This is a genomic window from Streptomyces sp. NPDC006207, from assembly GCF_040613835.1.
GTDB lineage: Bacteria > Actinomycetota > Actinomycetes > Streptomycetales > Streptomycetaceae > Actinacidiphila.
Genome location: NZ_JBEXSX010000048.1, coordinates 1 through 57,671 on the forward strand (window position 1 = coordinate 1; position 57,671 = coordinate 57,671).

Below are 57,671 nucleotides of genomic sequence, written 5' to 3' on the forward strand. Positions count from 1 at the left end.
ATTCCGAACCCGGAAGCTAAGCCTTTCAGCGCCGATGGTACTGCAGGGGGGACCCTGTGGGAGAGTAGGACGCCGCCGAACAAATTTTGAGCCCCAGCCCCTGAGTTTCGACTCGGGGGCTGGGGCTTTTCTGCGTTGTCCCGCAATACGCAGAGCCGGCCGTAGGCAGGAGGGGGCAGCTGTTCCCTCCTGCCTACAGAGCCCTTCGTCTTCGTCTCCTACAGTCGGCCGGCGGCCTTGAGGGCGAGGTAGGCGTCCGCCAGCGCCGGTGCGATGTCGGAGGGCGGGGCGTCGACGACGGTGATGTTGTGCCGGGAAAGGCGCTGGGCGACGCGGCGGCGTTCAGCTCGTGCCTGTTCGGCGGCCGCAGCCGCGTACACGGCGTCGACGCTGTGACGGCCCTGCGCCATCTCTTCGATGCGGGGGTCCGCCACGGAGGCGATGAGGACCTCGTGGCGGTGGGTGAGCTGGGGAAGGACGGGCAGCAGGCCCTCTTCCATCGGGGCGGCGTCGAGTCCGGTGAGGAACACGACGAGCGAGCGCTGTGTGGCTCGTTGGAGGACCGTGGCGACCAGACCGCGGGCGTCGGATTCGACGAGTTCTGCCTCGAGCGGTGCCATGGCGTTGACCAGGGCGGGGAGCATGTCCCGGGCCGCACGGCCCTGGACGGAGGCACGTACGCGGCGGTCGTAGGCCAGCAGGTCGACGCGGTCGCCGGCACGGCCCGCGAGGACGGCGAGCAGCAGGGCGGCGTCCATGGCGGCGTCGAGCCGAGGGGCGTCGCCGACGCGGCCGGCGGCTGTGCGGCCGGTGTCGAGGACGATGAGGATGTGGCGGTCGCGTTCGGGGCGCCAGGTGCGGACGGCGACGGTGGCCCGGCGTGCGGTGGCCCGCCAGTCGATGGAGCGGGTGTCGTCGCCTGGGATGTACTCGCGGAGCGAGTCGAACTCGGTGCCCTGGCCCCGGATGAGCGCGGAGGTGCGTCCGTCGAGCTCTCGGAGGCGGGCCAGGCGCGACGGCAGGTGTTTGCGGCTGTGGAAGGGCGGGAGGACCCGGACCGTCCAGGGGACACGGTGGGAACCCTGCCGGGCGGCCAGGCCGAGGGGTCCGTAGGAGCGGACGGTGACGCGTTCGGGGTGCCGGTCGCCGCGGCGGGTGGGGTGCAGGGTGGTGGTGACGCGGCGGCGTTCGGCTGACGGGATGATCAGCCGGTGACGCGACGCGGCCACCTCGGTACCCGGGTACCAGCTGCTGGGCGGCCAGGCGTCGCGGAGATCGGCGCGCAGCGGGCGCCGGCTGGGGTTGGTCACGGTGAGCACGACCTCCGCCGTTTCGCCGAGTCGAACTGATGTGTCACCGGATCGGGTGAAATGGAGCTTTCGTACTGGCGCGGCGAGCGCAAGGTCGCACAGAATTCCGAACAGAAGGATGCCTTCGACGAGCAGGATGCCGCTCCAGCCGGGGAGCAGCAGACCGACGGCGAGGGCGCCGAGGGCGGCCAGCAGGGCGGTGCGTCCGGTGAGTGCCATGGTCGGTCGTCGCCCGTCTCAGCGCGGTACGGGGACGCGGGCGAGGACCGAGGTGATGACCGAGTCGGGTGTGGTGCCTTCCATCTCGGCTTCGGGCCGCAGCTGGATGCGGTGCCGGAGCGTGGGGAGGGCGAGGGCCTTGACGTCGTCGGGGATGACGTAGTCGCGGCCGGTGAGCCAGGCCCAGGCGCGGGCGGTGGCGAGCAGGGCGGTGGCTCCCCGGGGGGAGACACCGAGCGTCAGAGAGGGGGATTCACGGGTGGCTCGGCAGATATCGACGATGTAGGCCGTGATGTCGGCGGAGACCGACGTCTTGGCGACGGCGTCCCGGGCGGCGTCGAGGTCGGCGGGGCCGGCGACCGGCCGCAAACCGGCGGAGTCCAGGTCCCGGGGGTTGAAGCCGTCGGCGTGGCGGGTGAGCACGTCGATCTCGGTCTCGCGGGACGGCAGCGGGAGGATCAACTTCAAGAGGAAGCGGTCCAGCTGGGCCTCGGGGAGCGGGTAGGTGCCCTCGTACTCGACGGGGTTCTGCGTCGCGGCGACGAGGAACGGTTCGGGTAGCGGCCTGGGGATGCCGTCGACGGAGACCTGGCGCTCCTCCATGGCCTCCAGGAGGGATGCCTGGGTCTTGGGCGGGGTGCGGTTGATCTCGTCGGCGAGCAGCAGGTTGGTGAAGACAGGGCCTGCCTGGAAGGAGAACTCGGCTGTGCGGGCGTCGTAGACGAGGGAGCCGGTGATGTCGCCGGGCATCAGGTCGGGGGTGAACTGGACCCGCTTGGTCTCCAGTTGGAGGGAAGCAGCCAGGGCGCGCACGAGGAGGGTCTTGGCGACTCCGGGCACGCCTTCCAGGAGGACGTGACCCCGGCAGAGCAGGGCCACGACCAGGCCGGTGACGGCCGGGTCCTGGCCGACGACGGCCTTGGCGATTTCGGTGCGCAGGGCCTCCAGGGAGGCACGGGCGCTGTCGGCGGTCGGGGCGGCGCTCACGGGGTTGCTTTCCTCTCGTTGAGAAGGACGCGGCGTTCCAGTGCGTCGAGGTCGTCGGCGAGACGCAGCAGGGCCGCGTCATCGGGGGGAGGCGGACCGTGGAGCAGGCTGTGCGGGTCGACGGAGGGGTCGTCGAGCCGGGCGGCCACCGCGGTGGCCAGGGCGGCCGGGTCGTGGGCCTGGGACGGAGGGATGCCGACCAGCGGGGCCAGCCGGTCGCGTGCGGCGGTGCGCAGCACCTCCGCGGCCCGGCCACGGGCACGGCCGTGGCGGTAGAGGCGGGCACGTCCCTCGGTGGCCTCCGCCGCGCGGACGGTGGCGGGCAGCCGCTCGGCGACGACGGGCCCGAGGCGGTGGGCGCGCCAGAGGGCCGCGAAGGCGGCGGCGATGAACAACTGCAGGACTGCCCAGTTCCAGCCGTCGGGGATGAGGTCGAGGAAGCTTTGCTGTCCGCCGCCGAAGGCGGAGGCGTCGGTGAGCGAGGGGAGGTACCAGACGAGCTTCGGGTGGGCGCCGAGGATCTGCATGGCGAGCGAGGCGTTGCCCTGCTCGGCGAGGTTCTCGTTCTGCAGGAGGGTGTGGGTACCGAGGACGACGGTGTCGCCGCCGTTGGCCGCGGGCAGCCGCAGCAGGGTGAAGTCGCCCCGGGCATCGGGGTAGCAGTGGTCGGCGCCCCGCGAGGACGTCGCATACCCGCTGCCGCCCATTTCGGCGGAGCCGGCGGTGCGGGCGGCGGCCAGGTCGCACCCGGGCTCGAGGACGTGGACGGGGACGGGCCCCGTGTAGCGGACGCCCGGGGCGAGCCGTCCGATGGAGGGCTCGCTGGGGGAGAGGAGGACGACACGGCCGCCCGCGCGCTCCATCGCGCCATGTACCACGTCCTGCTGACGCTTCGTCAACAGGTCGGGCACGGTGACGAGGACGGTGGTGTCAGGTCCGGCGGCGGCCAGGGCCTCGTCGGTGGTGGTGACGACCGTGGTGGTCACACCTTGGTCGTGGAGGAGTTGAGCGACGGCCCGGCTGCCGGACGGGTCGGGAGAACGGGGGTCGAGTGCGTCATGGTTCTCACCGGAGCGCGCGGCGGCGTACAGGATGCCGAAGACGATCAGGACGAGGAACGCCACGAGCAGGGTGCGCGAGCGCGTCCACAGCTGGCCCGCGGTCGGGGAGGCCGACGTGGTGGCCGGGGTGGCTGCCTGTGGCGGAGACAGGGTGTCGGTCACGGGCGGGAACCTCCGGCGGCCGCGCCGCTGTCGGCCAACCGGGGCTTGGTGCTCTGTATTTCGATATCGAGTACGCGCAGGGCCGCGTAGGCGACAGGGGTGCCCGGGCGGTCCCCGTAGGTGACGTCGTCGAAGGTGCGGGCGGCGTCCGCGAGGCGGGCGGCGTGGCCGGGGAGGGGACGGCCCGCCTCGGCGGCCGCCTCGTCCGCGGTCCGGCCGGGGCGCGGGTCGAGCAGGGCCCGTTCCTCCAGGGAGCGCACGATCGCGCGCATCCGTTCCTGGACGGCCTCGCTCCACCGGCCGTGGTGCGCGTGTTCCTCGGCGGCGGCCCGGTGCTCGGCTGCGGTCCGGGGGGCGTCGGCGAACAGCCCGGTGCCGGTGGTGGGTTGCGCGCGCAGCCTGCCGAGCCGCAGGCGCAGGGCGACGACCAGCAGCACGACCACGACGATGATCGCCACCACGCCGACGGTGCCTCCGGGGGTGACCCCGGAGGCGGCTTCCATCAGGTGGGAGACCTTCTCCCAGAGCCAGTTCAGGGCGCGTTCGAACAGGCTCGGGTCGTCGCGGTGGTAGATGCCCTTGGACAGCTCGTCCTCGGCGGCCTCTCGGGCGGGGCCGCGGGGAATGGTGACCGGTACGTCCTCCCCCGACACCGGCATCAGCCCCCGGTGGCTGAGCTGTTGCCGGGTGCGCCGCTCCCGCCGAGGGCGTCGGCATAGCCGGGGACACCCGCGGCGCGGGCCAGTTCGATGTCGAGGGCCTCGCGACGGATCCGCTGATCCATGTAGAGCAGGGCGGTAACGCCGGCGTTGATGGGGAAGGTGATGGTGGATCCGATGACGGCGCCGATCCCGATGACGATCAGGTACGTCCAGCCGAGGTTCGCCTGGTCGCCCGACGCGAAGGACGACAGGCCGTCGCTTCCGGTGAAGATGCCCGCCAGCACGAAGGGAATCTGGATGATCGACGAGACGATGTAGACGAGGATCATGGTGAGCAACTGGATGCCCAGAATGCGCCACCACGACCCGCGGACCAGCTTGGCCGACCGGGCCATGGACTTCAGGACACCCTGCTTCTCCAGCATGAGAGCGGGTGAGGAGAGGCTGAAGCGGATCATCAGCCAGACGATCACGCCGAGGGCGACCACGCCGCCGAGGAGGGCCAGGCCGACACCAGCGCCCGTGGCGCCGCCGGCCGCGACGAGGATCCCGGGGACGATGCCGACGGCCATGATCCCGGCGCCGATCAGGGTGAGCAGCAGCGTCAGCCCGAACAGGCGCGGCAGCTGGCGGCGGGCATCGGACCACGCCTCGGCCAGGGTCACCTCGCGGCCGAGGACGGCCCGGCTGACGACCATGGTGAGCATCGCCGTGGCGATCACCGTTCCGAGGAGGGTGGTGACCAGGGCGAGCCCCCCGGCGGCCAGCGTGCCGCCGACGGCGTTCATGACGTCGCTGAACGAGGGGTCGGTACGGCCTTCCAGGGAGTTGAGCGTCTCGCTGTCGTCGAGCATGAACCCCTGGAGCAGCAGCATGGCGCCCTGGGTCAGCAGCGAGACCGCGAAGGAGATGGTGAGCACGGTGCGCCAGTGCGCGCGCATCGTGGAAACCGCGCCGTCGAGGATCTCGCCGACGCCCAGCGGACGCAGCGGGATGACACCGGGCTTGGGGGACGGCGGGGCACCCCAGTGCGGCTGCTGCCAGCCGGAGGGCGCGGGGCTGCCCCACACCGGGCCGCTGGGCGGAGGCGGGGCGCCCCAGCCGCCTGCGGTCTTCCACTGGCCCGCGGGCGGCTGCTGCTCGGACCAGTTCTGCGGCGCAGCGTCCTGCGGCGCACCGGGGCCGTCGGTGCGGCCCGGTTCGCCGGAGGGGGAGGATCCGGGCGAGGCCCAGCCCGGAGAGTCGTTCATCGTCGCTCCTTCGCTACTGCGCTACCTACTCGTCCAACGGCGGGACGGTGGCCATCGTGCCATGGGCGAAGCGGGCTTGTACCTGCGGATGCGGAGTGCCGCAACCGTTCAAAACGTGCTGCCGTTCACGGCAGACTGAGCAGATGGGTGATCAGTACGTGGTAACTCTGGCCAATGATTCCAAGGGCAACCCTGACGAGCCCCTCCCGGCGCTGCGCTGGGAGGAGCCGCCGGAGGGCCCCGTCGTCGTCCTCCTCGACCAGACCCGGCTGCCCGCCGAGGAAGTGGAGCTGGTCTGCACCGACGTCCCCGCCCTTGTCGAGGCCATCCGCGGCCTCGCCGTGCGCGGCGCCCCGCTGCTCGGCATAGCCGGCGCGTACGGCATCGCCCTCGCCGCCGTCCGCGGCTACGACGTGGACGAGGCCGCCGAATCCCTCGCCCACGCCCGGCCCACCGCCGTCAACCTGGCCTACGGCGTCCGGCGGGCCCTGGCCGCCTACCGGGCCGCCCTCACCGGCACCGCCGGGGGCGACCCCGAACGCGCCGCCGCGGCGGCCCTGGCCGAGGCCCGCAGCCTGCACGCCGAGGACAAGGAGGCCAGCGCCGCCATGGCCCGCCACGGCCTCCAGCTGCTCGCCGAGCTCCTCCCCGGCGGCGGCTACCAAATCCTCACCCACTGCAACACCGGTGCCCTCGTCTCCGGCGGCGAGGGCACCGCGTTCGCCGTCGCACTCGCCGCCCACCGCCAGGGCCAGCTGCGCCGCCTGTGGGTCGACGAGACCCGCCCCCTGCTCCAGGGCGCCCGCCTCACCGCCTACGAGGCCGCCCGCTCCGGCATGGCGTACACCCTGCTCACCGACAACGCCGCAGGCTCACTCTTCGCCGCCGGCAACGTGCACGCCGTCCTCATCGGCGCCGACCGCATCGCCGCGGACGGCTCCGTCGCCAACAAGGTCGGCAGCTACCCACTCGCCGTGCTCGCCCGGTACCACAACGTGCCCTTCATCGTCGTCGCCCCCACCACCACCGTCGACCAGGGCACCGCCGACGGCCCGTCCATCGAGATCGAGCAGCGCCCCGGGCACGAGGTGACCGAATCGGCCGGAAACCCGGTGGCACCCCTCGGCACCCAGGCGTACAACCCTGCGTTCGACATCACACCCGCAGGTCTGATAACGGCAATAGTCACCGAAAACGGCGTGGTTTCGCCGGTCACACCCGATGCCCTGGCAGCTTTGTGCCCGTCTCGTGCTCCAGGTCACGATCAGGTAATGGGATGATGGTCGCTATGAAGGGACGCGTCCTGGTCGTCGACGACGACACCGCACTGGCAGAGATGCTTGGCATCGTGCTGCGCGGAGAAGGTTTTGAGCCGTCGTTCGTGGCCGACGGTGACAAGGCCCTCGCCGCATTCCGTGAGACCAAGCCTGATCTGGTCCTCCTCGACCTCATGCTCCCCGGACGGGACGGCATCGACGTATGCCGCCAGATCCGGGCCGAGTCCGGGGTCCCCATCGTCATGCTCACCGCGAAGAGCGACACGGTCGACGTCGTCGTGGGCCTGGAGTCCGGGGCCGACGACTACGTCATCAAGCCGTTCAAGCCCAAGGAGCTCGTCGCCCGCGTGCGGGCCCGGCTGCGCAGGGCCGAAGAGCCCACGCCGGAGCAGCTCACCATCGGTGACCTGGTCATCGACGTGGCCGGCCACTCGGTCAAGCGGGACGGCCAGCCCATCGCGCTGACCCCCCTCGAGTTCGACCTGCTGGTCGCGCTCGCCCGCAAGCCCTGGCAGGTCTTCACCCGCGAAGTGCTACTCGAGCAGGTCTGGGGCTACCGGCACGCCGCCGACACCCGCCTGGTCAACGTGCACGTCCAGCGGCTGCGCTCCAAGGTCGAGCGGGACCCCGAGCGCCCCGAGATCGTGGTGACCGTCCGCGGCGTCGGCTACAAGGCCGGACCGGGCTGACGTGGCCACCGCGTACGAGCGTGAGCGGATGGAGAGCCGGCACGCGGACCCCCTGACGGGTCTGCTGCCGGTGCTCCGCTCGTTCGTGCGCTGGGCCCGGCGGCCCCTCCAGCCCGCCGCCCGGCTCTGGCGCCGCAACATCCAGCTGCGCGTGGTCGCCACCACCCTGCTGATGTCCCTCGGCGTCGTCCTGCTCCTCGGCATCGTCGTCATCGGGCAGGTCAAGAACGGACTGCTCGACGCCAAGCGGCAGACCGCCCAGAGCCAGGCCGTCGGCGGCTTCGCCGTCGCCAAGGAGACGGCCCGCAGCGCCCCCGACACCGGCGGCGCCGGAACCGACAGCCAGCACAGCCCCGACACCGCGACCTGGCTCAACGACCTCGTCGACGGACTCGCCAGCAGCGGCCAGGGCGTCTACTCCGTCGTCGCCCTCAGCTCGGACACCTACAGCGCCAAGGCGGACAGCCCCGGCACCCACGCACCCCGCGGCTCCGGCGGCGTCTGGCCCGAGGAGAGCGTGCCCGCGGACCTGCGTCAGGCCCTCGACGAGCGGTCCGACGTCTTCGAGCGCTACATCTCGATGAAGAGCGACAGCGAGCCCGACGGCGAGCCCGCCCTCATCGTCGGCCAGCGCCTCAGCGACCCCAACGGCAACCCCTTCCAGCTGTACTACCTCTTCCCCTTCGACCAGGAGGAGAAGACCCTCGGCCTGGTCAAGGGCACCCTGGCCACCGCCGGGATCTTCGTCGTCGTGCTGCTCGGCGCCATCGCCTGGCTCGTCGTCCGGCAGGTCGTGACGCCCGTCCGCATGGCCGCCCGGATCTCCGAGCGGCTCGCCGCCGGACACCTCCAGGAACGCATGAAGGTCACCGGCGAGGACGACATCGCCCGCCTGGGAGAATCCTTCAACAAGATGGCGCAGACCCTCCAGGTCAAGATCCAGCAGTTGGAAGACCTGTCCCGGATGCAGCGCCGCTTCGTCTCGGACGTCTCCCACGAGCTGCGCACCCCGCTGACCACCGTCCGCATGGCCGCCGACGTCATCCACGAGGCACGCGAGGACTTCGACCCCGCCACCGCGCGCTCCGCCGAGCTGCTGCAGAACCAGCTCGACCGCTTCGAGTCGATGCTCTCCGACCTCCTGGAGATCAGCCGCTTCGACGCCGGCGCCGCCGCCCTGGAGGCCGAACCCGTCGACCTGCGCGACGTCGTGCGGCGCGTCGTGGACGGCGCCGAACCGCTCGCCGAGCGCAAGGGCAGCCGCATCGTCGTCCTCGGGGACGAGCAGCCCGTCACCGTCGAGGCCGACGCCCGCCGCGTCGAACGCGTCCTGCGCAACCTCGTCGTCAACGCCGTCGAACACGGCGAGGGCCAGGACGTCCACGTCCGCATGGCCTCCGCCGGAGGCGCCGTCGCCGTCGCCGTGCGCGACTACGGCGTCGGCCTCAAGCCCGGCGAGGCCACCCGCGTCTTCAACCGCTTCTGGCGCGCCGACCCCGCCCGCGCCCGCACCACCGGCGGCACCGGCCTCGGCCTGTCCATCGCCTTGGAGGACGCCCGCCTGCACGGCGGCTGGCTCCAGGCCTGGGGCGAGCCCGGCGGCGGCTCCCAGTTCCGGCTGACCCTGCCCCGTACCGGCGCCGACAGCCTGCGCGGATCACCGATCGCCCTCGAACCCGAGGACTCCCGCCGCAACCGCGACCTCGCCTCCGCGCTCTCCCACCGCGGCATGCCCGCAGGTGCCACCGCGCTGGACGCCGCCGCGTCCCCGGCCTCCGCGCACCACGGCTTCCCGGCACCGCGCTTCGCCGCGCCCGCCATCCCCTCGATGCCGCTCAGCCCACCACGTCCCCCGGCCGCCGACCCCGCGGCCCTGCCCGGCAACGGCGCACGGGTCGTCGGGCACCGCGCGGGCAGCGGGACGGTCACCCACCCCACGACGACAGCAGACCAGGCGCGGGAGGACGAGGACTGATGCGTGCGAAGGGGGGCGGCCTTCCGAGGCCGGCCGCTGCGGGCGTGCTCCTGTGCGGACTGGTGCTGCTCACGGGCTGCGCCTCCATGCCCAGCAGCGGTGAGGTGCACAAAGTCGGCGGCGGCGAGAAGCACGCCGACACCGACGCCCAGGTCCGGGTCTTCGGCGTCAAACCGCAAGGCGGCGAGAACCCCCGCGACATCGTCAACGGCTTCCTCGAAGCCACCACGAGCGACGAGGCCGACTACGCCACCGCCAAGCTCTACATGACCAAGGACCAGGCCAAGCGCTGGAAACCCGAGTCCGGGATCACCATCCTCGCCGGCGGACCCTCCCAGGTGCAGGAACCCGGCGCGATAGCCGACGGCAAGGACGGCGGCAGCACCCAGATCACCCTCACCGGCGACAGGGTCGCCACCGTCGACGGACGGCACGCCTACCGCGCCGAGGACGGCTCCTTCAGCACCGGCATACGCCTGACCAAGGAGAAGGGCGAATGGCGCATCGCCGGCGTCGGTGACGGCCTGGTGCTCAGCGAGGCCGACTTCCAGCGCTTCTACCGCTCCGTCGACACCTTCTACTTCGCCTCCCCCGGGCCGGGCCCCGAGGAGGCCGCCGCCGGCCGGAACGCCCTCGTCGCCGACCCGATCTACCTGCGCAAGCGCATCAACGCGCTCAGCACCACCGTCAACGCCCTGCTCGCCGGACCCACCGACTGGCTGGAACCGGTCGTCGTCTCGGCGTTCCCCACGGGCATCCGGGCCACCAAGGTCGAGATCGAGGACTCCCAGCGCGTGACGGTGACGCTCAACCGGTCCCCCGGTGGCGACGGTGCCCGGTGCGAACGGATGGCCGCCCAGCTGATCGAGACCGTCCAGGGCATGTCCTCCACACCCGTGCCCTCGGTCGAACTCCAGGGCCCGGACGGCCGCAGCCTGTGCTCGCTCCGGCGCGACGACGCCGGAGCGTACGCCCCGGGCAAGCTCGTGGGGGAAAGCCGGGAGCAGTACTTCATCGACGCGGACCACCACCTCGTCAGCCTCAGCGGCGCGGACACCCAGCCCACCGCAGTGGCGGGCCCCCTCGGCACCGGCCCGTTCAAGATGGGCTCCGCCGCCGTGCGGCGCGACGAGCAGTACGCCGCCGCCCTCAGCGAGGACGGGGCGAGCCTCTACGTGACCGGGCTGAGCGCCGACGCCCAGCTCGGCCCCGTCGTCCTGCGCAGCCAGGCCACCGACCCGAAGAACCGCCTCACCACGCCCAGCTGGGACGGCTACGGCGACCTCTGGATCGCCGACCGCAACCCGAAGCAGCCGCAACTGCTGATGCTGCGCGACGGCGCCGGCACCCCCGTGCCCGTCGCCGTGCCGGAACTCGGCGACGGGCGCATCGAATCGCTACGGGTCGCGGCCGACGGCGTGCGCATCGCCCTGCTGGTCCGTGACGGCGGCCACACCACACTGCGGCTCGGACGGATCGAGCGCACCGGGACCGCCGACGACCCGCGGATCACGGTGGCGGAGCTGCGCAGCGTCGCGCCGCAGCTCGAAGACGTCAAGGCGGCGTCCTGGGCCGGGGTCAGCCGGGTGGTCGTCGTGGGACGCGAGGCCGGGGGAGTGCCGCAGATCCAGTACGTGGACGCGGACGGCTCGGGCGCGTCCACGCCGAGCCTGCCGGGCATCAGCGGCGTGACGTCGGTCGCGGCCTCGGAGCGCCAGGACAAGCCGCTGCTCGCGGAGCTCGACGGCGGGGTCTTCCGGCTACAGCCCGACTCCAACTGGAAGGAAGTCGCGCCCAAGGCCAGCTCGCCCGTCTACCCGGGCTGACCGGCCGGGGCGCCCTCCTCGGGCGTCTGCGTCGAGTGGTGATCGCGCGGTGATCGTGCGGCGGCGGAAGTTATCCACAGGCTGGGGACGGACCTGGTGGACATCGCCCTTTCCCGGGATCGTTGACTCATGCGGGGAGCACGGGCAGCACGGGGGCGGCAGGGGCGCGGGGGACGGCGGAGCCTGTGGGGGGCCCGTGGGATGCGGTCATGGTGGCGGGAGATCTCGGGGCTGCTGCTGCCGGCCGAGTGCGCGGGGTGCGGGGCGCCGCGGACCGTGCTGTGCGACGAGTGCGGCGCAGCGCTGCACGAGCCAGGCGCCCGGCAGGTCTGGCCGGACGCGCCGCCCGATGGGCTGCCCGCCGTGTGGGCGGCGACCGTCTACGCCGACCAGCCGCGCGCGGTGCTGCTGGCACACAAGGAGCGCGGCGCGCTGGGGCTGGCCCGCCCGCTGGGCGAGGCCCTGGCAGGTGCGGTCTACGCCGCGGTGCGGGGAGGGGGTGGGGGAGGGGCCCCTGAGACGCGGCACCCGGAAGGCGCCCTCGCCCTCACCCCCGCACTCCCCCCGCTCCTCCTCGTCCCCGTCCCCTCCTCCCGCCGGGCCGTCGCGGTCCGCGGCCATGACGCGACCCGCCGCCTCGCCCTCGCCGCCGCCGCGGACCTGCGGCGCGACGGGCTGTCCGTCCGGGTGGCCGCGGTGCTGCGGCAGCGGCGTGCGGTGGCCGACCAGTCGGGCCTCGGCGCCCGCGACCGGCCCGCGAACCTCTCCGGCGCCCTGACGGCCGTGCGCGGTGCCGGCCGCCTCCTGGGGACCGTGCCCGTGGTGCTCGTGGACGACCTGATGACCACGGGCGCCTCGCTCGCCTCTGCGGCCCAGGCGGTCGAGGACGCCGGGGGCCGGGTCCTGGCCGCGGCCGTGGTCGGCGGCCCGGCGCCGCTACGCCACCCGGCGGGCGCTGCGGGCGCTGCGGGTGATCCGGGCGCGTCGGGCGCTCCGGGAGGCGGGGAAGGTTAGGTGCCCCGGGCGGCCCCGACGCGGAAGGCCGGGGTGGGCGGGACCCCTGCCACGGGCCGGGCAGACGGCCGGCCGGACGGCCGAACAGGTGGCCGAACGGGAAGCGGGATCCGAAGGTCAGAGCGGATCTCGCAGGTCGCACATGGGGCATTTCACCCGAAGGGAGGTATAGCGCTTCTGGGGGTGCCGACCCCGGGTCCGCGGGTCTATGTTCGGTGGTGAGGGGCGGCGGCGCCCGCTGTGGGCCGCCGTTTCACGGACCGCGGGATGTGGTTCACCCATAGTTCAGTGGGTGAATATCTGTCTCGCGGGGGAGGAGGAGGTGAGAGTCGCGGCTTCGCAGCCCGGGAGCCTCCGAGCGCGCGGAGCGGCAACGAACGTCGACGCCGGGCGGGACCTGGTGCCCGCCGGCCTCAGCGCAAGGGATCGTCCCGTGAGACCGAGGCGATCCGGGAACGGAGTTCTGCGTGGACATCGTCGTCAAGGGCCGCAAGACCGAGGTGCCCGACCGGTTCCGGAAGCACGTGAACGAGAAGCTGGAGAAGATCCAGAAGCTCGACGGCAAGGTGATGAGCCTCGAGGTCGAGGTGTCCAAGGAACCGAACCCCCGGCAGGCAGACCGTTCCGACCGGGTGGAGATCACGCTGCGCACCCGTGGCCCGGTGATCCGGGCCGAGGCCGCCGCGACCGATCCCTACGCGGCGCTCGACGTCGCGGCGAACAAGCTTGAGGCGCGGCTGCGCAAGGCGGCCGACAAGCGCCGGGTGCACCGCGGCGGCAGCCGTACACCCATGAGCGTGGCGGAGGCGACGGCCGGACTGGCCATGACCGAGTTCAACGGCACGCCGACCGGCGGGGAGACGTCCACAGGCGTGCCCACCACCAAGATCGGCGGCTGTCTCGAGGTCCAGGGTGAAGGACCCCTGGTGGTTCGCGAGAAGACGCACGCGGCAGCACCGATGACGCTCGACCAGGCCCTCTACGAGATGGAACTGATCGGGCACGACTTCTACCTGTTCATCGACTCCGACACGGAACAACCGAGTGTCGTCTACCGGCGGCACGGCTACGACTACGGCGTCATCCACCTCAAGGCGGACCCTTCCGTCGAGGATGCGCCGGCCGGCGCGGGCGGAGCGCTCAGCCGGTGAACTAGGGGTCAGGGGCGGCGCTCCCGGGCGGGAAAACGACCATCGCCTGGGGGCGCTGCCGTGCTCGGGCATGGAATCATGGCCGGACAGCCAATGCACGGGCCGCAGCGCCCGGTTGGCCTGGCACGGACAGTGCGACTACCACGGGCGCCGGCCCGAGGGGGAGGAACCGATGGCGGACAGCTTCGAGCCCGCGCCGGCCGTTGGCGCGGAGCCCGGTCCGGGCGCCGCGGGGGAGGCGGGCGTCGCCGGTGCGCCGCGCAAGGAGCCGATCAGGGTGCTCGTGGTGGACGACCACGCCTTGTTCCGCCGGGGGCTGGAGATCGTGCTCGCGCAGGAGGAGGACATCCAGGTCGTCGGCGAGGCGGGGGACGGCGCGGAGGCGATGGAGAAGGCCGCCGACCTGCTGCCGGACATCGTGCTGATGGACGTGCGGATGCCGAGGCGGGGGGGTATCGAGGCGTGCACCTCCATCAAGGAGGTGGCTCCCAGCGCGAAGATCATCATGCTGACGATGAGCGACGAGGAGGCGGACCTCTACGAGGCCATCAAGGCCGGGGCGACCGGTTACCTCCTCAAGGAGATCTCCACCGACGAGGTGGCCACCGCGATCCGCGCGGTGGCGGACGGGCAGTCGCAGATCAGTCCGTCGATGGCGTCGAAGCTGCTCACCGAGTTCAAGTCGATGATCCAGCGCACGGACGAGCGCCGGCTCGTGCCCGCCCCCCGGCTGACGGACCGTGAGCTGGAGGTGCTGAAGCTGGTCGCCACCGGCATGAACAACCGGGACATCGCCAAGGAGCTCTTCATCAGCGAGAACACGGTGAAGAACCACGTGCGGAACATCCTGGAGAAGCTGCAGTTGCACTCGCGGATGGAAGCGGTGGTGTACGCGATGCGGGAGAAGATCCTCGAGATCCGCTGAGTCCGCCCGGTCAGGAGAGGGCTTCGGCCAGGGCCGCGGCGAGCTTGGGGTCGTCGAGCCGTTCGACGCGGACGCTGTCGCAGCCGACCCATGTGGCGGCCTCGCGCAGTGCCTGCGCCATGGGCTCGACGGCGCGTGCGGACTCCAGCGAGACCTGACGGGCGATCAGGGTGCTTCCCTCGCGGGCCGGGTCGGCGCGGCCGACCAGCCGGCCGCCGGCCAGCAGCGGCATCGCGAAGTAGCCGTGTATGCGCTGGGGCTTGGGGACGTACGCCTCCAGGCGGTGGGTGAAGCCGAAGATGCGCTCGGTGCGGGGCCGGTCCCAGATCAGGGAGTCGAAGGGGGAGAGCAGGGTCGTGCGGTGCCGGCCGCCGCGGGAGGCTTCGGCGAGGGCGGTGGGGTCGGCCCAGGCGGGCTTGCCGCCCCAGCCTTCGACCTGGACGGGGACGAGCCCGGTGTCGGTGATGACCGAGTCGACCTGTTCGGCCTTGAGCCGGTGGTAGTCGGCGAGGTCGGCCCGGGTGGCGATGCCCAGCGCGGCGCCGGCCTGGGCGACCAGGCGGCGCAGGCATTCGGCGTCGTCGATGTCGTCGTGGAGGAGGGCGTCGGGAACCGCCCGCTCGGCGAGGTCGTAGACGCGTTTCCAGCCGCGCCGCTGGGTGCAGACGACCTCGCCGGTGTCGAGCAGCCACTCCACCGCGATCTTCGTCTCCGACCAGTCCCACCAGGGGCCGCCGTTCTTGGCGCCGCCGAGTTCGGTCGAGGTCAGCGGGCCGTCGGCCTTGAGCCGGTCCAGGACGGCGGCGGTGGAGCGGTCGGCGTCCTGCAGCACGTGCCAGCGGTGGCCGCGGGCCCGCCGGGCGCGGCGGCGGAAGGCGAAGTGCGGCCATTCCTCGACGGGGAGGATGCAGGCGGCGTGCGACCAGTACTCGAAGGCGTGGTTCTCGGTCCAGTACGCGGCCTCGACCGCGGTGCGGCCGACGGCGCCGAGGCGGGCGTACGGGATGAGCTCGTGGGAGCGGGCGAGCACGGAGATGGTGTCGAGCTGCACCGCGCCCAGCCGCCGCAGGACGCCGCGGACGCCGCCGCGGCGGTCGGGGGCGCCGAGGAAGCCCTGGGCGCGCAGGGCGGTCCGGCGGGCGTCGTCGGCGGAGAGGGCCACGGGCGTCGTCATGGGCCCACCCTAGGAGGCGCCACTGACAATCCGGTCCGGGCCTGGCCGCGGGGCCCGTCCCGGGGGCCCGCGGCCGGGCCCGCCGCCGCGGTCACCCGCCCTGGTGCGGGAGGTAGGCGGCCCCGCCGCTCAGGCCGAGGTCGGAGGGGAGCAGGGAGCCGATCCACGCGTCCCGCCGGGTGCCCTGGTGGACGATCTTGGCGCGCATGGTGCCCTCCATCCGGAAGCCCGTCTTGAGGGCGACCGCGCGGGAGCCGGCGTTGCCCGCCTCGGCGTACCACTCCAGGCGTTCCACGCCGAGCTCCTCGAAGGCCCAGCGGGCTACGGCGCGGGCGGCTTCGGCGGTGAGGCCGCGGCCGCGCTGTTCCTTGGCGGTCCAGTAGCCGAGTTCGGCCTGCCGTTCCGCGCTGTTGAGCTGGGCCAGCCGCACCAGCCCCATGGCTCCCACCAGGCGTCCCTCGTCGCGCGTGGTGACGGCGAAGTTGTAGACGGTGTCGTCGCGCCAGCCGTCGGGGCAGGTCCGGGTGACGAACTCCTGCGCGTGCTCCTGGGTGTACGGGGACGGCACCGGGGTCCAGCGCGGGATCTCCGGGTCCTGGCAGGCGACGCGGACGGCCTCGGCGTCGTCCGGTCCGAAGGGGCGCAGGACGAGGCGGTCGGTGGTGAGGGTTATCGGCTCCATGCGTCGGAGTATCCCCGAGGCAGGGGTGCGGTCTCGACCGGAAAAGACCGGATCGGGACGGCGGTCGGCGGGGAGAACCGCCCGGCTTGGTGACGGACCTCCCGGCCCGCTGGTGTCCTCGCTTACGATGGCCGTTGCAGCGGGGTGTGACCTGCTGTGCCAGCGCGCGAAACCGTGCCAGGCCCGACCGGCAAGGAGCCAGCCTACGTGTCCGTCCTCAACAAGATCCTGCGTGCAGGCGAAGGCAAGATCCTGCGCAAGCTGCACCGCATCGCGGACCAGGTCAATTCCATTGAAGAGGACTTCGTCAATCTGACGGACGCCGAGCTGAGGGCCCTCACGGACGAGTACAGGGAGCGCTACGCCGACGGCGAGAGCCTGGACGACCTGCTCCCCGAGGCGTTCGCCACCGTCCGCGAGGCCGCCAAGCGCGTCCTGGGTCAGCGGCACTACGACGTCCAGCTCATGGGTGGTGCGGCGCTGCACTTCGGCCACGTCGCCGAGATGCGCACCGGCGAGGGCAAGACCCTGGTCGGCACGCTGCCCGCCTACCTGAACGCGCTGTCCGGCAAGGGCGTGCACCTGATCACCACCAACGACTACCTCGCCGAGCGCGACTCGGAGTGGATGGGCCGGGTGCACCGCTTCCTGGGCCTGCAGGTGGGTTGCATCCTCGCGAACATGACCCCGGCGCAGCGCCGCGAGCAGTACGCCTGTGACATCACCTACGGCACCAACAACGAGTTCGGCTTCGACTACCTGCGCGACAACATGGCGTGGTCGCAGGAGGAACTGGTCCAGCGCGGTCACAACTTCGCGATCGTGGACGAGGTGGACTCGATCCTGATCGACGAGGCCCGTACGCCGCTGATCATCTCCGGCCCCGCGGACCAGGCCACGAAGTGGTACTCGGACTTCGCCAGGCTGGTGACCCGCCTGAAGCCGGGCGAGGCCGGCGCCATGGGCAAGGCGGAGACCGGTGACTACGACTTCGACGAGAAGAAGCGCACCGTCGCCATCCACGAGTCCGGTGTGTCCAAGGTCGAGGACTGGCTGGGCATCGACAACCTCTACGAGTCGGTGAACACCCCGCTGGTGGGCTACCTGAACAACGCCATCAAGGCCAAGGAGCTCTACAAGAAGGACAAGGACTACGTCGTCATGGACGGCGAGGTCATGATCGTCGACGAGCACACCGGCCGCATCCTGGCCGGCCGCCGCTACAACGAGGGCATGCACCAGGCGATCGAGGCGAAGGAGGGGGTGGACATCAAGGACGAGAACCAGACGCTCGCCACGATCACCCTCCAGAACTTCTTCCGCCTGTACTCCAAGCTCTCGGGCATGACCGGTACGGCGATGACCGAGGCCGCGGAGTTCCACCAGATCTACAAGCTCGGCGTGGTCCCGATCCCGACCAACCGCAACCTGCAGCGCAAGGACCGGGCGGACCTGATCTACCGCACCGAGGAGGCGAAGTTCGCGGCGGTCGTCGACGACATCGTCGAGAAGCACGAGAAGGGCCAGCCGGTCCTGGTCGGCACCACCTCGGTCGAGAAGTCCGAGTACCTGTCGCAGCAGCTGAACAAGCGCGGTGTGCCGCACGAGGTGCTCAACGCCAAGCAGCACGAGCGTGAGGCGTCGATCGTCGCGCAGGCCGGCCGCAAGGGCGCCGTCACGGTGGCCACCAACATGGCCGGCCGTGGTACCGACATCAAGCTCGGCGGCAACCCGGACGACCTGGCCGAGGCGGAGCTGCGGCAGCGCGGCCTGGACCCGGTGGAGCACGTCGAGGAGTGGGCGGCGGCCCTGCCGGAGGCGCTGGAGCGTGCCGAGGCGGCGGTCAGGACCGAGTTCGAGGAGGTCAAGGAGCTCGGCGGCCTGTACGTGCTGGGCACCGAGCGCCACGAGTCGCGGCGCATCGACAACCAGCTGCGCGGCCGCTCCGGCCGTCAGGGCGACCCGGGCGAGTCCCGCTTCTACCTCTCCCTCGGTGACGACCTGATGCGCCTGTTCAAGGCGCAGATGGTGGAGCGCGTGATGGCGATGGCCAACGTGCCCGACGACGTGCCGATCGAGAACAAGATGGTGACCCGCGCCATCGCCTCCGCCCAGTCGCAGGTCGAGCAGCAGAACTTCGAGATCCGCAAGAACGTCCTGAAGTACGACGAGGTGCTCAACCGGCAGCGCGAGGTCATCTACGGCGAGCGCCGCCGCGTCCTGGAGGGCGAGGACCTGCACGAGCAGGTGCGTCACTTCATGGACGACACGATCGACGACTACATCGCGATCGAGACGGCCGAGGGCTTCGCCGAGGACTGGGACCTGGACCGGCTGTGGGGCGCCTTCAAGCAGCTCTACCCGGTCACGGTGACGGTGGAGGACCTGGAGGACGCGGCGGGCGACCGGGCGGGCATCACCGCGGACTTCATCGCGGAGATGGCCAAGGACGACATCCACGAGCAGTACGACGCGCGTGAGCAGCAGCTCGGCTCGGAGATCATGCGCGAGCTGGAGCGGCGCGTGGTGCTGTCGGTGCTGGACCGCAAGTGGCGCGAGCACCTGTACGAGATGGACTACCTGCAGGAGGGCATCGGCCTGCGGGCGATGGCGCAGCGCGACCCGCTGGTGGAGTACCAGCGCGAGGGCTACGACATGTTCAAGGCCATGATGGACGGCATCAAGGAGGAGTCCGTCGGCTACCTGTTCAACCTGGAGGTCCAGGTCGAGCAGCAGGTCGAGGAGGTGCCGGTGGAGGCCGGTGCCCCGCAGGACGCGGCTCCGACGCTGGTCAAGCAGGACGCCCGTCCGGAGATCCGGGCCAAGGGCCTGGAGGCCCCGAAGCGGGCCGACCGGCTGCACTTCTCCGCTCCCACGGTGGACGGCGAGGGCGGTGTCGTCGAGGGCGACTTCGAGAGCGACGCGGGCCCGGAGTCGGACGGCATGACGCGGGCGGAGCGCCGCCGCGCGGCCAAGGGCGGCCGGCGCCGCAAGAAGTAGCCTCCGCGCGTTCCGGGGCCGGATTCCTGCGGGGGTCCGGCCCCGGGCCTTTGCCCCGGCGCGGGTCACTGCGCCTCGACGGCGGCGCAGCGCCATCCGGTGCCCGTGACGGTGCCGGTGCCGCCTCCGGCGCGTGCCGGGCCCTCGCGGCCGGCGCGCTCCAGGCGGAAGGCGAGGGCCCGCACGACGTGCGGGGTGAGCAGGACGACGGCGCTGGCCTCGACGGCCGTCCCGTCCGGGACGGGGCAGACGCGCGGCGGCCCCAGCAGCCGCGGCAGGTGGCCCCGGGAGACGTAGCGCCAGTCGGCGCGGGCGCCCACGAGGTCCCAGAGCCGGTCGTAGGCCTCGGGCTCCATCCGTCCGGCGAGGCTGGTGATGGGCCGCCGTCCGGTGAGGACCTCCAGCAGCCGTCCGGCGAACCAGACGTGCGGTGGCAGGGCGGTGACGTGCCGTGTGGGTGCGGACGTGGACGCGGGCATGGGTGTGAAGACAGGCATGGTGTGGACCCCCGTGGTCTACCGACTGGTAACCGGGTTCTAAGGGGCCGGGCGCCGCTGCGGGAAGCGGGGCCCGCGATGTCCGGGGGGCGGTGCGGGATTCACCTATCAGGGGTGGTGCGCCCGTATGCTGACGCCATGCGCGTCTACATCCCCACGACCCTCCCAGGCCTGGCCGAGGCGCACAAGGCGGGTGAGCTGGGCCCTGCCCCGCTGGACGCCTTCGCCGTCACCCCGAGCCTGCGCGAGTGGTACGTCTCCGACGACATCGAGGAACTGGAGTACGCCGCGCTCACCCGCGCCGCCCAGGCCTCCCTGCGGCAGCTGGCGGCCACCCCGGACGCGCCCAGGCGGCGCGTCGTGGTCGCGGTGGACGTCGCCGACGGCGCCGTCTCCTTCGACCCCGACCGCGGCCTGGACCCCTCCGCGCTGGGCGCGGTGCGCCTGGCCGCGCCCGTGCCGATGGCCAGGGCTGCCGCCGTCCACGCCGACGCCGACGAGGCCGAGCAGGACGTCACGGCGGCCGCCGACGCCCTCGGCGCGGCCGACGCGGGCGACGACGACGCCCGCTTCACCGTCGACGGCGCCGAGGACCACGAGCTGCTCTGGTACGCCACCCAGGAGATCCCCTCGCTCATTGCGTGAGGTGACCGTACGAATACGCCGCGAGTGGATTTGACCTGGGCACTTGCCTTGAGGACATGGGGTCTGGGTACGGTTTCGGGTGTGAACGCGCATCTCGTGTGGGACTGGAACGGCACGCTGCTCCATGACATCGACGCGGTGATCGAGGCGACCAACGCCTCCTTCGCCGAGATCGGGCTGCCGCGGATCACGCTGGAGCGTTACCGCGAGCTGTACTGCGTGCCGGTCCCCCTGTTCTACGAACGGCTCATGGGCCGGCTGCCCACCGAGGAGGAGTGGGAGGTGATGGACGACATCTTCCATCGCCACTACTGGACCCTCGCCGGTACGTGCGGCCTCGCCGAGGGGGCGGCGGAGATCCTGGCGCGGCGCCGCTACGAGGGGCTGACGCAGTCGCTGTGCTCCCTGGCGCCCCACGATCAGCTGATACCGATCCTGCGCACGCACGGCATCGAGCACCACTTCCTCCGGGTGGACGGCCGTACCGAGGGCAGCCACAGCGGCAAGTCCGAGCAGATGGCGCGGCACGTCGCCGCGATGGAGGGCATAGCGGCGGACCGCATCGTGGTGATCGGCGACGCCGTCGACGACGCGGTCGCCGCCAAGCACGTCGGGGCCATGGCGGTGCTCTACACGGGCGGCTCGCACAGCCGGGCCAGCCTGGAGACCGCGGGGGTGCCCGTCGTGGACAGCCTGGAGCAGGCGGTGGAGACCGCCGAGGCGCTCGTCGCCTGAGCCTGAGCCGGCGCCTTCACTGAGCCCCAGCCCAGCCCAGCCCAGCCCAGCCCAGCCCCGGCCGCGCGCCCGGGTCCCCGCCGGGGACCCGGGCGGCCGTCCGTCAGGTCACCGGCGCCTTGGAGCGCAGCACCGTGAGGAACTCGCGCATCCACGCCGGGTGGTCCGGCCAGGCGCGCGAGGAGACCACGACGCCGTCGACGACGGCCTCGGAGTCCTGGAAGCTCGCCCCGGCCGCCTCCATGTCCATCTCCAGCGCCGGGTAGGCGGTGACGCGGCGCCCGCTGAGGGCGCCGACGGCGGCCGTCAGCAGGGGGCCGTGGCAGATCTGCGCGACGGGCTTGTCGGCGTCGAAGAAGGCCTTGAGGACCTTGCGCAGCTCCGGGTCGTTGCGCAGGTACTCCGGGGCGCGTCCGCCGGGGACGACCACGGCCGCGTACGCGCCGGGGTCGACGTCCGCGAAGGACAGGTCGGCCGGCCAGGTGTACCCGGGCTTCTCGGTGTAGGTGTCGAAGCCCTCCTCGAAGTCGTGGACGACGAACCTGAGCTTCTTGCGGCTGGGGGCCGCGATGTGCACCTCGTACCCCTCCTCGAGGAGCCGTTGGTACGGGTACATGACTTCCAGCGATTCCGCCGCGTCGCCGGTCACGATCAGGATCTTGGTGGCCATGGCTGGGTGTCCCGCCTCTCGCCGTCTGCTGTCCGTCTGCTCTGCTGTCCGTCCGCTGCGTGCTGCCGTCCCGCCCCGTGGTCTCGTGCTGCCGTCCGGCGCGCCGTCGTGTGAACGTCTCGATACATCTCCGCGACGTTCCCCTCCTCAACCTGCACCCGCCCGGCCGGACTGTCCAGTTCGTCAAAGATTGGTTCGTGGTTTTGTACACAAAGAGCCCCTGACAGCCCCCCCGGACGTAGCGATAGCCTTACAGCGTGATCAGCGCTGATCCACCGATCACCATCACCTACGTCACGCAATGGCGCGCGACAGGAGCATGAGGAAATGCAGACCAAGCTGGACGAAGCAAAGGCCGAGCTGCTCGCACGGGCGGCCCGGGTAGCTGAGAACAGCCCGGCGGGGGGACAACCTGGCCAGGGCCTCGAGAAGGAGGCGCTGGAAGCCTTCCTCCAGCGCTACTACCTGCACAGCGCCCCGGAGGACCTGCTCGACCGCGACCCGGTGGACATCTTCGGCGCCGCCGTGTCCCACCACCGTCTCGCGGAGCTGCGCCCGCAGGGGACGGCCAACGTCCGCGTGCACACCCCCTCGGTGGAGGAGAACGGCTGGACGTGCAGCCACACGGTCGTCGAGGTGGTCACCGACGACATGCCGTTCCTGGTCGACTCCGTCACCAACGAGCTGTCCCGGCAGGACCGCGCGATCCACGTCGTCGTCCACCCGCAGATGCTGGTGCGCCGTGACGTGACCGGGAAGCTGCTGGAGGTGCTGGACGCCGCGCCCGGCGACGGCGCCGGTGTGCCGCACGACGTGCTGACCGAGTCCTGGATCCACGTGGAGATCGACCGCGAGACCGACCGCGAGGACCTGAAGCAGATCACCACGGACCTGCGCCGCGTCCTGTCCGACGTCCGCGAGACCGTCGAGGACTGGCAGAAGATGCGCGACGCCGCGCTGCGCATCGCCGACGAGCTGGCCGCGACCCCGCCAGCGCTGCCCGAGCAGGAGGTCGGCGAGGCCTGGGAGCTGCTGCGCTGGCTGTCCGAGGACCACTTCACCTTCCTCGGCTACCGCGAGTACGCGCTGACCACGGAGACCACCCCGGAGGGCGAGGAGGACGTGCTCACCGCCGTACCCGGCACCGGCCTGGGCATCCTGCGCTCCGACCCGCAGCACCGCGTGGAGGAGTCCGAGAGCGGCCAGGCGGTCTCGCCGTCCTTCAACCGGCTGCCCGCGGACGCCCGTAAGAAGGCCCGCGAGCACAAGCTGCTGATCCTCACCAAGGCCAACAGCCGCTCCACCGTGCACCGCCCGTCCTACCTCGACTACATCGGGGTGAAGAAGTTCGACGCCGACGGCAACGTCGTCGGCGAGCGCCGCTTCCTCGGCCTGTTCTCCTCGGCGGCCTACACCGAGTCGGTGCGCCGGGTGCCGGTCATCCGCCGCAAGGTCCAGGAGGTGCTGGACGGCGCCGGTTTCTCCCCTGACAGCCACGACGGCCGCGACCTGCTGCAGATCCTGGAGACCTACCCGCGCGACGAGCTCTTCCAGACCGGCCCGGACGAGCTGCGCGAGATCGTCACCAGCGTGCTGTACCTGCAGGAACGCCGCCGGCTGCGGCTGTTCCTGCGCCAGGACGAGTACGGCCGCTACTTCTCGGCGCTGGTCTACCTGCCCCGGGACCGCTACACCACGGGCGTGCGGCTGCGGCTGACCGACATCCTCAAGGAGGAGCTGAACGGGGTCACCGCGGACTTCACCGCCTGGAACACCGAGTCGGTGCTCTCCCGGCTGCACTTCGTGGTCCGCGTCGCGGCCGGCACCACGCTGCCGCAGCTGACCGACCGCGACGTCGAGCGGATCGAGAACCGGCTCGCCGACGCTGCCCGCTCCTGGGCCGACGGCTTCGCCGAGGCGCTGACCTCCGAGTGCGGCGAGGAGCGAGCGGCCGAGCTGACCCGCCGCTACGCGCACGCCTTCCCCGACGGCTACCGTGCCGACTTCACGCCCCGCGCGGCCGTCGCGGACCTGCAGCACCTGGAGCGGCTCAACGGCGAGGACTTCTGCCTCAGCCTGTACGAGCCGGTCGGCGCCGCCCCCGACGAGCGCCGCTTCAAGATCTACCGCACCGGCGCCCCCGTCTCGCTGTCCGCGGTGCTGCCCGTGCTGCAGCGCCTGGGCGTCGAGGTCATCGACGAGCGCCCGTACGAGATGCGCCGCGCCGACGGCACCCGCGCCTGGATCTACGACTTCGGGCTGCGCATCGACCCGTCGCTGGGCGACCTCGGCGACGACGCCCGTGAGCGCTTCCAGGACGCCTTCACCGCGACGTGGACCGGGCAGGCCGAGAACGACGGCTTCAACTCCCTGGTGCTGCGCGCCGGGCTGACCTGGCGCCAGGCGATGGTGCTGCGGGCGTACGCCAAGTATCTGCGGCAGGCCGGCACGGCCTTCTCGCAGGACTACATGGAGGACACCCTCCGCAACAACGTCCACACCACCCGGCTGCTGGTCAACCTCTTCCAGGCCCGGCTCTCCCCGGACCACCAGCGGGCCGGCAGCGAGCTGACCGACGCGCTGCTGGAGGAGGTGGACGCCGCCCTGGAGCAGGTCGCCAGCCTGGACGAGGACCGCATCCTGCGCTCCTTCCTCACGCTCATCAAGGCCACGCTGCGCACCAACTACTTCCAGCGCGCCGACGGCGGCAAGCCGCACGCCTACGTGTCGATGAAGTTCGACCCGCAGGCGATCCCGGACCTGCCCGCGCCGCGCCCGGCGTACGAGATCTGGGTGTACTCCCCGCGCGTGGAGGGCGTGCACCTGCGCTTCGGCAAGGTCGCCCGCGGTGGCCTGCGCTGGTCCGACCGGCGCGAGGACTTCCGCACCGAGGTCCTCGGCCTGGTCAAGGCGCAGATGGTGAAGAACACCGTCATCGTGCCGGTCGGCGCCAAGGGCGGCTTCGTCGCCAAGCAGCTGCCGGACCCGGCCGCCGACCGCGAGGCGTGGCTGGCGGAGGGCATCACCTCCTACAAGACCTTCATCTCCGGTCTGCTCGACGTCACCGACAACCTGGTCGGCGGGCAGGTCGTGCCGCCGGCCGACGTGGTCCGCCACGACGGCGACGACACCTACCTGGTGGTCGCGGCCGACAAGGGCACCGCGTCGTTCTCGGACATCGCCAACGAGGTCGCCACCTCGTACGGCTTCTGGCTCGGCGACGCCTTCGCCTCCGGCGGCTCGGTCGGCTACGACCACAAGAAGATGGGCATCACCGCCCGCGGCGCCTGGGAGTCGGTCAAGCGGCACTTCCGTGAGACGGGCCACGACACCCAGAGCGAGGACTTCACCGTCGTCGGCGTCGGCGACATGTCCGGTGACGTCTTCGGCAACGGCATGCTGCTCAGCGAGCACATCCGGCTGGTGGCCGCCTTCGACCACCGGCACATCTTCATCGACCCCGTGCCGGACGCGGCGACCTCGTACGCCGAGCGCCGCCGGATGTTCGAGCTGCCGCGTTCCTCGTGGGCGGACTACGACACCAAGCTGATCTCGCACGGCGGCGGTGTCTTCCCGCGCAGCGCCAAGGCGATCGCGCTCACCCCGCAGATCCGCAAGGCGCTCGGCATCGAGCAGCCGGTGGCGAAGATGACGCCGGCGGACCTGATGAAGGCGATCCTCAAGGCCCCGGTGGACCTGCTGTGGAACGGCGGCATCGGCACCTACGTGAAGGCCGCCACCGAGTCCCACCTGGACGTCGGCGACAAGGCCAACGACGCGATCCGCGTGGACGGCGGCGAGCTGCGCGTCAAGGTCGTCGGCGAGGGCGGCAACCTGGGCCTGACCCAGCTCGGCCGGATCGAGTTCGCCCAGACCGGCGGGCGGGTCAACACCGACGCCATCGACAACAGCGCCGGCGTGGACGCCTCCGACCACGAGGTCAACATCAAGATCCTGGTCAACGCGGTCGTCGCCGACGGCGACCTGACGGTCAAGCAGCGCAACTCGCTGCTGGCGCAGATGACCGACGAGGTCGGCGCCCTGGTGCTGCGCAACAACTACGCGCAGAACGTGGCGCTGGCCAACGGCATGGCCCAGTCCGCCAGCCTGCTCCACGCCCACCAGCGCTACCTGCGCAGGCTGGTCCGTGACGGCAAGCTGGACCGGGCCCTGGAGTTCCTGCCCTCCGACCGGCAGATCCGGGAGCGGCTGAACGCCGGCCACGGCCTGACCCAGCCGGAGCTGGCCGTCCTGCTCGCCTACACGAAGATCACCGTGGCGGAGGAGCTGCTCGGCACCGGCCTGCCCGACGACCCCTACCTGCGGCGGCTGCTCGACGCGTACTTCCCCAAGGCGCTGCACGAGCGGTTCCAGGCGCAGATCGACGGGCACGCGCTGCGGCGCGAGATCGTGACGACGGTGCTGGTCAACGACACCGTCAACACCGGCGGCACCACCTTCCTGCACCGCTTCAAGGAGGAGACCGGGGCCACCACCGAGGAGATCGTGCGGGCGCACACCGCGGCCCGTGCCATCTTCGGCCTGGGCGGCATCTGGGACGAGGTGGAGGCGCTGGACACGGTCGTCGCGGCCGACGTCCAGACCCGGATCCGGCTGCACTCGCGGCGGCTGGTCGAGCGGGGCACCCGCTGGCTGCTGAACAACCGGCCGCAGCCGCTGGCCATCGCGGAGACGATCGACTTCTTCCGCGAAGGTGTCGCCACGGTGTGGGCGGTGCTGCCGAAGCTGCTGCGCGGCGCCGACCTGGAGTGGTACGAGTCGATCCACGACGAGCTGACCGGCGCGGGCGTGCCGGAGGAGCTGGCGACGCGGGTCGCCGGGCTCTCCTCTGCCTTCCCGGCGCTCGACATCGTCGACGTCGCCGACCGGACCGGCAAGGACCCGCTGGCGGTCGCCGAGGTCTACTACGACCTCGCCGACCGGCTGCAGATCACACAGCTGCTCGACCGGATCATCGAGCTGCCGCGCGCCGACCGCTGGCACTCCATGGCCCGTGCGTCGATCCGCGAGGACCTCTTCGCGGCGCACGCGGCCCTCACCCAGGACGTGCTGTCCGTCGGCAACGGCTCCTCCACCCCGGAGCAGCGCTACCAGGCGTGGGAGGAGTCCAACAGCGCGCTGATCGGGCGGGCGAGGACGACGCTCGACGAGATCCAGGGCTCGGAGAGCTTCGACCTGGCGAACCTGTCGGTGGCGATGCGGACGATCCGCTCGCTGCTGCGGGCCCGCCGCTGACGCCTGGACGGCGCACGTACGACGGCAGGGGCCGGGGAGCACGCGCTCCCCGGCCCCTGCCGCGTGTACGGGCTCAGCCGACCCGGTACAGCCGTTCGCCGGTGCGGGGGCCCTGGGCGACCTGGACGCCGCCCGGCGGGGGCGGGTCGTCCGCCTCGGTCATCACCCACTTCACGTGGTAGCGGCGGGCGATGGCAAGGCGCTGGTCCATGGGCGTCGCGGGGGCCAGGTAGGCGCGTACGTCGGCCTCGCGTCGCTCGCGGTCTGCCGCCGTCGTCGACGGGTCGGGCCAGGCCGGTGACACCAGGAACGCGCCGTAGGCGGGCATGACGTGCTTGGGGTTGTACCCGTCGGTCAGGAGGACGTCGCCGGCGGCGACGTGCGCCTGCGCCCACAGGTAGCCGGGCCAGCTGCCCAGCCGCTGCAGGTGCAGCGCGGGCGGCACGTAGCGCGCCGGTACGACCGCGCCCGCCTGCGCCAGCAGTCCCGCGCAGGCCGCCACCGCCGCCAGCGGGGCCAGCACGGTGCGCAGCGCGGTCCACGGCGGGGCCTGCGCGAGCTCCACCGCCAGCGCGAACTGCAGCGGTACCAGCAGCAGCCCGAAGATCCGCCCGAAGGAGTAGGAGCCGCTGAGCCAGCCGTAGGCGGCGACGGCGCAGTCCGCGGCGAACATCAGCACCAGCGGGTCGAAGCGGTTCAGCCGCAGCCGGCACAGCAGCGCCGGCAGCCCGGCCAGGGCCAGCCCGTACCACTGCCACAGGTCCGCGTACAGCCGCCGGTGGACGTCGTCCACGGTGGGGTCGCCGAGCAGCGCGGAGAGGCTGAAGTACGGCCACCAGGCGGCGACGGCGAAGGCGACCGCCGCGGTCAGCGCCCACCGGCCGAGGACCCCGGCGGCGACCGGCATGCGCTGCATGCCGATGACGATGGCGACCACGCCGATGAGGGTGCCCATCGCCGTGAAGGGGTGCACGAGCAGCACGGTCCCGATGAGCAGTCCGAGCCAGGCGTGCAGCCACGTCCCGGCCACGCCGCGGCGGGCCGCCCGCGCGGTCAGCGCCCACACCCAGAACGTCACGCCGACGGCGAAGGCACTGGGGTAGGTCAGTCCCCGGATCATCGACTGCAGACCGAGGAAGCCGCTCCACTCCTTGTGCTGCGGCCCCCACAGCAGGACGAACGCGGCGAGCGCCAGCACCGGCGCCCAGCGCCGGTTGCTGAGCACGCGGGTGAAGGCGCCGATGCCGGTGACGACCAGCGCCAGGTTGACCGGGCCGCACCCCTTGAGCAGCTGCCAGCCCGGTACGCCCGTCAGGTGCGACAGCAGCCCCAGCACCACGGTGTACGGGGTGAAGTAGGGGCTGCCGGTGCCCGGCACGTCGAGCAGCGGGTTGGCCGGGTGCCGCCAGTCCGTGGCGATCCGCTCGATCGCGGCGGCGTGCTGCCCGAAGTCGGAGGCGACCGGCGACTGCCAGGTGCGGTAGGCCACCACCGCCCAGAAGAGGGTGCCGAGGATCAGGTACGGGGAGGGCCTGCGCACGTCCCGCAGCTCGTACGCGTGGATCCGCCAGTCCCGCTGGGTCAGCACGCCGGTCACCGCAGCCCTCCCGGCCGTCGTCCGCTCGTCACCTCGTTCCCCTCGATGCTTGATCGTGACGGACGCGGCTGCATCCCGGCGGGGCCCGTACGGGGCGTCGTCACGGCCGTGCGGCGGCCTCCTGCGGACCGGAGCGTGGTCCCTGCGGCGGGGCGCCGGCCAGGAGCGCGGGAGCGGGCGCGGGGGTGCGGGCCTCCAGGGGCACGACGGGCAGCGGCTCGCTCTCGCCGAGGAAGACCCGCCGCACGACCCGCTCGGCGGCCCGGCCGTCGTCGAAGGCGCAGAAGCGGCGGCGGAACGCCTCCCGCAGTCCGGCCGCCTCCGGGCTGTTCCAGGCGCCGTCGCGGAAGACCGCGATCAGTTCGTCGTCGCTGGTGGAGACGGCGCCGGGGGTCTCGCCGGGGGCTCCGGACAGCAGGTCGAAGTAGACGCCGCGGCTGGCCCGGTAGACCGGCCAGTCGTCGGCGTGGACGACGATGGGCCGGTCGAGGAGCGCGTAGTCGAACATGATCGACGAGTAGTCGGTGACCAGGGCGTCGGCGGCCAGGCACAGCTGTTCGACCGACGGGTGCCGGGAGACGTCGACCAGCAGCCCTTCCTCGTGCAGCGCCTTCAGGCGGGCGTCCTCGCCGTGGAAGTAGTGGATGCGGGTGAGCAGGACGAAGCCCTCGCCGAGCGCCCGGCACACCCGTTCCACGTCCAGGCGCGGCACGAAGTTGCGCTGGTAGTCGCGGGTCGTCGGCGCGTACAGGACCGCGGTGCGGCCGGGGGCGATGCCCAGGGCCGCGCGGGCGTGGGAGACCTCGGCGGCGCCGGCGGTCAGGAAGACGTCGTTGCGCGGGTAGCCGGTCTCCAGGTGCTGCCAGGAGGAGGGGTACACGCGCTCCCAGATCTCGCTGGAGTGCGGGTTGGAGGACACGCTGTAGTCCCAGCGGTCCACCCGCTCCAGCAGCCGGCGGAAGCTCATGCCCTTGGCGGAGGCGGGGTAGCGCTGCTGGTCGATCCCCATCTTCTTCAGCGGGGTGCCGTGGTGGGTCTGCAGGTGGACGCTGCCGGGCCGCTTGCGGACGTCGTTGGGGAAGTTGACGTTGCTGATCAGGTACGTGGCCCGGGCCATCAGACGCCAGTAGCGCCGGGTGCGCGGCACGACGTAGTCCACGCCCTTGGGCACCCGGGGGACGTCGGACTTGCGGACCAGCCACACCCCGTGGACGCCCGGGGCGATCTCCCGTGCCTTGTGGTAGATCGCGGCCGGGTTGCAGAACACCCCGCGGTCCCAGTACGCCGAGTACACCGCGAGGTTGGGGTCGAGCGGCCGCCGCAGGTGGTAGGCGTACAGGGCGGCCTTGGCCCGCTGCGCGACCTGCCGGCGCAGCCGCCGCCTGCGCCGCGTCAGCTCCTTGCGGGCCTCGCGCGGTACGTCGCCCAGCCGGGCCAGCAGCCAGCTGCCGCGGGCCAGCCGCCGGTAGGCGGTGGCCTTGTCCGCGGGCGGCACGAACCCCTCCGGCAGGTGGCGGGCGTACCAGCGGGCCGCGAGCCGGAAGAACACGCCGCGCAGCCGCGGCGGGATCCGGTCCGGGTTGCCGAGGCAGAACAGGAAGTGGCTGACGGCCCGCTCGAACAGCATCGGCCGCAGCGGCGCGAGGTGTTCGCGGCCGGGCGCGTCGAGGAAGTCGAAGAGCCGGGTGTACTGGTCGAGGATGACGAAGTGGTTGCGGCCCGGGCTGCGGGTGCTGGCGCCGCTGCGCCGCTGCCGGTACTCCAGCACCGCCCGGGCCAGGCAGGAGATGCGTTCGGCGCTGAGCATCGTCACGTACGAGACGAGGGCGTCCTCGTAGATGCCGTCGCTGAAGGAGAAACCGTGCCCCCGGTAGAAGGCGCGGCGGTAGACCCGGTTGGAGGTCATCGCGAACAGCCGCAGGAACTCGGGGCGTTCGGTGATCCGGAAGACGTCGGTGCCGGCCGAGGCGAGCAGGTCGCCGAAGACGCTCTTCTCGGCCGCCTCCCACCAGTAGGTGCGCACGTGGTCGAAGTAGAGGATGTCCGGGTCGCCGTCCTGCTTCAGCCGCTCGGCGACCGCCTCCAGCGAGCCGGGGGCGAGGGTGTCGTCGCCGTCGAGGAAGAGCAGGTAGTCGCCGGTGGCCCGCTCGGCACCGGTGTTGCGGGCCCGCCCCACCCCCAGGTTCTCCTCGTGGTGCAGCGCGATCACCCGGCAGTCGCGGGCCGCGTACTCGTCGAGGATGCGGCCGCAGTGGTCCGGCGAGCGGTCGTCGACCGCGATCACCTCGAGGTCGGGCAGTGACTGCGACAGCACCGAGTCGAGGCAGGCGCGCAGGTAGCCCTGCACCTTGTGGACCGGGACGATGACGGAGAAGCGGGGCATGTGGATCCTGGGTTCCCTCAGGGGTCAGTGACGGTCGGGTTCGAGCAGCCGGTCGACGGCGCGGGCCGCCGCACCGCCGTCGTCGAGGTGGCAGAAGGTCGCGCGGAAGTGCGCGTACGCGTCGGCGCTGTGCCGTGCCACGGTGCCGAGGTCGCGCAGCGCGCCCGCCAGGTCGGCGGTGGACTGCAGCAGCGGGCCCGGGGCCTGGGCCTCGAAGTCGGGGTAGAAGCCGCGCAGGGTGTCGCGGAAGTGCTCCAGGTCGGGGACGAGGAAGAGCATCGGACGGCCGGTGTTGGCGAAGTCGGCCGCGGGGGAGGCGTAGTCGGTGACCAGGACGTCGGCGACCAGCAGCAGCTCCGCCACGTCCGGGTGGCAGGACACGTCGCGCACGAACCCGGAGCGCGGGGTGCGGACCCGGTCGGCGACCAGGGGGTGGGAGCGGAAGAGCAGCACGTGGTCGGCGCCCAGGGCGCGTTCGGCCTCCGCCAGGTCCAGGTGGGGCGACATGCGGTAGTGCTCGGCGTCGTACGCCAGGTCGTCGCGGCGCGTCGGCGCGTACAGCACGACGGTGCGGTCCCTGGGGACCCGCAGCCGGTCGCGCAGCGCGGCGGCCACCTTGGCGCGGTCGTCGGCGAAGAGCACGTCCGTGCGGGGCAGTCCCGTCTCGGCGACCGGGCCGTCGTAGCCGAGTGCGGCCCGCAGCAGCGGGGTGCTGTACGCGTTCGGCGACAGCAGCAGGCTCCACTGGGCGCCCGGGTCGCGCGGCGGGCGGGGCAGGTGCACCAGGTCCGCGCACAGGGTGCCGGCGAGGTCCCGGCCGGTCCGCTTGAGGGGGGTTCCGTGCCAGGTCTGCAGCACGGTCTGGTCCGGGCGGCGCACGAACCACTGCGGCAGGTGGGTGTTGGTGACGACGTAGCGGCTGCGGGCGAGCGCCTCGTACCAGGCGGCGCTGTGCAGCACGACCGGCCGCGCGGTCGCCGGCGGCGGGGCCTGACCGTCCCTGACCACCCACAGGTGCTCCAGGCCGTCCGCGGCACGGCGGCGCAGCAGCTCCTCGTGGACGGCGCGCGGCGAGTCCCCGTACGCCCGCCCGTCGAAGGCGCTGTACAGCACCGACTCGCGGCGCGGCAGCCCGCGGGTGCGCGGATGGTGGCTCTCGCGCAGCACCCGCTGCCGGTACGGGCCGCGCTGCGGCTCCGGCACGGTGGGCCGGGCGTCGAGGAACAGCCGGTCGTGGAAGCGCCGGTCGACGGAGAAGGACTTGCCGCCCGCCTCCGCCGCCATCGGCAGCGCCTCGAACACCCCGGGCGCGACCCGCACCGGCGCTTCCGTGCCGGCGCCGTCGCGCAGGTGCAGGTACCAGCGGCCGGCGGGCAGCGGGACGGTGCCGGCGAGGGACTCCAGCGTGCCGGGGCGCACGGTGGCGGTGAAACGGCGCCCCTCGTACGGGCCCGGCCCTGCGGCGTCCTGCGGCACGGACGGCAGCGGCGGGATCGCGCTGGACGGTGGCGGGAAGCCCGGGCGGCGTCCCGGTACGCCGTCGGCCTGGACCGGGACGGCGTGCTCGACGCGGTGCGTGCCGTGGCGGAGCACCAGTTCGGCCGGGCCGGGGGCGGAGCCGGGCGCGAGGCGGCCGGCCACGACGAGGGCGCCCTCGGCGGTCCAGCCGATGGCGTCGGCCACCGGCTGCGGGGTGCGGTCGCGCAGCACCAGCTTCCCCGACGCCTTCGCCTCGACCAGCAGCCGCCGCGGCGTCCCGCCGAGCCGGGGGTCGGTGCCGAGGTCGTAGTGCCCGGCGGGCAGCGCGCCGTCGAGGTGGACGAGGTCGGCGTGCCCGGGGTTCAGCAGCGCGACGTCCCAGCTGTCGGTGTCCTCCGCGCGGATCTCCTTGGGCCCGGCGTCCAGCGCGGGCCGGGCGGCCGCCAGGTCGGCGAGGGGCACGCGGGCCCGGCGGACGCCGTCGTCCGTCCCCCCGGGGACCGCGGGCTCCAGCGGGTACTCCAGCACGGTGGGCGTCGCGGAGTGCGTCAGCCGTACCGCCGTCGCCTGTGGCGCGCCCGTGAAGTCCAGTTCCACCGCGGTGCCGTCGCCGGTCGCCCGGTGGCCGGTCAGCCGCCGTACCTCCGGCTCCACCGACAGCTGCAGCCGCCCCTGCCGGTAGTACGGCACGAGCCGCATGCCGCCGCCGGCCGCGTACGACGGCGGGGACGCCCCCGAGCCCGCGTCCGCGGCCCGCAGGGCCGCCTTGCGGATGACCCCCTTCGCCGCGACGACCACCCCGAGCCGCCAGCGGCCGGCCCGTGGTTCGCCCTGGCGGCGGCCGGTGGTCAGCCGCGCCGGGTCGATGGTGATCTCGAAGCCCGACCAGTCGTAGCAGTGTTCCTCCTGGCGCGAGTTGAGGGTCGCGGCGGGCTCCTGCCGGATCCTGACCGGCAGCAGCACCACCTTGGCCCGGCGGCCGTGGCCGTGGACGGCGACCGCGGTGATGTGCGCGGCGCCCTTGCGGTCGGCGTCGATGTTGCGCAGGTAGGCGTAGCCGCGCAGGACGAGCCGGCCGTTCTCCCGCACCACCTCGCGCACCCGCGCCCGGACGGGGAAGTCCGCGCGCCGCAGCCGGGCTGCCGAGGCCGGCAGGGCGATCCGGCCGCCGTCGGCGCCGCGCAGCACCGCCCGCTTGCGCAGCGGCGGGCCGGTGACGCCGAAGCCGGCGGAGTTGCGCTGCTCGTGGTCGAGCACCGTCAGCAGGTCGTCGAGGCGGTCCTTGACGATCAGGTGCCACTTGATGCGCAGCCCGGCGGGCAGCTCGAGGAAGAGGGCGGGGTCGACCCGGGTGAGCCAGTCGCGGCAGCGGTCCATGAAGACCCGCCGGTACTCGGGGCCGGCCATCGGCAGGGCGTCGATGAAGTACAGCAGGTCGTCGGTGAGGACCGAGCGGTCGTAGGCCCGTTTGAAGGAGGTCCAGCGCGTGCGGGCCGGGTCGCCGAGGAAGCGGCTGACGTGGTCGACGGCGGCGATCCGGTCGCGCACGCCCTTGACGTCGGTGCGGCGCCGGGTGATGGAGCCCTCGCGGATCCGCCAGTAGTAGACGTGCTCGTGCGTCACGTCGACGGCGTCGGCGAGGAAGTGCGCGGGGATGGTGAGCGGGGTGTCCTCGTAGAGCACGCCCTCGGGGAAGGCCAGGCGGTGGCGCTCCCAGAAGGAGCGGCGGAAGACCTTGTTCCAGGCGACCCGGTCGGAGAGCAGGCTCAGGTCCCGGGTGATGTGGGTGCCGGTGACGGTGCGGGTCATGTCCCGGTGCTGCCAGGCCTGGCTGCGGCCGTCGGCGGTCAGCCGCCACACGTTGCCGGTCGCGAAGTCCGAGCCCGACCCGTCCAGCAGGCCCACCAGCCGCTCGTAGGCGTGCGGCGGCAGGATGTCGTCGCTGTCGAGGAAGCACAGGTACTCGGTGCGCGGGTCGGCGTGGCGGGTGCCGGTGTTGCGGGCGTGGCCCAGTCCGCCGTTGTCCTGCCGGACCAGGCGGAAGCGCGGGTCGCGGTCGGCGAAGCCCTGGGCGATCTCCGGGCCGGAGTCGGTGGAGCCGTCGTCCACCATGACCACGTCGAGGGCGTCGAAGGTCTGTGCGGCGACCGACCGCAGGCATTCCTGCAGCCAGCTCTCGACGTTGTGGACCGGAACGACGACCGTGAGGCGGGGCGTGCGCGACACCATGGTGACGTGGCCCTTTCCGGACGAGGGCGACAGGGGGCGAGGGGTTCAACTCGTGATCGCGTCCTCGGTCACCTCGCCTGCGCCTTTCGGGTGATCCACCGGGCGCCGGGGGCCGCTCCTGCCTACGCTCGGCGCTATGCCTCGGTTCAGTGTGATCGTCCCGGTATGGAAGACCCAGGGTTACGTCCGTGCGTGCCTGGAGTCGGTGCTCGGGCAGCGGTACGCGGACCTGGAGCTGATCGCGGTCGACGACTGCTCGCCCGACGGGTCGGCCGCCGTCGTCGACGAGGTCGCCGCCGCCGACCCCAGGGTGCTCCCGCTGCGGAGGCCCCGCAACGCAGGGCCCGGTCCGGCCCGGAACGCGGGGGCGGCCCGGGCCAGCGGCGACTACCTGCTCTTCCTCGACTCCGACGACCTCCTCGCGCCCGGCGCCCTGACCGCCCTCGACGCGAGGCTGCGCGCCACCGGAGACCCGGAGGTGCTGCTCTTCGACCATGACTGGCTCGACGTGTGGGAGCACCGCACGGAGAGCGGGGACGGCGACTTCCTGCAGGCGGCCGCGCTCGCCGGGCACGCCGTCTTCCGGGCCACCGAGCGCCCGCAGTGCCTGACCGTGTTCCCCGCGGCCTGGAACCGGGTGGTGCGGCGCGACTACTGGGCCGGGTTCGCCTTCGGCGCCGGTCCGTACGAGGACGTCCCGGTGGCGTACGAGATGCTGCTCGCCGCCCCGCGCATCGCCTGCCTGGACCGGGTCTGCGTCACGTGGCGCGAGCGCCGCCGCGGCAGCTTCTCCAGCACGCCGGGCCCGCAGCACCTCGTCCTGGCCGACCGGTACGACACGCTGCTGGCCCGGCACGACCTGCCGGTGCTGCGCGCCGAGCGGGACCGGCGGCTCACGGCCGTCCTGGACGACCCCGGGCGGCTGCGCGCGCAGGACCGCGCCGCCTTCTTCCGCCGCGCCGGGCTGCCGGGCACCTTCGCCGCCCATCGCGCCGCGGAGCTGGGCACCCGGGCCGCCCGGCGGTTGCGCACGCACCGCAACGCCGTCGCCCGCGAGGTGTACCGCCGCTGGTACGCCCTGGAACGCCGCCGCCCGCTCGACGACGACCTGGTGGTGTACGCGGCGTACTGGAACCGGGGGGTGCTGTGCAGCCCCGCCGCGATCTACCGCAAGGCCCGCGAGCTCGCCCCGCACCTGCACGGGGTCTGGGTGGTCCGGCGCGGTGCGCAGGACGCGGTCCCCGAGGGCGTCGACCGGGTGGAGGCGAACTCCCGCCGCTACTGGGAGCTGCTGGCCCGCGCCCGCTTCCTGGTGAACAACGCCAACTTCACCGGGGAGGTCGTCAAGCGCCCCGGCCAGGTCTACCTGCAGACCCACCACGGCACCCCGCTCAAGCACATGGGCATGGACCTGCGCGCCCACCCGGCGGTGGCCAAGGGCATGAGCTTCCGCCGCCTGCTGGACCACGCCGACCAGTGGGACTACTCCCTGTCCGCCAACCCCCACTCAAGCGAGGTCTGGGAGCGGGTCTACCCCGGCAACTATCTGACGCTGCCGACCGGCTACCCCCGCAACGACGCCTACTTCACGGCGGGCGCCGACGACGTGCGGCAGATCCGGGCCCGGCTGGGCATCCCGGACGGGGTCAGGGCGATCCTGTACGCCCCCACGCACCGCGACTACCAGCGGGAGTTCGTCCCGCAGTTGGACCTCGCCCGGCTGTGCCGGGCGCTGGGGCGGGAGTACCTGGTACTGGTCCGCGCGCACTACTTCTACCCCGGGGCCGGCCCGGCGGCGCTGCCGGAGGGGGCGCTGGACGTCTCCGCGCACACACCGCTGGAGGAGCTGTGCCTGGCCTCCGACGCGCTGCTCACCGACTACTCGTCGCTGATGTTCGACTACGCGGGCCTCGACCGCCCGATCGTGGTCCACGCCGCCGACTGGGAGGTCTACCGGGCCGCCCGCGGGGTCTACTTCGACCTGGTCTCCGGGCGCCCCGGCGACACCCCGGGCGTGGTCGCCCGCGACGAGGCCGCGATCGCCACCGCCTTCCGCTCCGGCGCCTGGGCCTCGCCGGAGGCGGCCGAGCTGCGGGCGGCCTTCCGGGCCCGCTTCTGCCCCTGGGACGACGGCCGGGCCGCCGAACGCGCCGTACGGCGGGTGCTGCTCGGCGAACCGGAGCTGCTGCCCGTCCTCAAGCCGGACGAGCGCACCCCCGCGCCGCCGCCGTGAGCCGTCAGGGGCGGGCCGCCGGGGCGGGGGTGCGGCGCTCCGGGGGGAGGGCGGCGGGCTGGCCGCCGTCCTCGCCGAGGAAGACCCGCCGCACGACCCGCTCGGCGGCGTGGCCGTCGTCCCACGGGCAGAAGTGGGCCCGGAACGCGGCCCGCGCCTGGGCCGAACGGGGGCCGCGCCAGGTGTCCGTGGTGAGGATGGACAGGAGTTCGTCCTCGCTCCGGGCGACCGGCCCGGGGGCGTCGGCGGTGATGTCGAAGTACGTGCCGCGGGCGGCCCGGTAGGCCGTCCAGTCCTCGGCGTGGACCACGATCGGGCGGTCGAGGCCGGCGTAGTCGAACATCAGGGGGGAGTAGTCGGTCACCAGGGCGTCCGCCGCCAGGCACAGCTCCTGGACCGACGGGTGGGCGGAGACGTCCAGCACGGTGTCCGGCAGCCCTTCGGGGAGCGTGCCCGAGCCGCCGTGGCCGTCCGGTGCCCGGTACAGGACCACGTGGCCGGGGCCGAGTTCACGGGCCAGCCGGACCAGGTCGACGGGCGGGTGGAAGCCGCGCCGGTAGTCGCGGTGCGCGGGCGCGTACAAGATTGCGGTGGACTCCGGCGGGATGCCCAGCCGGGCCCGGATCCGCCGCACGTCGTCGGCGTCGGCGCGCAGCAGGACGTCGTTGCCGGGCCGCCCGTGCTCCAAGGTGGTGTAGCCGGCGGGGTAGGCGCGCTCCCAGACCACCGTCGAGTGCGGGTTGGCGGACAGGCAGAAGTCCCAGCGGTCGGTGTGGGCCAGCATCCGGGCGAAGTCCCGGCCCGCCGAGGCGGCCGGGTGCCCCTGGACGTCCAGGCCCGTGCGGCCGAGCGGGGTGCCCTGGTGGGTGTGGAGGTTCACCTGGCCGCGCCGCTTGCGGTAGGCATGCGGGAAGTTGACGTCGTTGACCAGGTAGGTGGCGCGCGCCAGCGCCGTCCAGTACGCGGGCGAGCCGGGCTGGAGCCGGCGTACGCCGCGCGGCAGGGTGGCCGCGTACGCCGGGGTCGTGATCCACGCGGTGCGCAGGTGCGGGGCCAGGTCGCGCACGGCGGCCTCCAGGGCGGCGGGGTCGCCGCCGTAGCCGGCGTAGCGGCAGGCCGCGAAGACGGCGAGGTCCGGGTCGAGTCGGCGCTGCCGCTGGATCCGGTAGTGCAGCCGCAGGCCCGCCTCCCGGGCCGCCCGGGCGGTGTCCTTCACCAGCCGCCGCAGCCTCCTGCGCAGCGCGTTGGCGGTGCGCACGGCGTCGAAGACCTGCCGCGCGCCGAGCCGCACGAGCAGCCGCCGGGTGCCGCCGGGGACGCCGCGCGGACGGGAGCCGGGCTCCTGCGGGCGGTAGCGGCGGAAGTGGACGCTGCAGCGCTGGAAGTAGACGCCCCGGGCCGAGCGGGGCAGCCGGCCGGGGGTGTTGTAGACCGCCAGCAGGTGGTCGGTCATCCGGCTGAAGAGGGCGGCCCGCCAGCTGTCGAGGGCGGGGTTGCGGTCGAGGAAGGCGAAGACCCGGTCGTACTGGTCGAAGACGTCGAAGTGCCGGCTGCTGGTGGTGCGCAGGATGCTGCCCCGGCGGCGCTGCCGGTAGAGCACGCAGACCCGGTCGAGCACCGCGATGCTGCGGGCGGACAGCAGCAGGGGGTAGGTCCAGGGGACGTCCTCGTACCAGCCGGGCGGGAAGACGAGGTCGCGGCGCTGGACGAACTCCCGCCGGTACGCCTTGTTCCAGGCGACCGGCAGCAGCCGCAGCAGCTCGGGCCGGTCGTCGAGGGGCCCGGCGGGGCGTGCGTCCTGGGCGAGCAGGGGGGCGCGCTGGTTGCGCACGACGCGGCCGTCCCAGTAGGTGCGGGCGTAGTCGTAGACCAGCACGTCCGGCTCGGCGGTCTCCTTCAGGCGGTCGGCGACGGCCTGCAGGGAGCCGGGCGCGAGGGTGTCGTCGCTGTCGAGGAAGAGCAGGTAGTCCCCGGTGGCGCGGGCCATCCCGGCGTTGCGGGCCGGGCCGAGGCCCACGTTCTCCTTCAGGTGCAGGACGGTCACCCTGCGGTCGCGGGCCGCGAAGGCGTCGAGGATGGCACCGCTGGCGTCCGGGGAGCGGTCGTCGACGGCGATCACCTCGAAGTCCGAGAAGCTCTGCCCGAGCACGGACTCCAGGCACTCGTGCAGGTAGGCCTGCACCTTGTGGGCGGGCACGATGACGCTGAACCGGGGCAAGGCAGCACATCCGTAATGTCGGCTTACGCGGCGTATGCCCGTTATATCCCGGGCGTACGCCGCGTACGGCGACCCGTCCGACGACGGAGTGTTGCCCCTCTGGCCTGCGGAGGGTTGCGGGGCTACTTCACGGCGCCCGCCATGACGCCGGAGACGAACTGGCGCTGGAAGGCGAAGAAGACGACGAGCGGGACCACCATCGACACGAAGGCCCCCGGTGCCAGGACGTCGATGTTGTTGCCGAACTGCCGGACCTGCTGCTGCAGCGCGACCGTGATGGGCTGCGAGCCGCTGTTGGAGAAGATCAGCGCCACCAGCATGTCGTTCCACACCCACAGGAACTGGAAGATGCCGAGCGAGGCGATCGCCGGGCCGCCCAGGGGCATGATCACGGTGGCGAACAGCCGCAGCTCGCCCGCGCCGTCCAGCCGGGCCGCCTCCAGCAGCTCCCGCGGGATCTCCGCGAAGAAGTTGCGCAGCAGGAAGACGGCGAACGGCAGGCCGAAGCCGACGTGGAAGAGCACCACGCCGATGATGTCGCCGAAGATCCCGATCTCCCCGAACAGCTTCGCCACCGGGATGAGCGCGATCTGCACCGGCACCACCAGCAGCCCCACCACCACGAGGAACAGCCAGTCCCGGCCCGGGAACTCCATCCAGGCGAAGGCGTAGCCCGCCAGCGCCCCGATCACCACCACCAGCAACGTGGCCGGCACCGTGATCAGGGCGGTGTTGACCAGCGAGGAGGTCACGGCGTCGTTGCCGAGCAGTTCCCGGTAGTTGGTGACGGTCAGCTGTGAGGGCGTGGTGAACACCTTCCACCAGCCGGAGTCGGCGATGTCCACCGGCCCCCGGAAGGAGGAGATCAGCAGCCCCACGGTCGGCATCAGCCAGAACAGGGCCACCAGCACCAGGAACACCCGCAGCACCCCGCCGCCGGTACGGGCCGCCACCCGCGAGGCGAAGGACTGCCGGGCGGCGGTCGTGGTGGCCCGCGCCTCGGCGGGGCCCGCCGGTTCCGCTGTGCCTGCGACGGTCGTCATCGTCGGGCCTCCCTGCGCAGTCGGCGGATGTTGAAGACCATGACCGGGACGACCAGCAGCAGCAGGACCACACCGATCGCGCTGCCCACGCCCTGGTCGTTGCCGGCCCCGAAGGAGGACAGGTACAGCTGCAGGGCCAGGACGTTGGCCTCGTCCTTGGAGGTGTCGGGCGCGACGATGTAGACCAGGTCGAAGATCTTCATCACGTTGATCATGAGCGTCACGACGACCACGACCAGCACCGGCGCCAGCAGCGGCACGGTGATCCTGCGGAAGACCTGCCACTCGTTGGCGCCGTCGATGCGCGCCGCCTCCATCAGCTCCCGCGGCACCCCCGCCAGGCCCGCCGCGATGAGCACCATGGCGAAGCCCGCCCACATCCACAGGTACGACCCGATGATGGCGGGCGTCACCAGGGTGGGGCCGAGCCAGTCGACACCGTTGTACGGCTCCGCGAAGTTCGCCGCCGGCAGCCGCAGTTGGGCCCCGGCCGCCGAGGCGGGCAGCGAGAAGGTGCCGTCCGTGCCGGAGGTGGCCGAGGCCACCACCCGTCCGTCGCGCACGGCCTCGACCTTGACGCCCTCCAGCGCCTTCTCACCGGCGTCGATCACCCCGGGCTCGCCGCCGCCGCCCGGCTTGAAGTCCAGCCACACGGTGCCGGTCACCCCGGGGCCCGCGGCGGCCTGCCGGGCGTCCGCGGTGCCCGCGGGCAGCTTCGCCGCGGGGACGCCGATCAGCGGCAGCCCGACCGCCGTCCCCTGCCCGGCGGCGTCCCGCGTGGTGTAGGAGCCCCCTCCCGAGGCCGCCAGCGGGCCGTTCGGCCGCGGACGGGCCCCGGGGTACGCCGAGGACTCGGCGAAGGTGTCGTGGACACCGACCACGACCGCGTTGGCCGCGCCGCGCGCCGGGTCCTGCTCGTACACCAGCCGGAAGATGATCCCGGCCGCCAGCATCGAGATCGCCATCGGCATGAAGACGACCAGCTTGAAGGCGGTGCCCCAGCTCACCCGTTCGGTCAGCACCGCGAAGACCAGCCCGAGGGCCGTGGCCAGCACCGGCGCCACGACCACCCAGACCGCGGTGTTGCGCAGCGCCGTCAGGGTGCTGTCGTCGCTGAAGACCGAGGCGTAGTTGTGCAGGCCGACGAAACCCGAGCCGGCCCTGTCGAACAGGCTGCGCCAGGTGGTGTACCCGATCGGGTACACCACCAGCGCGCCCAGCAGCACCAGCGCGGGCAGCAGGAACAGTCCCGCCACCCAGCGCCGGGTGCCCATGACGCTCCTGCCCGGGGCGGAGGGAGCGCCGCCGGGAGCGGCCGGCCCCTTCGCCGTGGCCGCCGTCGCCATCGTGGCCGCCTAGCCGGCGTACGCCTTGGCGGCGTCCGCTTCCAGCTTGGCCTGCGCGCCGGCGACGTCGGAGGGGTTCCTCAGGAAGTCCTGCAGGTCCTTCCACTCGCCCTTGCCCGCGGTGCCGCCGAAGGCCGCCGGGGCCTGGTCGGACATGTCAAAGCGGAAGTCGTCGCCCGCCGCGACCAGCCCCTGGGCGATCGAGCGGGAGACCTCGTCCGGGTACGCCGACAGGTCCAGCGACTTGTTCGGCGAGACGAAGCCGCCCGAGGAGGCCCAGACCTTCGCCGCGTCGGTGGAGGCGAGGAAGGTCAGCAGCGCCTGCGCGCCCTTGGTGTCCTTCAGCGCCACGCCGACGTCACCGCCGCTGACCACCGGTGCCTTGCCGGAGCCCACCGCGGGGAAGGGGAAGACCTTGGCGTCCTCGCCCACCTTCGCCTTGGTGTTGTCGCCGATGAACGCGCCGACGAAGTCGCCCTCGTAGACCATGCCGGCCTTCGGCGGGTTGCCGGTGAAGGTCTGCGTCACGGACTTCGGGAAGTCGGTCTTGAGCGCGCCGCTCTGCCCGCCGGCGATCAGGTCCTTCTTGCCGAAGAGCTGGGCGAGGGTGGTGAGCGCGTCCTTCACCGAGGGGTCGGTCCACTTGATCTTGTGCTCGGCCAGCTGGTCGTACTTCTCCGGCCCGGCCTGGGAGAGGTAGATGTTCTCGAACCAGTCGGTGAGGGTCCAGCCGTCCGCGCCGCCGACCGATACCGGGGCAGTGCCCGACTCGAAGAGGGTCTCGGCGGTCTGGAGGAAGTCGTCCCAGGTGGCCGGAGGTTCGGAGACCCCGGCGTTCTCGAAGGCCGCGGTGTTGTACCAGACCAGCGACTTGTTGGCGGCCTTGGCGTAGACGCCGTACTGCTTGCCCTCGTACGCGCCCAGGTCCTTCCAGCCCGTGGTGAAGTTCTTGTCGAGCTGCGCCTGGACGTCGGAGGAGAGCGGCTTCAGCCAGCCCTTCTGCGCGAACTGCCGTAACACGCCGACCTGCGGGAGGAACGCCACGTCCGGCGGCTGGCCGCCCTCGATCTTCGTACCGAGGAAGGTGGAGACGTTGTCGCCGGTGGGCACGAAGCCGACCTCGGCACCGGTGCGCCGGGTGAACTCGTCCAGCACCTTCTGGAAGTTCTTCTGCTCCGGCCCGGTCCACACCGCCGCGACCTCGAGCTTCTGGCCCTTGAGGTCCGGCAGCGAGACGCTCCCGCTGCCACCGGAACTGCTCCGGCCCCCACCGGGGTCGCCCTTGTCGTCGTCGCCTCCGCCGCACCCGGCGGCCGTCAGCGCCAGGGCGGCCGTCGCCACGGCGGCGATGACCGCTTCGCGTGTACGTCGCGTGCGCCTGCTGGATGTCCGCATCTGCCTGCCCATCCCCTCAGCGCGGACCCGCGCCGCGGTGGCAGCCCGCCGCATGGCCGTGGCAGCTGCGCCGGGCGTCCCGTCCCCGCGTCATCCGCTGTTCCGCGTTCAGTCCTACGCCCTGTCTGATAACCGCCGCAATAGCGCCTCAGCGCACGGCGGTTGGATCGTGACCTTCATGTGACCGGCGGTGCGGCCGGCGCAGGGGACCGGGAGGGCTCAGAGCAGCGGCGGCACCGGATCGGCCGCCGCGGACTCCGCGGCACGCTGCAGGGCACTGGCCAGCAGGGCGAGGTCGGTGGGGCCGTTGCCCAGTTCGCGGACCGGGCGGCGGGTCGGCGGATCGCCCATGCGCTCCCATTCCAGCGGGACCACCGTGGGCCGCAGGGTCGCCGTACGCGGGATCCGGCCACTGACCCGTCCGGCCTGGAAGGCCGTGACCGCTCCGTCCGGCCGGCGCAGGTAACCCCGGCCCGGCAGGGCGTCGTCGACGGTCGCCGGCTCCTCGACGGCGACCAGCAGCGCGGCCGACTCCGGCTCCTCGGTGCGCAGCGCGATCCGCAGCCGCGCCGCGTCGTCGGTGTCGGTGCCCGCGGTGCGCTCCGGGCGGCCGGTCGCGGCGACCAGGTGGACGCCGAGACGCTCGCCGTCGCGCGCCACTCCCTCCAGGGCGCGGACCACCGAGCCCGCGGCGGGCCGGCCGGGACTGCCCAGCGCGGGGGCGACCAGGACGTCGAAGTCGTCCACCACCACGACCAGCCGGGGCAGCGGCTCGGTGGTACGGGTCCGTACCCGCACCGCGCCGCGCACCTGCGGGTCGGCGGCACCGGCCGGGGCGTGGCCCGGCTCCACCTGGCGGGGCACCGCGGGCAGCCGGCGGCGCTCGTGCCACTGCGCGAAGTCGCCCCCGTCCAGCAGCTCGTCACGGCGCCTCAGCTCCGCCGTGAGGGCCTGCGCGAACTCGCGCATCCGCACCGGGTCGGAGGCGGACAGATAGGTGGAGACGTGCGGGAGGTCGGTGCAGGTGCGCAGCCCCTCGCCGCGCTCGGACCCGGCGCCGTCGACGAGGACCAGGGCCAGCCGGTCCGGCCGCTCGCCCGCGGACAGGGCGGCGGCCACCGAACGCAGCAGTTCGGTCTTGCCGGCGCCCGCGGCGCCGCCGACCAGCAGGTGCGGCCCTTCGGCGACCAGGTCGACCAGGACCCGGCCCTCCGGGCCGGCGCCCAGGACCGCCGCGGCGGCACCACCGGAGGGAGCGGGCTCGGCCCAGCGGGTCGCGATCTTCGCCGGGGTGGCGAGCGCCAGGTCCAGCTCGTCCAGCAGCCGGGCCGTCGGCGGGAGCGCGGAGCGCGTACGGCGGGGAGCGGCGGCGTCGCCCTCGCGCAGCGGGGCGAGGGCGCGCGCGAAACGCTCGGCCCAGGCCGCCGACACCGCCTCCATGGTCATGTGCTCCGGCCCGTGCGGCTCCATCCGCAGCGTCGTCGCGACGTCGCCCTCCAGCACGGCGACGGCACCGCACCCGGCGGCCAGCCGCTCGGGGCTCTCGGCCAGGCACAGCAGGTGCACCCCGACCGACGGCCCGGCGGCCGCGATGCGGCCCGCGGCCTCGCGCAGATAGGCCGAGCCCGGATCACCGTCCACCACCAGCAGGGTGTACGGGCCCTCGCGGCGTGCCGCGGCCTCGGCCACCTCCTCCGGGGAGGCGGTCGCCCAGCCCGTGCCGAGCGGGCCCTCCTCGATGCGCCGGACCACCTCGGAGACGCGGGCCTCCGCCTGCTCCCGGTCCGTGGCGGTGAGCAGCCGGCAGTCCTGGCCGTGCGCCGGGCGCAGATGCGGTAGCCAGTTCAGCCACCCCCACTCCTCGGTCCGCCCTTCGGCGGGACGGGAGCGGTCGGCGTTGACCAGGACGACCTCCAGCACGCCGGGCGGGTGCAGGGCGCACAGCTGGGCGATGACCGCCCGGGCCAGCCCGGACAGCCTCGGGCGCGGTCCGGCGAGGCCCAGCACATGGGTGTGCGGGTCGCGCAGGTCGACGGTGAACGGCACGGCGGGCAGCGTCCGGAAGCCGTCCTCGGCGGTCAGGTCGGCGGTGCCGAGCCGGACCGTGAGCAGGTCGGGATGGCCGAGGGCGCGCTCCCACAGCCGCGGGCCCGGTCCGAGCGCGGTGAGCAGGACGGCCGCGGGATCGGGCCAGCGCTCGCGCAGCGCGGCGGCGTCGGCCTGGTCGTACGTCGTCCCGCCGCCCCCGGGGCCGTCGGCGCCCGGGGCGCCGCGCCCGGCCGCCAGGCGCCTGGCCCAGCCCCCTATGGCCCCGGCCATCCGGCTGCCGGCCTCCGCGGCCTTCCCGCCGCCGCGGCGGCCCTGGGGCAGCGCGACCGTGCGGGTCTGCTCGGACAGGCCGCGCTGCGGGGTGTCCCGCCGGGCCGGGGTGCCCGGCGCGCCCTGTGCCGGACCCGGTCCGGGCGCGGGAGCGGCGAGGGCGTCCACGCCCACGTTCCCGGCGCCGGTGCCGGTGGTCGTCGGGCCGTCGGCGGGCACCGCGTCCCGGGCGGCGGGGCGCTCCCCGGTGCCGTCGGCGGGACGGGCGGGACGCCAGGTCGCCACGGGGCCGCTGTCCGGCCAGGAGGTCGGGGGGAGGGTCACCTGGAGGTGCCCCTCGGCGTCGGGGACGGCGGGGATGGAGGCGGGCGGCGGGGGGACGGCCGAGCCCGGGGGTGCCGGCTCCAGCCGGAGGGTCGACTCGCCGATCCGCAGCAGCGTGCCGGCGGGGAAGGGGACCGCGCGCTCGCCCACGGGAGCGCCGTCGAGGGTGGTGCCGTTGGTGGAGCCGAGGTCGGCGACGGTGACCCGGCCCTCGCCGTCCACCGTGATGGCACAGTGCAGCCGTGAGACGTCGGGGTCGTCCAGCGGGACGTCCGCGTCCGCGGACCGGCCGACCCGGATCCGGCCGCCCTGCAGCAGGTGGACGCCGCCCGCGTCGGGCCCGCCGACGACGTGCAGCCGGGCGGCGGCCGTGGGGCGGCCGCCGTCGTGCCCGTCGGCGGGGGAGTGCAGCGACAGGACGGCGCCGTCGAGCAGGGGCGGCACGCCGAGGACGGCGGTGGCCGGGTCCAGGCGCTCGGCGCCCGCGTACAGCGGGGGCGTGGACTTGCCGGCCCGCGCGGGCTGGCCGGAGCCGCCCGAGCCGGACGCGAGGGCTCCGGCCACGGCACTCAGGGGAGTGCCCGCGGGCGCGGTGACCAGCACGTCGCAGGAGCGCGCCGCGCGGCCACCGCGCGGCCCGAGAACGGTCAGCCGGATCTGCATCTCCGTCCACGGTCCCTTCTGCCCGGATCCACCGCGGTGCGGGCCCCCGACCCCACCCCGCCGTGCCCGGGACGTCGACACGTACAAGAACGGACCGGCGGGCTCCCCTCGCCCGGCTGACCCAGCCGGCTCGGCGATGCGCGTTCCGCGACACGCATCCTCCCACCCGCCGCCGACAGCTCGCCGCCGGTGCCCACCTTTGCGATCTTGAATGGTCAGCATTGGGCGGAAAGGGCAACCAAACGACCGTACTCCGCGTCCTAACCCCACACCCGCCCCGTACCGGAACGCAGCCCCGCTCCCACGTGGCGGCACTACAGTGGGCGAAACAGGCCACGGACCAGGCCAAGATCCAGGGAGCGCGAACGTGCGGCCGGTAGGCAGCAAATACGAACTGGTGGAGCCGCTCGGGCGCGGAGCCACGGGCACCGTGTGGCGGTCGCAGGTACGGGACACCGGCGAGACCGTCGCGATCAAGGTGCTCAAGGAGGAGCTGGCGGGCGATCCCGACATCGTCATGCGCTTCCTCCGGGAGCGGTCGGTCCTGCTGAGGCTGCGCCACCCGCACATCGTCCGGGTCCGCGACCTGGTCGTGGAGGGTGAGCTGCTCGCCCTGGTGATGGATCTGGTCGAGGGCCCCGACCTCTACCGCTACCTGCGCGAGAACGGCCCGTTCTCGCCGGTCGGCGGCGCCCTGCTGACCGCCGCCGTGGCCGACGCGCTGGCCGCCAGCCACGCCGACGGCGTGGTGCACCGCGACCTCAAGCCCGCCAACGTCCTGCTCGCCACCGTCGCAGGCCCCGACGGCACCCAGCAGATGCACCCGATGCTGACCGACTTCGGCATCGCGCGGCTGGCGGACTCGCCCGGCGTCACCCGCACCCACGAGTTCGTCGGCACGCCCGCCTACATAGCGCCGGAGTCGGCCCAGGGCCGTCCGCAGACCTCCGCGGTGGACATCTACGGCGCCGGCATCCTCCTGTACGAACTGGTCACCGGCCGTCCGCCGTTCCGGGGCGAGAGCGCGCTCGAAGTGCTGCACCAGCACCTGAGCGAGGAGCCGCGCCGTCCCTCCACCGTGCCCGAACCGCTGTGGACGGTGATAGAGCGCTGCCTGCGCAAGGAGCCCGGCGAGCGGCCGAGCGCGGAGAACCTGGCGCGCGCCCTGCGCGTCGTCGCGGCGGGCGTGGGCGTGCACTCCTCCCCGGCGCAGTCCGAGGCGGCGCTCGGCGTCGCCGCGCTGCTCGCGCCGGACCCGGCCCCGGCCACCGTCCCGGACACCCCGCTCGTCCCGCCGGGCACCGCCGACCCCACCCAGGTGCTGCCGAACCGGTCGCCCGCAGGCGCGTACGACGCGTACGACCCCAATGCCGCCACCAGCGTCCTGCCCGCCTCGGCGGGGGGCGCCGCCGACGCGACCCGGGTGATCCCGGGCGGCTCGGCGCCGACCGCGTCCGGCGACGGCACCCGCGTAATGCCGCCGGTGCCGGACGGGCCGCCGGACTCCGGTGTCCCGCAGGGCCCGCATCCGTGGGAGTCGCAGCTCAACCGCGCCCGTGCGCGCGCCGAGCAGACCGAGATCCAGTACCTGGACCCGGAGCAGGACCCGCTGCGCCGCAGGCCGCGCCGGCAGCCCGCCCAGCAGCCGCAACAGCCGCAACAGCCTCCCCAGGCGTACCAGCAGCGGCCGCAGCAGCCCCCTCAGTACCGGCAGCCCTCGCAGCCCGCCTACGCCCCGCAGCCGCATCCGCAGCAGTACGGCCGGCAGTCGCAGCCCCAGCCGCAGCAGTACGCGCCGCGGCCGCAGCAGCCCGCGCCGCGCTACGAGCAGCCGCAGCACCAGCGGTACGAGCCGCAGCGCCCGCCCGCGCCCGAGCCGGCCCCCCGCCGCGAGCCGCGCCCCCGCAGCGCCAACCCGATGAAGATCCCGGGCCTGGGGTGCCTCAAGGGCTGCTTCACGATGATCGTCGTGCTGATCGTGATCTTCATGCTGGCCTGGTACCTCACCCCCCTGCAGGACTGGCTGAACACGGGCAAGGGCCTGTGGGACACCGTGACCGGCTGGATCAGCGAGGTGTGGAACTGGGTCTCCACCATCGGCGACACCGCCAACAGCGCCCCGGACGTCCCGAACGTCCCCGGCGGCAACCAGTAGCGGCGTGCGGCGGCGCCCCCCGGCCGGGGGCGCCGGCAACCGAGCGGGCAACTGAGCGGGCCGGGGCCGCGGATGACGTGGCGCCACCCGTGCGCGGGGCCCGGTTCCGTCAACGCCGAGCGGTACGGCGTCACCTCTCCGACTCGCCGATGTTGGTGATTTGTCGACTTCTGGAGGGTGATTTCTCCCGGAGAAGCCGCACTCACCCCTGACAGGTTCCCCCAACCGGCTCGCATCCGCGTAGCTTTGTCGCCAACACGACGGCACGTCGGAGGAGTCGGAGCAGCCTTGGGACGGAAGATCGGCAGCCGGTACACCGCGCACCAGGTGCTGGGGCGGGGTTCCGCCGGCACGGTGTGGCTGGGCGAGGGCCCCGAAGGCCCGGTCGCCATCAAGCTGCTGCGCGAGGACCTCGCCTCCGACCAGGACCTCGTCGGCCGCTTCGTGCAGGAGCGCACGGCCCTGCTGGCGCTCCACCACCCGCACATCGTCGGCATCCGCGACCTGGTGGTCGACGGTTCCGACCTCGCGCTCGTCATGGAACTCGTCCGCGGCACGGACCTGCGCTCCCGGCTGGAGCGCGAACGCAGGCTCACCCCCGAGGCGGCCGTGTCCATCACCGCGGACGTCGCGGACGGCCTGGCCGCGGCCCACGCCGCGGGCGTCGTCCACCGCGACGTCAAGCCGGAGAACGTCCTGCTGGACTCCGCCGCCCCGCCCGGACCGGGCGGGGCGCCTCCGGCGCTGCTCACCGACTTCGGCATCGCCCGGCTGGTCGACTCCCCGCGCCGCACCCGGGCCACCCGCATCATCGGCACCCCCGACTACCTGGCACCGGAGATCATCGAAGGTCTGCCGCCGCGTGCCTCCGTCGACATCTACGCCCTCGCCACCGTCCTGTACGAACTGCTCGCCGGCTTCACCCCGTTCGGCGGCGGTCACCCGGGCGCGGTGCTGCGCCGGCACGTCACCGAGTCCGTCGCGCCGCTGCCCGACCTGCCCGACGAGCTGTGGCAGTTGCTCTCCCAGTGCCTCGCCAAGGCCCCCGCCTCCCGGCTGACCGCGGCCGAGGTCGGCACGCGGCTGCGCGAGCTGCTGCCCGCGCTCGCCGGGCTGCCCCCGCTGGAGGTGGACGCGCCCGGCGACCACCACGGCGAGGATGCGTACGACCGGGAGCCCGGTTCCGTCGCCGAGCCGTACGACGCACGGGCCGGCCGCCCGCGCGGTGCCGTGCCCCTGGTCCGCGGCTCCGCACCCGACTCGACGCGCGACACGCACACCAGCATCAAGCTGCCCACCGCGGAGGAGCTGGCCGGCGGCGGGGCCGCCGCGATGCCCGGCCAGCGCGCCCGGCACCGTCACCGGGCCGTCCCCGACGCGCTCCAGCGCCGCCGCGTCAAGATCGGCGCCGCGGCGGCGGCCGCCCTGGTCGTCGGGCTCGGCGGCTGGGCGATCGCGGCCTCCGGCTCCGACGACGACGGCGGCTCCAACAGCCGGGAGGACAAGCCGTCCGGGCAGGCCTCGACCACCCCGACCGCCCCCACCGGCGCCGCCGCCTCCCCGCAGGGCGCGGTCAGCACCCCGGCGGGCACCGCCGAGGACGCCGCGCTGCGCTGGTCCGGCTACACGGCGCTGCCCCACTTCCCGGACCGCGACGTCCACCCCGTCGGCGGCCCCCGCGCGATCTCCGTCTCCGGTACGACGTACGTGTTCACCCGGGGCAGCGACAAGAACGTCTGGTACCTGGTCTCCGGCACCTGGCACCGGCTCACCGGGATAAGCGTCGCCGACGACCCCTCGGTCGTCTCCTCGCGCGCCGGGCAGCTGGACGTCTTCGCCCTCGGCACCGACCACAAGGTCTACCGCCGCACCCTCAGCGGCGGTGCGTGGGGCGACTGGTACCAGGTCGACCAGCCCGCGCGTTTCACCACGACCCCCGCCGCCGCGTCCTCCGCGCCCGGCCGGATCGACCTGGTCGGCTGCTCGGGCGGTGACCTCGTCACCTCCTCCTGGGTCGACGGCCGCTGGAACGCCTGGGCGCTGGTCCCCACCGCGGGCCGGGTCACCGCCGCCCCCGGACTGGTCTCGGCCGCGTCCGGCACCCTGGACGCCTTCGCCGTCCGCAAGGCCGACGGCGCCGTGCTGCGCCTGCCGTACGTGAACGGCGCCTGGCGCCCCTCCGAGATCGTCACGGGCCTGGACGCCACGGGCCGCCCCGAACCCGCCGTCTCCGGCGGCCGGCTCTTCGTCCTCGCCCCCGCCGACGACGGGGCCCTGGCCGCCGCCGTCTCCGACGGCGGCACGTGGACGCCGGTGCCGCTGTCCGCCAGCACCCCCTCCCACCCCGGTCTGACCACGGCGGACGACACCCTGACCCTGTACCTGCGCCGCGCCGACGGCACGCTCGCCCACGCGTCGGCCCCCGTCCCCGTCTGAGCGGCGCGGGACCTCCGCGCCGGTGGGCCGGGCCGCCCCGGCTCACCGGCGCGGCAATGCGCGGCGTGCCGGTACGCTGGGGGACGTGGCAGTCCTGGATGTATCCGAAGAGCTCAAGTCCCTCTCGTCGACCATGGCCTCGATCGAGGCCGTTCTGGACCTCGACAAGCTGAGGGCCGACATCGCCGTGCTCGAGGAGCAGGCGGCGGCCCCGTCGCTGTGGGACGACCCCGACGCGGCGCAGAAGATCACCAGCAAGCTGTCGCACCTGCAGGCCGAGGTCCGCAAGGCCGAGGCGCTGCGCGGCCGCATCGACGACCTGGGGGTGCTCTTCGAGCTCGCCGAGGCCGAGGACGACGCGGATACCCGTGCCGAGGCCGAGACCGAGCTGGAGTCGGTGCGCAAGGCGCTGGACGAGATGGAGGTCCGCACCCTCCTGTCCGGCGAGTACGACGCCCGTGAGGCGCTGGTCAACATCCGCGCCGAGGCCGGCGGTGTCGACGCCGCCGACTTCGCCGAGCAGCTGCAGCGGATGTACCTGCGCTGGTCCGAGCGGCACGGCTACGCGACCGAGATCTACGAGACCTCGTTCGCGGAAGAGGCCGGCATCAAGTCCACCACCTTCGTGGTGAAGGCGCCCTACGCCTACGGCACCCTCTCCGTCGAGCAGGGCACCCACCGCCTGGTGCGCATCTCGCCCTTCGACAACCAGGGCCGCCGCCAGACGTCCTTCGCGGGCGTCGAGGTGCTGCCCGTCGTCGAGCAGAGCGACCACGTCGAGATCGACGAGACCGAGCTGCGGATCGACGTCTACCGCGCCTCCGGCCCCGGCGGCCAGGGCGTCAACACCACCGACTCCGCGGTCCGGATCACCCACATCCCGACCGGCATCGTGGTCTCCTGCCAGAACGAGCGCTCGCAGATCCAGAACAAGGCCAGCGCGATGAACGTGCTGCAGGCCAAGCTACTGGAGCGGCGCCGCCAGGAGGAGCAGGCCAAGATGGACGCCCTCAAGGGCGACGGCGGCAACTCCTGGGGCAACCAGATGCGTTCCTACGTCCTCCACCCGTACCAGATGGTCAAGGACCTGCGGACGGAGTACGAGGTCGGCAACCCCCAGGGCGTCCTCGACGGCGACATCGACGGCTTCCTCGAGGCGGGCATCCGCTGGCGCAAGCAACAGGAGCAGGGCGCCGGCGTCTGACGCGTCGTCAGCGTTCCGGACCTTCACGACTGCCGCCCGACGGGCGGCAGTCGTCGCGTTCCGGGGCAGCCGAGCCCGCACGGGGGCGTGCGCGGACGGCCCGCCAGGGTGCCGACGGTGCCACCCGCACCGTCGTCGGCGGCAGCGGATCGGTCACCCAGGGTCACGGCGACGCGAGCCGGCCGGGGTGCCGGCGCGACCTTCTTCGTCCGGGCGGTGCCGGTTTCCGCTCGATGCCGCGCCTGACCGGCTGGGGCCACCACGCGGCGCCGGGAAGGCCCGCGCCCGGACCCGGGGCCCCTGCGCGTCCACGGGAGGCCCGCAAACGCCACGGGGGCCCGCAGCGCCGATGCGCCGCGGGCCCCCGTGCTTGCTGTCTGTGTGCGCCGTGCTACACGGCGGCCTCGTGTACCACCCACGCCACCGCGAGCAGGGCGACCAGCAGGGCGATCAGTGCCGCCGGGGAGATGGCCGCGAAGGGGTTCTCCTGCTGCATGCGGGCGCGGTGGGCGCGGCAGACCGCGCAGCGGCCCTCGCTGACGGGGCCGGCGCAGTTGGCGCACACCAGTCGGTCGACTGTCATGCGGTGGCCTCCTCCCAGGCGGCCTGGCGGCCGCTCCATGAACAACGCGCGACAGGGGCGGTACGTTCCCGAGCCCCCGACCACTGTGCCAGTTCCCGGGACGCTCGGCGCGCCCCGCGTGATTCCTGCGACTCCGAAGAGTGACGCATGTGGCCAATGCCTGCTTTGTCCCCCAGTGGTCGCTGAATAAACCCGTCATCCCGGACCGCGGACTGCGCGGGCCGCGGCCATTCGCGTAAGGTCGCCTCCGATCCCCTGTATCCGGAGTGCGACCGTGATCCGATTCGACAACGTCACCAAGACCTACCCCCGGCAGAACCGTCCTGCACTTCGGGACGTGTCGCTGGAAATCGAGAAGGGTGAATTCGTCTTCCTGGTGGGCTCCTCCGGCTCCGGGAAGTCGACCTTCCTGCGGCTGATCCTGCGCGAGGAGCGGACGGACACCGGCATGGTGCACGTCCTCGGCAAGGACCTCGCGCGGCTGTCCAACTGGAAGGTGCCGCAGATGCGGCGCCAGTTGGGCACCGTCTTCCAGGACTTCCGCCTGCTGCCCAACAAGACGGTCGCGGAGAACGTGGCGTTCGCCCTCGAGGTGATCGGCAAGCCGCGCGGCACCATCCGCAAGACGGTCCCCGAGGTGCTCGACCTCGTCGGCCTCGGCGGCAAGGAGGACCGCATGCCGGGCGAGCTGTCCGGTGGTGAGCAGCAGCGCGTGGCGATCGCCCGGGCGTTCGTCAACCGCCCGATGCTGCTGATCGCGGACGAGCCCACGGGAAACCTCGACCCGCAGACCTCCGTGGGCATCATGCGGCTGCTGGACCGCATCAACCGGACCGGCACCACCGTGGTGATGGCCACCCACGACCAGAACATCGTCGACCAGATGCGCAAGCGCGTCATCGAGCTCGAGAAGGGGCGACTGGTCCGCGACCAGTCCCGCGGCGTCTACGGCTACCAGCACTGAGCCTGGGCCCCGCCCTGCACACCGCAGCCTTCTGAAAGGACAACATGCGCGCCCAGTTCGTGCTCTCGGAGATCGGCGTCGGTCTCCGGCGCAACCTCACCATGACCTTCGCGGTCATCGTCTCCGTGGCCCTCTCGCTCGCGCTCGCCGGCGGCTCGTGGCTCGCCCGCGAGCAGGTCGACTCGATGAAGGGCTACTGGTACGACAAGGTCCAGGTGTCGATCTTCCTCTGCAACAAGAACGACGCCAAGACCGACCCCAACTGCACCAAGGGCGCGGTCACCGAGGAGCAGAAGCAGGACATCGAGAAGCAGCTCAAGGCGCTGCCGCTCGTGGACAAGTACTTCCACGAGAGCGCGGAGGACGCCTACAAGCACTACAAGGAGCAGTTCTCCGACTCGCCGCTGGCCGACTCGCTCACTCCGGACCAGATGCAGGAGTCGTTCCGGGTCAAGCTCAAGGACCCGACGAAGTTCCAGGTGGTGGCGAGCGCCTTCCAGGGCCGTCCCGGCGTCCAGGAGGTGCAGGACCAGAAGGCCCTGCTGGACAACCTGTTCGGGCTGCTCAACGGCATGACGCTGGCCGCGCTGGTGGTGCTGGCGTTCATGCTCGCGGTGGCGATGATGCTGATCGTGAACACGGTGCGCGTGTCGGCCTTCAGCCGCCGCCGGGAGACCGGGATCATGCGGCTGGTCGGCGCGTCCAGCTTCTACATCCAGATGCCGTTCATCATGGAGGCCGCGTTCGCCGGTCTGGTCGGCGGTGGCCTGGCCTGTCTGATGCTCCTCGTGGGCCGCTACTTCCTGATCGACCACGGCCTTTCGCTGCAGACCAAGGTGCCGCTGATCAACTTCCTCGGCTGGGGCGAGGTGGCGCAGGTGCTGCCGCTGGTGCTGGTGGTGGGCATGCTGATGCCCGCGCTGGCGGCCCTGATCGCGCTGCGCAAATACCTCAAGGTCTGATCCGCGCCAAGGGCGCTGTACGGCCGACCTTCCGTACAGCGCCCGCTTCTCGCCTAGACTGCCCGACGTGCTGAGCCCACGTCCGCCCGGGAGACCACGCCGCCTGCGCCGTGCCGCGGCGCTGACGCTGGTCTTCGGCGCGGTCCTGGCGACGGGTGCCGCGGCGGGTTCCTTCGGGGACCTCGGCGGGGAGCGGCGGACGCCGCCGCACTCCCGCATCCCGGCCGGCACCGTCGCCGACACCGACGAGATCGCCGAGGCGATCGCGGAGGGCAAGGTCGGCCCGCAGGCCGCGCAGGCCCTGGTCAGCCGTAGCGGCGACCGCTGGTCCTCCTTCTACACGGCCCAGGAGTACGAGGGTTTCCAGCAATCCCTGGACGGCCGGTACGTGGGCGTCGGCCTGTGGGTGCGACGCACCGAGGACGGCCGCATCGGCATCGACCGCGTCCAGTCCGGCAGCCCCGCCGCCCGGGCCGGGGTGCTCGCCGGGGACCGGCTGATGAGCATCGACGGCACGGAGGTCACCGGCCGCCCCGTCACCGAGGTCGTCGCCCGGTTGCGCGGTTCCGACGCGGCCGGCACCGCCGTGGCCCTGGGCCTGCGGCGCGGCGCGCGCTCCTGGGTGGTCTCCCCGCGGCGCGCCCTGCTGCCCACGGAGTCCGTACGGGTCCGGCACGTCCCCGGCGGCGTCAGCGTCGTCAAGGTGGACGCCTTCACCAAGGGTGTCGCCGGGCAGGTCCGCGGCGCCCTGGCCGGCCGGCCGGGAAACAAGGGCGTAGTCCTGGACCTGCGCGGCAACTCCGGCGGCCTGGTCACCGAGGCCGTCGGTGTGGCCTCCGCGTTCCTGGACGGCGGCCTGGTCGCCACGTACGACGTCCACGGCAGGCAGCAGGCGCTCTACGCGGCCGACGCCGGCGACACCGACACCCCGCTCGTCGTGCTCGTGGACGGCGGCACGATGAGTGCGGCCGAACTGCTCGCCGGCGCCCTGCAGGACCGCGGCCGTGCCGTCGTCGTGGGCTCCCGCACCTTCGGAAAGGGCTCGGTGCAGATGCCCAGCCGGCTGTCGGACGGCTCGGTCGCCGAGCTCACCGTCGGCCACTACCGGCTGCCCGCGGGCCGCCGGGTGGACGGCCGCGGGGTGGAGCCCGACCTGAAGGTCACCGGTGGCGCGGACGCCGAGTCCGAGGCCCTCCAGGTGCTGGACGGTCTGGGCACGCCGGTCCGCTGACCGGCGCGCAAACCGGTACCCCCCGGCCCCGCCGAGGTGCGAGAATGGCCGCGCTATGGCAAAGGAAACGGGTCGCAAGCTGATCGCGCAGAACAAGAAGGCGCGGCACGACTACCACATCCTCGACACCTACGAGGCGGGCTTGGTGCTCACCGGCACCGAGGTGAAGTCGCTGCGCCAGGGACGCGCTTCCCTGGTCGACGGCTTCGGCCAGCTCGACGGGGGCGAGGCGTGGCTGCACAACGTGCACATCCCCGAGTACACCCAGGGGACGTGGACGAACCACTCGGCGCGGCGCAAGCGCAAGCTGCTGCTGCACCGGGAGGAGATCGAGAAGCTCTTCCAGAAGTCCCAGGAGACCGGTCACACGATCGTGCCGCTCTCCTTGTACTTCAAGGACGGCCGGGCGAAGGTCGAGATCGCGCTGGCCAAGGGCAAGAAGGACTACGACAAGCGGCAGACCCTGCGCGAGAAGCAGGACCGCCGCGAGGCCGACCGGGCCATCTCGGCGGCGCGCCGCCGGCAGCGGGGCGACTGACCCCCGGGAAATGCGCTGGCCTCCATGTACGTCGGTCACGTACGATGGCGTCAGCACCACCGGGCCCTGACGGCCCGGTGAGCAGTTTGAAAAATCAACATGGGGATGATCGGTTTCGACTGGGGATGTCGAAGCAGGGGAAGCGAGCCGAGAAAGCGGCAATGATCTCGTAAACCATATGCCGAAAACAATAATCGCCACTTCTAAGCGCGATTCCTCCGCCTTCGCTCTCGCTGCCTAATTAGCAGCTAGCGAAGACTCCGCGGAGTGTCAGCCCGGGGCTGTTCCCGACCCGGATCCTGGCATCAGCTAGGGGACTAAACCACTGAGTCCGGCCACGGGGCTCGGTGGGAAACCAAACAGTGGCTGGGCCCGTCGGCGGCTTGTCCGCGTGACTGCCGGGGCCGAGAAAAGCACAGCGGACTGCGCTCGGAGAAGCCCTGATTCTGCACCACAGGACGCGGGTTCGATTCCCGCCATCTCCACTGACCCAACGGAAGGCGATGCCTGCCGCGCACTGCGCGGCAGGCATCGCCTTCCGTCGTTTCGGGGGCCCGTCGCCTCGCCGCACGGCGCCGCGCCCGGCTGTGGCCCTGGCCGCGCAGGCGCGGGGCGGTACGTACGGCGGCGGCCGGCGGCTGACGGCCGGTACGTCAGGCCCGGCGCCGGGCCGTCCGCAGGGAGGCCGCCGCGACCAGCGCCGCGGTGGCCGCGGCGACCGCCGGTATCGCGTACGCGGGGACCGCACCCCGGTGCTCTGCGACCGACCCCGCGGCGAAGGAGCCCGCGGCGATGCCGCCCAGGAGGGCCGTGACGGCCAGCGTCATGCCCTCGTTGAGGCGGCCCGGCGGCACCCGGCGCTGGATCAGGGCCATGCCGTTGATCATCGTGGGCGCGGTGGCCATGCCCGCCAGCAGCAGCGCGGGGGCCAGCAGCCACAGGCCGCCGAGGGCCGCCGCGGGCAGCGGGCCGAGCATGAGAGCGGCCATCAGGGCGACGCTCGCGGCGAAGCGGCCCTCCGCGCCGCCACGGGGCCGGCGCAGCCCGTACAGCAGGCCCGCCGCGCACGAACCCGCCGCCTGGAGGGCGAGCACCGCCCCGGCGGCGCCACGGTGCCCCTGGGCGTCGGCGAAGGCGATCGTGGTGACCTCCAGGGCGCCGAAGACGGCCCCCGTCGCCAGGAACGTCAGCAGTACGGCCGG

General features: G+C 73.0%; 38 protein-coding genes, 1 rRNA gene, 1 other RNA gene and 1 pseudogene (1 of these 41 running past the window's edge). 22 read left to right on the top strand and 19 right to left on the bottom strand.

Translation table 11 applies throughout. The annotated features are described in order from the left end of the window. A 5S ribosomal RNA gene (gene rrf / locus ABZ312_RS31070) occupies positions 1-81 on the top strand; the annotation flags it as partial. 137 nt (positions 82-218) lie between these two features. On the opposite strand, the gene ABZ312_RS31075 is transcribed toward rrf, so the two are convergent. Genes ABZ312_RS31075 through ABZ312_RS31095 form a run of 5 tightly spaced genes read right to left on the bottom strand, consistent with a single transcriptional unit; the run spans position 219 to position 5,651 of the window. Continuing rightward, positions 219-1,529 carry a DUF58 domain-containing protein gene (locus ABZ312_RS31075; RefSeq protein WP_500439224.1) on the bottom strand — a complete coding sequence of 437 codons (1,311 nt, stop codon included), beginning with the start codon at positions 1,527-1,529 and terminating at the stop codon, positions 219-221. An 18-nt stretch (positions 1,530-1,547) separates the two neighbouring features. Then, positions 1,548-2,516 carry an AAA family ATPase gene (locus tag ABZ312_RS31080; RefSeq protein WP_500330132.1) on the bottom strand — a complete coding sequence of 323 codons (969 nt, stop codon included), beginning with the start codon at positions 2,514-2,516 and terminating at the stop codon, positions 1,548-1,550. Further along, positions 2,513-3,739, bottom strand: a complete 1,227-nt coding sequence (locus ABZ312_RS31085) for a DUF4350 domain-containing protein (protein WP_500330130.1) — start codon at positions 3,737-3,739, stop codon at positions 2,513-2,515. The genes ABZ312_RS31080 and ABZ312_RS31085 overlap by 4 nt, the downstream gene beginning before the upstream one ends. Then, positions 3,736-4,398 (bottom strand): DUF4129 domain-containing protein, encoded by a 663-nt coding sequence (locus tag ABZ312_RS31090; RefSeq protein WP_500330128.1) that lies wholly within the window; start codon positions 4,396-4,398, stop codon positions 3,736-3,738. The genes ABZ312_RS31085 and ABZ312_RS31090 overlap by 4 nt, the downstream gene beginning before the upstream one ends. After that, positions 4,398-5,651 (bottom strand): proline-rich domain-containing protein, encoded by a 1,254-nt coding sequence (locus tag ABZ312_RS31095; RefSeq protein ID WP_500439225.1) that lies wholly within the window; start codon positions 5,649-5,651, stop codon positions 4,398-4,400. The genes ABZ312_RS31090 and ABZ312_RS31095 overlap by 1 nt, the downstream gene beginning before the upstream one ends. 143 nt (positions 5,652-5,794) lie before the next feature. Here ABZ312_RS31095 and mtnA point away from each other — a divergent pair, with 143 nt between their 5' ends. The 7 genes from mtnA (at position 5,795) to ABZ312_RS31130 (ending at position 14,508) form a co-directional block, all read left to right on the top strand. Then, positions 5,795-6,931 carry an S-methyl-5-thioribose-1-phosphate isomerase gene (gene mtnA / locus ABZ312_RS31100; RefSeq protein ID WP_500330124.1) on the top strand — a complete coding sequence of 379 codons (1,137 nt, stop codon included), beginning with the start codon at positions 5,795-5,797 and terminating at the stop codon, positions 6,929-6,931. Further along, positions 6,928-7,617, top strand: coding sequence for a two-component system response regulator MtrA (gene mtrA, locus ABZ312_RS31105; RefSeq protein ID WP_078620260.1), 690 nt, complete (start codon positions 6,928-6,930; stop codon positions 7,615-7,617). The genes mtnA and mtrA overlap by 4 nt, the downstream gene beginning before the upstream one ends. 28 nt (positions 7,618-7,645) lie before the next feature. Continuing rightward, entirely contained in the window at positions 7,646-9,592 is a 1,947-nt protein-coding gene (gene mtrB, locus ABZ312_RS31110; protein ID WP_500330140.1) for an MtrAB system histidine kinase MtrB, read from the top strand. After that, on the top strand, positions 9,592-11,418 hold the full coding sequence (locus tag ABZ312_RS31115; protein ID WP_500439226.1) for an LpqB family beta-propeller domain-containing protein: 1,827 nt from the start codon (positions 9,592-9,594) through the stop codon (positions 11,416-11,418). Before mtrB ends, ABZ312_RS31115 begins: the two co-directional genes overlap by 1 nt. Before the next feature lie 201 nt (positions 11,419-11,619). Then, positions 11,620-12,432 (top strand): ComF family protein, encoded by an 813-nt coding sequence (locus ABZ312_RS31120; RefSeq protein ID WP_500330121.1) that lies wholly within the window; start codon positions 11,620-11,622, stop codon positions 12,430-12,432. Between the two features lie 467 nt (positions 12,433-12,899). Next, positions 12,900-13,583 (top strand): ribosome hibernation-promoting factor, HPF/YfiA family, encoded by a 684-nt coding sequence (hpf, locus tag ABZ312_RS31125; RefSeq protein WP_500330120.1) that lies wholly within the window; start codon positions 12,900-12,902, stop codon positions 13,581-13,583. Positions 13,584-13,755: 172 nt separating this feature from the next. Then, on the top strand, positions 13,756-14,508 hold the full coding sequence (locus ABZ312_RS31130; RefSeq protein WP_500330119.1) for a response regulator: 753 nt from the start codon (positions 13,756-13,758) through the stop codon (positions 14,506-14,508). A gap of 10 nt (positions 14,509-14,518) precedes the next feature. Here the strand turns inward: ABZ312_RS31130 and ABZ312_RS31135 are convergent, their stop codons facing one another. Beyond that, entirely contained in the window at positions 14,519-15,682 is a 1,164-nt protein-coding gene (locus ABZ312_RS31135) for a winged helix-turn-helix domain-containing protein (protein ID WP_500359192.1), read from the bottom strand. 91 nt (positions 15,683-15,773) lie between these two features. Next, entirely contained in the window at positions 15,774-16,364 is a 591-nt protein-coding gene (locus tag ABZ312_RS31140) for a GNAT family N-acetyltransferase (protein ID WP_500330116.1), read from the bottom strand. Positions 16,365-16,571: 207 nt separating this feature from the next. Between ABZ312_RS31140 and secA the strand changes: the two genes are divergently transcribed. Continuing rightward, positions 16,572-19,364: a preprotein translocase subunit SecA gene (gene secA, locus ABZ312_RS31145; protein WP_500330115.1), complete on the top strand. Its 2,793-nt coding sequence runs from the start codon at positions 16,572-16,574 to the stop codon at positions 19,362-19,364. A gap of 65 nt (positions 19,365-19,429) precedes the next feature. Here secA and ABZ312_RS31150 read toward each other — a convergent pair whose 3' ends face one another. After that, positions 19,430-19,843: an Rv3235 family protein gene (locus tag ABZ312_RS31150; RefSeq protein ID WP_500330113.1), complete on the bottom strand. Its 414-nt coding sequence runs from the start codon at positions 19,841-19,843 to the stop codon at positions 19,430-19,432. A gap of 156 nt (positions 19,844-19,999) precedes the next feature. On the opposite strand from ABZ312_RS31150, the gene ABZ312_RS31155 reads away from it, so the two are divergent. Both ABZ312_RS31155 and ABZ312_RS31160 read left to right on the top strand, forming a co-directional pair. After that, positions 20,000-20,506 carry a DUF6912 family protein gene (locus ABZ312_RS31155; protein WP_499512140.1) on the top strand — a complete coding sequence of 169 codons (507 nt, stop codon included), beginning with the start codon at positions 20,000-20,002 and terminating at the stop codon, positions 20,504-20,506. 81 nt (positions 20,507-20,587) lie between these two features. Beyond that, positions 20,588-21,241, top strand: coding sequence for an HAD family hydrolase (locus tag ABZ312_RS31160; RefSeq protein ID WP_500439227.1), 654 nt, complete (start codon positions 20,588-20,590; stop codon positions 21,239-21,241). A 103-nt stretch (positions 21,242-21,344) separates the two neighbouring features. On the opposite strand, the gene ABZ312_RS31165 is transcribed toward ABZ312_RS31160, so the two are convergent. Next, on the bottom strand, positions 21,345-21,911 hold the full coding sequence (locus ABZ312_RS31165) for a DJ-1/PfpI family protein (RefSeq protein WP_499512138.1): 567 nt from the start codon (positions 21,909-21,911) through the stop codon (positions 21,345-21,347). Positions 21,912-22,238: 327 nt separating this feature from the next. Here ABZ312_RS31165 and ABZ312_RS31170 point away from each other — a divergent pair, with 327 nt between their 5' ends. Beyond that, positions 22,239-27,167, top strand: coding sequence for an NAD-glutamate dehydrogenase (locus tag ABZ312_RS31170; RefSeq protein WP_500359189.1), 4,929 nt, complete (start codon positions 22,239-22,241; stop codon positions 27,165-27,167). Between the two features lie 73 nt (positions 27,168-27,240). On the opposite strand, the gene ABZ312_RS31175 is transcribed toward ABZ312_RS31170, so the two are convergent. The 3 genes from ABZ312_RS31175 to ABZ312_RS31185 all read right to left on the bottom strand — a co-directional run bounded on the left by ABZ312_RS31175 (position 27,241) and on the right by ABZ312_RS31185 (position 34,855). Beyond that, positions 27,241-28,764 (bottom strand): hypothetical protein, encoded by a 1,524-nt coding sequence (locus ABZ312_RS31175; protein WP_500359187.1) that lies wholly within the window; start codon positions 28,762-28,764, stop codon positions 27,241-27,243. 100 nt (positions 28,765-28,864) lie between these two features. Further along, positions 28,865-31,147 (bottom strand): bifunctional glycosyltransferase/CDP-glycerol:glycerophosphate glycerophosphotransferase, encoded by a 2,283-nt coding sequence (locus ABZ312_RS31180; RefSeq protein ID WP_500330106.1) that lies wholly within the window; start codon positions 31,145-31,147, stop codon positions 28,865-28,867. A gap of 24 nt (positions 31,148-31,171) precedes the next feature. Further along, entirely contained in the window at positions 31,172-34,855 is a 3,684-nt protein-coding gene (locus ABZ312_RS31185; RefSeq protein ID WP_500439228.1) for a bifunctional glycosyltransferase/CDP-glycerol:glycerophosphate glycerophosphotransferase, read from the bottom strand. A gap of 136 nt (positions 34,856-34,991) precedes the next feature. Between ABZ312_RS31185 and ABZ312_RS31190 the strand changes: the two genes are divergently transcribed. Further along, positions 34,992-37,088, top strand: a complete 2,097-nt coding sequence (locus ABZ312_RS31190; protein ID WP_500439229.1) for a bifunctional glycosyltransferase/CDP-glycerol:glycerophosphate glycerophosphotransferase — start codon at positions 34,992-34,994, stop codon at positions 37,086-37,088. A 4-nt stretch (positions 37,089-37,092) separates the two neighbouring features. Here the strand turns inward: ABZ312_RS31190 and ABZ312_RS31195 are convergent, their stop codons facing one another. From ABZ312_RS31195 to ABZ312_RS31215, 5 genes are all read right to left on the bottom strand, one after another. Beyond that, entirely contained in the window at positions 37,093-39,306 is a 2,214-nt protein-coding gene (locus tag ABZ312_RS31195) for a bifunctional glycosyltransferase/CDP-glycerol:glycerophosphate glycerophosphotransferase (protein WP_500330100.1), read from the bottom strand. Positions 39,307-39,428: 122 nt separating this feature from the next. Then, complete coding sequence (locus tag ABZ312_RS31200; RefSeq protein WP_500330098.1) at positions 39,429-40,349, bottom strand: carbohydrate ABC transporter permease; 921 nt, start codon at positions 40,347-40,349, stop codon at positions 39,429-39,431. Further along, positions 40,346-41,623, bottom strand: a complete 1,278-nt coding sequence (locus ABZ312_RS31205) for a carbohydrate ABC transporter permease (protein WP_500330096.1) — start codon at positions 41,621-41,623, stop codon at positions 40,346-40,348. The genes ABZ312_RS31200 and ABZ312_RS31205 overlap by 4 nt, the downstream gene beginning before the upstream one ends. A gap of 81 nt (positions 41,624-41,704) precedes the next feature. Next, positions 41,705-43,090, bottom strand: a complete 1,386-nt coding sequence (locus ABZ312_RS31210) for an ABC transporter substrate-binding protein (RefSeq protein ID WP_500330095.1) — start codon at positions 43,088-43,090, stop codon at positions 41,705-41,707. A 219-nt stretch (positions 43,091-43,309) separates the two neighbouring features. Then, positions 43,310-46,396: an FtsK/SpoIIIE domain-containing protein gene (locus tag ABZ312_RS31215; RefSeq protein WP_500330094.1), complete on the bottom strand. Its 3,087-nt coding sequence runs from the start codon at positions 46,394-46,396 to the stop codon at positions 43,310-43,312. A 367-nt stretch (positions 46,397-46,763) separates the two neighbouring features. Here ABZ312_RS31215 and ABZ312_RS31220 point away from each other — a divergent pair, with 367 nt between their 5' ends. The 4 genes and pseudogenes from ABZ312_RS31220 to prfB all read left to right on the top strand — a co-directional run bounded on the left by ABZ312_RS31220 (position 46,764) and on the right by prfB (position 52,191). Next, on the top strand, positions 46,764-48,551 hold the full coding sequence (locus tag ABZ312_RS31220) for a serine/threonine-protein kinase (protein ID WP_500439230.1): 1,788 nt from the start codon (positions 46,764-46,766) through the stop codon (positions 48,549-48,551). Positions 48,552-48,839: 288 nt separating this feature from the next. Further along, positions 48,840-50,075: pseudogene (locus ABZ312_RS31225) on the top strand (serine/threonine-protein kinase); the annotation flags it as partial. A gap of 159 nt (positions 50,076-50,234) precedes the next feature. Beyond that, a complete protein-coding gene (locus ABZ312_RS31230) occupies positions 50,235-50,987 on the top strand; it encodes a DUF8189 domain-containing protein (RefSeq protein ID WP_500439235.1) in 753 nt (250 codons plus the stop codon). Positions 50,988-51,072: 85 nt separating this feature from the next. Continuing rightward, positions 51,073-52,191: a peptide chain release factor 2 gene (gene prfB, locus ABZ312_RS31235; RefSeq protein WP_500330092.1), complete on the top strand. Its 1,119-nt coding sequence runs from the start codon at positions 51,073-51,075 to the stop codon at positions 52,189-52,191. A gap of 391 nt (positions 52,192-52,582) precedes the next feature. On the opposite strand, the gene ABZ312_RS31240 is transcribed toward prfB, so the two are convergent. Next, positions 52,583-52,774: a hypothetical protein gene (locus tag ABZ312_RS31240; RefSeq protein WP_326575680.1), complete on the bottom strand. Its 192-nt coding sequence runs from the start codon at positions 52,772-52,774 to the stop codon at positions 52,583-52,585. Positions 52,775-53,048: 274 nt separating this feature from the next. On the opposite strand from ABZ312_RS31240, the gene ftsE reads away from it, so the two are divergent. From ftsE to ssrA, 5 genes are all read left to right on the top strand, one after another. Next, positions 53,049-53,738, top strand: coding sequence for a cell division ATP-binding protein FtsE (gene ftsE / locus ABZ312_RS31245; RefSeq protein WP_018564091.1), 690 nt, complete (start codon positions 53,049-53,051; stop codon positions 53,736-53,738). A 44-nt stretch (positions 53,739-53,782) separates the two neighbouring features. Then, positions 53,783-54,700: a permease-like cell division protein FtsX gene (gene ftsX, locus ABZ312_RS31250; RefSeq protein ID WP_499512125.1), complete on the top strand. Its 918-nt coding sequence runs from the start codon at positions 53,783-53,785 to the stop codon at positions 54,698-54,700. Between the two features lie 67 nt (positions 54,701-54,767). After that, the gene (locus tag ABZ312_RS31255; RefSeq protein ID WP_500439231.1) at positions 54,768-55,931 is read left to right on the top strand and encodes a S41 family peptidase; all 1,164 of its coding nucleotides are present in this window, start codon (positions 54,768-54,770) and stop codon (positions 55,929-55,931) included. Positions 55,932-55,986: 55 nt separating this feature from the next. After that, on the top strand, positions 55,987-56,469 hold the full coding sequence (gene smpB / locus ABZ312_RS31260) for an SsrA-binding protein SmpB (protein WP_499512123.1): 483 nt from the start codon (positions 55,987-55,989) through the stop codon (positions 56,467-56,469). Between the two features lie 101 nt (positions 56,470-56,570). Next, positions 56,571-56,957: a transfer-messenger RNA gene (gene ssrA, locus ABZ312_RS31265) on the top strand. Between the two features lie 165 nt (positions 56,958-57,122). Here ssrA and ABZ312_RS31270 read toward each other — a convergent pair. After that, positions 57,123-57,671 carry the 3' end of an MFS transporter gene (locus tag ABZ312_RS31270; RefSeq protein ID WP_500359956.1) on the bottom strand. 660 nt of this gene lie beyond the right edge of the window, so the window shows 549 of its 1,209 coding nt (coding positions 661-1,209); the start codon falls outside the window, past its right edge; its stop codon occupies positions 57,123-57,125.

What these genes read in the sequence shown, in the direction of transcription:
- ABZ312_RS31200 (WP_500330098.1), bottom strand. Translation starts at nt 40,349, where the DNA reads ATGACGACCGTCGCAGGCACAGCGGAACCGGCGGGCCCCGCCGAGGCG.
- ABZ312_RS31185 (WP_500439228.1), bottom strand. Translation starts at nt 34,855, where the DNA reads ATGGTGTCGCGCACGCCCCGCCTCACGGTCGTCGTTCCGGTCCACAAC.
- ABZ312_RS31240 (WP_326575680.1), bottom strand. Translation starts at nt 52,774, where the DNA reads ATGACAGTCGACCGACTGGTGTGCGCCAACTGCGCCGGCCCCGTCAGC.
- ftsX (WP_499512125.1), top strand. Translation starts at nt 53,783, where the DNA reads ATGCGCGCCCAGTTCGTGCTCTCGGAGATCGGCGTCGGTCTCCGGCGC.
- mtrB (WP_500330140.1), top strand. Translation starts at nt 7,646, where the DNA reads ATGGAGAGCCGGCACGCGGACCCCCTGACGGGTCTGCTGCCGGTGCTC.
- ABZ312_RS31215 (WP_500330094.1), bottom strand. Translation starts at nt 46,396, where the DNA reads ATGCAGATCCGGCTGACCGTTCTCGGGCCGCGCGGTGGCCGCGCGGCG.
- ABZ312_RS31095 (WP_500439225.1), bottom strand. Translation starts at nt 5,651, where the DNA reads ATGAACGACTCTCCGGGCTGGGCCTCGCCCGGATCCTCCCCCTCCGGC.
- ABZ312_RS31210 (WP_500330095.1), bottom strand. Translation starts at nt 43,090, where the DNA reads ATGCGGACATCCAGCAGGCGCACGCGACGTACACGCGAAGCGGTCATC.
- ABZ312_RS31180 (WP_500330106.1), bottom strand. Translation starts at nt 31,147, where the DNA reads ATGCCCCGCTTCTCCGTCATCGTCCCGGTCCACAAGGTGCAGGGCTAC.
- ABZ312_RS31165 (WP_499512138.1), bottom strand. Translation starts at nt 21,911, where the DNA reads ATGGCCACCAAGATCCTGATCGTGACCGGCGACGCGGCGGAATCGCTG.
- mtrA (WP_078620260.1), top strand. Translation starts at nt 6,928, where the DNA reads ATGATGGTCGCTATGAAGGGACGCGTCCTGGTCGTCGACGACGACACC.
- ABZ312_RS31140 (WP_500330116.1), bottom strand. Translation starts at nt 16,364, where the DNA reads ATGGAGCCGATAACCCTCACCACCGACCGCCTCGTCCTGCGCCCCTTC.
- ABZ312_RS31090 (WP_500330128.1), bottom strand. Translation starts at nt 4,398, where the DNA reads ATGCCGGTGTCGGGGGAGGACGTACCGGTCACCATTCCCCGCGGCCCC.
- ABZ312_RS31130 (WP_500330119.1), top strand. Translation starts at nt 13,756, where the DNA reads ATGGCGGACAGCTTCGAGCCCGCGCCGGCCGTTGGCGCGGAGCCCGGT.
- ABZ312_RS31205 (WP_500330096.1), bottom strand. Translation starts at nt 41,623, where the DNA reads ATGGGCACCCGGCGCTGGGTGGCGGGACTGTTCCTGCTGCCCGCGCTG.
- ABZ312_RS31115 (WP_500439226.1), top strand. Translation starts at nt 9,592, where the DNA reads ATGCGTGCGAAGGGGGGCGGCCTTCCGAGGCCGGCCGCTGCGGGCGTG.
- ABZ312_RS31170 (WP_500359189.1), top strand. Translation starts at nt 22,239, where the DNA reads ATGCAGACCAAGCTGGACGAAGCAAAGGCCGAGCTGCTCGCACGGGCG.
- ABZ312_RS31155 (WP_499512140.1), top strand. Translation starts at nt 20,000, where the DNA reads ATGCGCGTCTACATCCCCACGACCCTCCCAGGCCTGGCCGAGGCGCAC.
- ABZ312_RS31120 (WP_500330121.1), top strand. Translation starts at nt 11,620, where the DNA reads ATGCGGTCATGGTGGCGGGAGATCTCGGGGCTGCTGCTGCCGGCCGAG.
- mtnA (WP_500330124.1), top strand. Translation starts at nt 5,795, where the DNA reads ATGGGTGATCAGTACGTGGTAACTCTGGCCAATGATTCCAAGGGCAAC.
- ABZ312_RS31150 (WP_500330113.1), bottom strand. Translation starts at nt 19,843, where the DNA reads ATGCCCGCGTCCACGTCCGCACCCACACGGCACGTCACCGCCCTGCCA.
- ABZ312_RS31135 (WP_500359192.1), bottom strand. Translation starts at nt 15,682, where the DNA reads ATGACGACGCCCGTGGCCCTCTCCGCCGACGACGCCCGCCGGACCGCC.
- ABZ312_RS31075 (WP_500439224.1), bottom strand. Translation starts at nt 1,529, where the DNA reads ATGGCACTCACCGGACGCACCGCCCTGCTGGCCGCCCTCGGCGCCCTC.
- smpB (WP_499512123.1), top strand. Translation starts at nt 55,987, where the DNA reads ATGGCAAAGGAAACGGGTCGCAAGCTGATCGCGCAGAACAAGAAGGCG.
- ABZ312_RS31190 (WP_500439229.1), top strand. Translation starts at nt 34,992, where the DNA reads ATGCCTCGGTTCAGTGTGATCGTCCCGGTATGGAAGACCCAGGGTTAC.